This is a genomic window from Bradyrhizobium sp. Bra78 (genome assembly GCF_024519855.1).
Lineage (GTDB): Bacteria > Pseudomonadota > Alphaproteobacteria > Rhizobiales > Xanthobacteraceae > Bradyrhizobium > Bradyrhizobium japonicum_G.
Map to the genome: position 1 here is coordinate 1 of NZ_JALJRE010000012.1, position 56,311 is coordinate 56,311.

50 protein-coding genes, 1 tRNA gene, 1 pseudogene and 2 riboswitches are annotated in these 56,311 nt (G+C 64.9%); of the genes and pseudogenes, 31 read left to right on the forward strand and 21 right to left on the reverse strand.

The genetic code is table 11. The annotated features are described in order from the left end of the window. Positions 1–432: pseudogene (locus OC450_RS24650) on the forward strand (caspase family protein); the annotation flags it as partial. 162 nt (positions 433–594) lie between these two features. Here OC450_RS24650 and OC450_RS24655 read toward each other — a convergent pair. Together OC450_RS24655 and cysE are read right to left on the reverse strand one after the other, a co-directional pair. Beyond that, positions 595–813, reverse strand: a complete 219-nt coding sequence (locus tag OC450_RS24655) for a DUF3126 family protein (protein ID WP_007602550.1) — start codon at positions 811–813, stop codon at positions 595–597. A 126-nt stretch (positions 814–939) separates the two neighbouring features. Further along, positions 940–1,764, reverse strand: a complete 825-nt coding sequence (gene cysE, locus OC450_RS24660; RefSeq protein WP_211385124.1) for a serine O-acetyltransferase — start codon at positions 1,762–1,764, stop codon at positions 940–942. 276 nt (positions 1,765–2,040) lie between these two features. On the opposite strand from cysE, the gene OC450_RS24665 reads away from it, so the two are divergent. After that, positions 2,041–3,417 carry a hypothetical protein gene (locus OC450_RS24665; RefSeq protein ID WP_262048840.1) on the forward strand — a complete coding sequence of 459 codons (1,377 nt, stop codon included), beginning with the start codon at positions 2,041–2,043 and terminating at the stop codon, positions 3,415–3,417. Here the strand turns inward: OC450_RS24665 and OC450_RS24670 are convergent. After that, positions 3,403–4,158, reverse strand: coding sequence for an alpha/beta fold hydrolase (locus tag OC450_RS24670; RefSeq protein ID WP_211385126.1), 756 nt, complete (start codon positions 4,156–4,158; stop codon positions 3,403–3,405). The two genes, OC450_RS24665 and OC450_RS24670, sit on opposite strands and share 15 nt — an antisense overlap. A gap of 116 nt (positions 4,159–4,274) precedes the next feature. Next, positions 4,275–5,411: a hypothetical protein gene (locus OC450_RS24675; RefSeq protein WP_211385127.1), complete on the reverse strand. Its 1,137-nt coding sequence runs from the start codon at positions 5,409–5,411 to the stop codon at positions 4,275–4,277. A 308-nt stretch (positions 5,412–5,719) separates the two neighbouring features. On the opposite strand from OC450_RS24675, the gene OC450_RS24680 reads away from it, so the two are divergent. Beyond that, the gene (locus OC450_RS24680; RefSeq protein WP_007602543.1) at positions 5,720–5,965 is read left to right on the forward strand and encodes a zinc-finger domain-containing protein; all 246 of its coding nucleotides are present in this window, start codon (positions 5,720–5,722) and stop codon (positions 5,963–5,965) included. A gap of 19 nt (positions 5,966–5,984) precedes the next feature. After that, positions 5,985–7,187 carry an FAD-dependent monooxygenase gene (locus OC450_RS24685; RefSeq protein ID WP_256808273.1) on the forward strand — a complete coding sequence of 401 codons (1,203 nt, stop codon included), beginning with the start codon at positions 5,985–5,987 and terminating at the stop codon, positions 7,185–7,187. 28 nt (positions 7,188–7,215) lie between these two features. Here the strand turns inward: OC450_RS24685 and OC450_RS24690 are convergent, their stop codons facing one another. After that, complete coding sequence (locus OC450_RS24690) at positions 7,216–7,659, reverse strand: twin-arginine translocation pathway signal (protein WP_211385129.1); 444 nt, start codon at positions 7,657–7,659, stop codon at positions 7,216–7,218. A 191-nt stretch (positions 7,660–7,850) separates the two neighbouring features. On the opposite strand from OC450_RS24690, the gene OC450_RS24695 reads away from it, so the two are divergent. Beyond that, positions 7,851–7,939: transfer RNA gene (locus OC450_RS24695), tRNA-Leu, on the forward strand. A gap of 68 nt (positions 7,940–8,007) precedes the next feature. Here the strand turns inward: OC450_RS24695 and OC450_RS24700 are convergent. Further along, complete coding sequence (locus OC450_RS24700) at positions 8,008–10,383, reverse strand: glucose/quinate/shikimate family membrane-bound PQQ-dependent dehydrogenase (RefSeq protein ID WP_262048841.1); 2,376 nt, start codon at positions 10,381–10,383, stop codon at positions 8,008–8,010. A gap of 311 nt (positions 10,384–10,694) precedes the next feature. Between OC450_RS24700 and OC450_RS24705 the strand changes: the two genes are divergently transcribed. Beyond that, complete coding sequence (locus OC450_RS24705) at positions 10,695–11,945, forward strand: multidrug effflux MFS transporter (protein ID WP_211385131.1); 1,251 nt, start codon at positions 10,695–10,697, stop codon at positions 11,943–11,945. A gap of 363 nt (positions 11,946–12,308) precedes the next feature. Here OC450_RS24705 and OC450_RS24710 read toward each other — a convergent pair whose 3' ends face one another. Continuing rightward, the gene (locus tag OC450_RS24710) at positions 12,309–13,919 is read right to left on the reverse strand and encodes an ABC transporter substrate-binding protein (protein WP_211385132.1); all 1,611 of its coding nucleotides are present in this window, start codon (positions 13,917–13,919) and stop codon (positions 12,309–12,311) included. A 270-nt stretch (positions 13,920–14,189) separates the two neighbouring features. On the opposite strand from OC450_RS24710, the gene OC450_RS24715 reads away from it, so the two are divergent. From OC450_RS24715 to OC450_RS24755, 9 genes are all read left to right on the forward strand, one after another. Continuing rightward, entirely contained in the window at positions 14,190–15,320 is a 1,131-nt protein-coding gene (locus OC450_RS24715) for a M20/M25/M40 family metallo-hydrolase (RefSeq protein ID WP_211385133.1), read from the forward strand. Positions 15,321–15,418: 98 nt separating this feature from the next. Continuing rightward, positions 15,419–15,522, forward strand: a riboswitch (glycine riboswitch). Positions 15,523–15,525: 3 nt separating this feature from the next. Then, a riboswitch (glycine riboswitch) is annotated at positions 15,526–15,643 on the forward strand. Positions 15,644–15,711: 68 nt separating this feature from the next. Then, complete coding sequence (locus OC450_RS24720; RefSeq protein ID WP_211385134.1) at positions 15,712–17,013, forward strand: D-amino acid dehydrogenase; 1,302 nt, start codon at positions 15,712–15,714, stop codon at positions 17,011–17,013. Between the two features lie 181 nt (positions 17,014–17,194). Beyond that, positions 17,195–18,136: an ABC transporter permease gene (locus OC450_RS24725; protein ID WP_211385135.1), complete on the forward strand. Its 942-nt coding sequence runs from the start codon at positions 17,195–17,197 to the stop codon at positions 18,134–18,136. A gap of 19 nt (positions 18,137–18,155) precedes the next feature. Beyond that, the gene (locus tag OC450_RS24730; protein ID WP_211385136.1) at positions 18,156–19,043 is read left to right on the forward strand and encodes an ABC transporter permease; all 888 of its coding nucleotides are present in this window, start codon (positions 18,156–18,158) and stop codon (positions 19,041–19,043) included. A gap of 14 nt (positions 19,044–19,057) precedes the next feature. Further along, complete coding sequence (locus tag OC450_RS24735) at positions 19,058–20,707, forward strand: ABC transporter ATP-binding protein (protein WP_211385383.1); 1,650 nt, start codon at positions 19,058–19,060, stop codon at positions 20,705–20,707. 213 nt (positions 20,708–20,920) lie between these two features. Then, positions 20,921–22,426, forward strand: coding sequence for a M81 family metallopeptidase (locus OC450_RS24740; RefSeq protein WP_262048842.1), 1,506 nt, complete (start codon positions 20,921–20,923; stop codon positions 22,424–22,426). 14 nt (positions 22,427–22,440) lie between these two features. Then, positions 22,441–23,613 (forward strand): M20 aminoacylase family protein, encoded by a 1,173-nt coding sequence (locus tag OC450_RS24745; protein WP_211385138.1) that lies wholly within the window; start codon positions 22,441–22,443, stop codon positions 23,611–23,613. Next, positions 23,606–25,027: an amidase gene (locus OC450_RS24750; RefSeq protein WP_262048905.1), complete on the forward strand. Its 1,422-nt coding sequence runs from the start codon at positions 23,606–23,608 to the stop codon at positions 25,025–25,027. Before OC450_RS24745 ends, OC450_RS24750 begins: the two co-directional genes overlap by 8 nt. A 126-nt stretch (positions 25,028–25,153) precedes the next feature. Continuing rightward, the gene (locus OC450_RS24755) at positions 25,154–26,044 is read left to right on the forward strand and encodes a crotonase/enoyl-CoA hydratase family protein (RefSeq protein ID WP_262048906.1); all 891 of its coding nucleotides are present in this window, start codon (positions 25,154–25,156) and stop codon (positions 26,042–26,044) included. Positions 26,045–26,191: 147 nt separating this feature from the next. On the opposite strand, the gene OC450_RS24760 is transcribed toward OC450_RS24755, so the two are convergent. The 3 genes from OC450_RS24760 to OC450_RS24770 all read right to left on the reverse strand — a co-directional run bounded on the left by OC450_RS24760 (position 26,192) and on the right by OC450_RS24770 (position 28,604). After that, a complete protein-coding gene (locus tag OC450_RS24760) occupies positions 26,192–27,169 on the reverse strand; it encodes an NADPH:quinone oxidoreductase family protein (protein ID WP_211385139.1) in 978 nt (325 codons plus the stop codon). Beyond that, positions 27,169–27,777 (reverse strand): 2-hydroxychromene-2-carboxylate isomerase, encoded by a 609-nt coding sequence (locus OC450_RS24765; RefSeq protein ID WP_211385140.1) that lies wholly within the window; start codon positions 27,775–27,777, stop codon positions 27,169–27,171. The genes OC450_RS24760 and OC450_RS24765 overlap by 1 nt, the downstream gene beginning before the upstream one ends. Before the next feature lie 125 nt (positions 27,778–27,902). Then, on the reverse strand, positions 27,903–28,604 hold the full coding sequence (locus OC450_RS24770; protein WP_211385141.1) for a glutathione S-transferase N-terminal domain-containing protein: 702 nt from the start codon (positions 28,602–28,604) through the stop codon (positions 27,903–27,905). A gap of 134 nt (positions 28,605–28,738) precedes the next feature. Here OC450_RS24770 and OC450_RS24775 point away from each other — a divergent pair, with 134 nt between their 5' ends. Beyond that, positions 28,739–29,761, forward strand: coding sequence for a methionine synthase (locus OC450_RS24775; RefSeq protein ID WP_211385142.1), 1,023 nt, complete (start codon positions 28,739–28,741; stop codon positions 29,759–29,761). 16 nt (positions 29,762–29,777) lie between these two features. On the opposite strand, the gene OC450_RS24780 is transcribed toward OC450_RS24775, so the two are convergent. From OC450_RS24780 to OC450_RS24790, 3 genes are all read right to left on the reverse strand, one after another. After that, positions 29,778–30,395 carry a hypothetical protein gene (locus OC450_RS24780; protein WP_211385143.1) on the reverse strand — a complete coding sequence of 206 codons (618 nt, stop codon included), beginning with the start codon at positions 30,393–30,395 and terminating at the stop codon, positions 29,778–29,780. 107 nt (positions 30,396–30,502) lie between these two features. Then, positions 30,503–31,030: a xanthine phosphoribosyltransferase gene (gene gpt, locus OC450_RS24785; RefSeq protein WP_211385144.1), complete on the reverse strand. Its 528-nt coding sequence runs from the start codon at positions 31,028–31,030 to the stop codon at positions 30,503–30,505. Between the two features lie 40 nt (positions 31,031–31,070). Beyond that, positions 31,071–31,808, reverse strand: coding sequence for a competence/damage-inducible protein A (locus OC450_RS24790; RefSeq protein WP_211385145.1), 738 nt, complete (start codon positions 31,806–31,808; stop codon positions 31,071–31,073). 277 nt (positions 31,809–32,085) lie between these two features. On the opposite strand from OC450_RS24790, the gene OC450_RS24795 reads away from it, so the two are divergent. From OC450_RS24795 to OC450_RS24820, 6 genes are all read left to right on the forward strand, one after another. After that, positions 32,086–33,504, forward strand: a complete 1,419-nt coding sequence (locus OC450_RS24795) for a circularly permuted type 2 ATP-grasp protein (protein WP_211385146.1) — start codon at positions 32,086–32,088, stop codon at positions 33,502–33,504. Positions 33,505–33,508: 4 nt separating this feature from the next. Next, positions 33,509–34,453, forward strand: a complete 945-nt coding sequence (locus tag OC450_RS24800) for an alpha-E domain-containing protein (protein WP_211385147.1) — start codon at positions 33,509–33,511, stop codon at positions 34,451–34,453. Between the two features lie 66 nt (positions 34,454–34,519). Next, positions 34,520–35,368: a transglutaminase domain-containing protein gene (locus tag OC450_RS24805; RefSeq protein ID WP_211385148.1), complete on the forward strand. Its 849-nt coding sequence runs from the start codon at positions 34,520–34,522 to the stop codon at positions 35,366–35,368. A gap of 57 nt (positions 35,369–35,425) precedes the next feature. Then, the gene (locus OC450_RS24810) at positions 35,426–35,833 is read left to right on the forward strand and encodes a carboxymuconolactone decarboxylase family protein (protein WP_211385149.1); all 408 of its coding nucleotides are present in this window, start codon (positions 35,426–35,428) and stop codon (positions 35,831–35,833) included. A gap of 93 nt (positions 35,834–35,926) precedes the next feature. Further along, complete coding sequence (locus OC450_RS24815; protein WP_211385150.1) at positions 35,927–36,685, forward strand: proteasome-type protease; 759 nt, start codon at positions 35,927–35,929, stop codon at positions 36,683–36,685. A gap of 34 nt (positions 36,686–36,719) precedes the next feature. Further along, on the forward strand, positions 36,720–37,478 hold the full coding sequence (locus OC450_RS24820; RefSeq protein WP_211385151.1) for an SDR family oxidoreductase: 759 nt from the start codon (positions 36,720–36,722) through the stop codon (positions 37,476–37,478). A gap of 124 nt (positions 37,479–37,602) precedes the next feature. Here the strand turns inward: OC450_RS24820 and OC450_RS24825 are convergent, their stop codons facing one another. Continuing rightward, positions 37,603–38,841, reverse strand: a complete 1,239-nt coding sequence (locus tag OC450_RS24825) for an MFS transporter (protein WP_211385152.1) — start codon at positions 38,839–38,841, stop codon at positions 37,603–37,605. Positions 38,842–39,025: 184 nt separating this feature from the next. Between OC450_RS24825 and OC450_RS24830 the strand changes: the two genes are divergently transcribed. Continuing rightward, positions 39,026–40,276, forward strand: coding sequence for a NupC/NupG family nucleoside CNT transporter (locus OC450_RS24830; protein ID WP_211385153.1), 1,251 nt, complete (start codon positions 39,026–39,028; stop codon positions 40,274–40,276). 117 nt (positions 40,277–40,393) lie between these two features. Here the strand turns inward: OC450_RS24830 and OC450_RS24835 are convergent, their stop codons facing one another. Both OC450_RS24835 and OC450_RS24840 read right to left on the reverse strand, forming a co-directional pair. Then, positions 40,394–41,425 carry a threonine aldolase family protein gene (locus OC450_RS24835; RefSeq protein WP_306235728.1) on the reverse strand — a complete coding sequence of 344 codons (1,032 nt, stop codon included), beginning with the start codon at positions 41,423–41,425 and terminating at the stop codon, positions 40,394–40,396. A 66-nt stretch (positions 41,426–41,491) separates the two neighbouring features. Next, positions 41,492–42,412: an amino acid ABC transporter substrate-binding protein gene (locus tag OC450_RS24840; protein ID WP_211385385.1), complete on the reverse strand. Its 921-nt coding sequence runs from the start codon at positions 42,410–42,412 to the stop codon at positions 41,492–41,494. 114 nt (positions 42,413–42,526) lie between these two features. Between OC450_RS24840 and OC450_RS24845 the strand changes: the two genes are divergently transcribed. Then, complete coding sequence (locus tag OC450_RS24845) at positions 42,527–43,486, forward strand: LysR substrate-binding domain-containing protein (RefSeq protein ID WP_262048843.1); 960 nt, start codon at positions 42,527–42,529, stop codon at positions 43,484–43,486. Positions 43,487–43,682: 196 nt separating this feature from the next. Here OC450_RS24845 and OC450_RS24850 read toward each other — a convergent pair whose 3' ends face one another. Next, positions 43,683–44,210, reverse strand: a complete 528-nt coding sequence (locus OC450_RS24850) for a cupin domain-containing protein (protein ID WP_211385156.1) — start codon at positions 44,208–44,210, stop codon at positions 43,683–43,685. Positions 44,211–44,437: 227 nt separating this feature from the next. Between OC450_RS24850 and OC450_RS24855 the strand changes: the two genes are divergently transcribed. After that, positions 44,438–46,567: a tetratricopeptide repeat protein gene (locus tag OC450_RS24855; protein ID WP_211385157.1), complete on the forward strand. Its 2,130-nt coding sequence runs from the start codon at positions 44,438–44,440 to the stop codon at positions 46,565–46,567. A gap of 148 nt (positions 46,568–46,715) precedes the next feature. Here the strand turns inward: OC450_RS24855 and OC450_RS24860 are convergent, their stop codons facing one another. Further along, entirely contained in the window at positions 46,716–47,003 is a 288-nt protein-coding gene (locus OC450_RS24860; RefSeq protein ID WP_211385158.1) for an usg protein, read from the reverse strand. 378 nt (positions 47,004–47,381) lie between these two features. On the opposite strand from OC450_RS24860, the gene OC450_RS24865 reads away from it, so the two are divergent. Beyond that, positions 47,382–47,696 (forward strand): co-chaperone GroES, encoded by a 315-nt coding sequence (locus tag OC450_RS24865; RefSeq protein ID WP_211385159.1) that lies wholly within the window; start codon positions 47,382–47,384, stop codon positions 47,694–47,696. A 44-nt stretch (positions 47,697–47,740) separates the two neighbouring features. Beyond that, positions 47,741–49,381: a chaperonin GroEL gene (gene groL / locus OC450_RS24870; protein WP_211385160.1), complete on the forward strand. Its 1,641-nt coding sequence runs from the start codon at positions 47,741–47,743 to the stop codon at positions 49,379–49,381. A 120-nt stretch (positions 49,382–49,501) separates the two neighbouring features. Here the strand turns inward: groL and lepB are convergent, their stop codons facing one another. Together lepB and OC450_RS24880 are read right to left on the reverse strand one after the other, a co-directional pair. Further along, positions 49,502–50,248: a signal peptidase I gene (gene lepB / locus OC450_RS24875; RefSeq protein ID WP_262048844.1), complete on the reverse strand. Its 747-nt coding sequence runs from the start codon at positions 50,246–50,248 to the stop codon at positions 49,502–49,504. Positions 50,249–50,372: 124 nt separating this feature from the next. Continuing rightward, a complete protein-coding gene (locus OC450_RS24880) occupies positions 50,373–51,212 on the reverse strand; it encodes a LysR family transcriptional regulator (RefSeq protein WP_211385386.1) in 840 nt (279 codons plus the stop codon). Positions 51,213–51,343: 131 nt separating this feature from the next. Here OC450_RS24880 and OC450_RS24885 point away from each other — a divergent pair, with 131 nt between their 5' ends. The 4 genes from OC450_RS24885 to OC450_RS24900 all read left to right on the forward strand — a co-directional run bounded on the left by OC450_RS24885 (position 51,344) and on the right by OC450_RS24900 (position 54,963). Further along, the gene (locus tag OC450_RS24885; protein ID WP_262048845.1) at positions 51,344–51,937 is read left to right on the forward strand and encodes a cysteine hydrolase family protein; all 594 of its coding nucleotides are present in this window, start codon (positions 51,344–51,346) and stop codon (positions 51,935–51,937) included. Between the two features lie 13 nt (positions 51,938–51,950). Continuing rightward, a complete protein-coding gene (locus tag OC450_RS24890; protein ID WP_256808257.1) occupies positions 51,951–52,589 on the forward strand; it encodes a glutathione binding-like protein in 639 nt (212 codons plus the stop codon). A gap of 109 nt (positions 52,590–52,698) precedes the next feature. Next, positions 52,699–54,057, forward strand: coding sequence for a caspase domain-containing protein (locus OC450_RS24895; protein WP_256808256.1), 1,359 nt, complete (start codon positions 52,699–52,701; stop codon positions 54,055–54,057). Between the two features lie 81 nt (positions 54,058–54,138). Beyond that, positions 54,139–54,963 carry an SDR family NAD(P)-dependent oxidoreductase gene (locus tag OC450_RS24900; RefSeq protein ID WP_262048846.1) on the forward strand — a complete coding sequence of 275 codons (825 nt, stop codon included), beginning with the start codon at positions 54,139–54,141 and terminating at the stop codon, positions 54,961–54,963. 66 nt (positions 54,964–55,029) lie between these two features. Here OC450_RS24900 and OC450_RS24905 read toward each other — a convergent pair whose 3' ends face one another. Continuing rightward, positions 55,030–56,124 carry a tlde1 domain-containing protein gene (locus OC450_RS24905; protein WP_262048847.1) on the reverse strand — a complete coding sequence of 365 codons (1,095 nt, stop codon included), beginning with the start codon at positions 56,122–56,124 and terminating at the stop codon, positions 55,030–55,032. Positions 56,125–56,311 lie beyond the last annotated feature (187 nt).

Consider the following 56,311-nt stretch of genomic DNA (forward strand, 5'->3'; position numbering starts at 1 on the left):
CTGACGCTGTTCAACAAATATGCCGGGACGAAGCTCGACGCCAAGCAGGCGAGCTTCGACGCGCTCGACGCCATCAAGGCCAGGCCGGGCCGGGTCTGCCCGCTGGTGTGCGATCACGGCTTCAGGGCCGACGGCGACGCTTGCGCGAAGATCGCCTGCCGCGCCGGCTATCGCGTCAACGACGATAACGAGTGCGAGAAGGTGCAGGACAAGAAGCCTGTCGCGACCCGCGAGGACGCCAGGAAGCGAGACGACGAGAGGAAGAAGGTTGAGGCCGCGCCCTCGAAGCCGCAAGCTGCTGGACAGATGTTTTGTGGACAGGCTGGCTGCAGGCCGGTGCAAAAAGGCTGTCGCCTCGTAAGTGCTCGACCTGGTACCCCGCAAGGCGCGGCAGCGATGACATCGGCAGGGATCGTGGAAGTTTGCAATTAGCTTCGGCACCGCATGGACAGGCTTACGGCAATGGCAGTAGTAGCCGACCGGATCAGTCGGACTGCCGTGGCCGGTAAAGGCTCGGCGTAGTCCCGACGGCCTTGCGCAACATGCGGTTGACGAGCCGGAACGACGCCCTGGCGCCGCACCGGCACGCGTCGCCTATTCCTGGTCGACGAGGTCGTCCTCGAGGATCGCCATCTGGAACTGGAACGAGCGATCATCGTCCTCGTCGTCGACAAACAGCACGCCGATGAACTCCTCGCCGATATAGACTTCGGCGGAATCATCCTTCTTCGGCCGCGGCACGACGCGGATCTTGGGATTGCCGAACACGCGCTTCAGATAGGCGTCGAGCTTCCTTACTTCCTTGACGTCCACGGCAAGTCTCCAATCGAAATCCGGGTTGGCGGGGTTTTAGGACGAGACGCGACGAACCGCCAGCATGAATTGCCAAAGAATTTGGGGACGAAAAGGGCCGGAGAATCCGGCCCTCAACTCACGCGCTCAAAGTCCCATGGCGTTGATCATCTGGTCCATGGTGCGCGACGGCTCGGCGCAGCCGGCTTCGCCGACGATCTTGGCGGGCACGCCCGCGACCGTGACGTTGTGCGGCACGGGCTTGACCACGACCGAGCCGGCCGCGATGCGCGCGCAATGGCCGATCTCGATGTTGCCGAGGATCTTTGCGCCGGCGCCGATCAGGACGCCGTGACGGATTTTCGGATGGCGGTCCTCGTTCTCCTTGCCGGTGCCGCCGAGCGTGACGCCGTGCAGGATCGAGACGTCGTCCTCGATGAGCGCCGTCTCGCCGCAGACGAAGCCGGTGGCGTGGTCGAGGAAGATGCCGCGGCCGATGCGCGCGGCGGGATTGATGTCGGTCTGGAACACCGCCGACGCGCGGCTCTGGAGATAGTACGCGAAATCCTTGCGGCCCTTCAGATAGAGCCAATGCGCCAGGCGATGGGTCTGGAGGGCGTGAAAGCCCTTGAAGTAGAGCAAGGGATCGATGAAGCGCGAGGTCGCGGGATCGCGGTCGTAGACGGCGACGAGATCGGCGCGAAAGGCGTTGCCGAGGTCGGGGTCGTCGCGCAGCGCCTCGTCATAGGTCTGGCGCACGAGATCTCCGGACAGTGCGGAATGATCCAGCCGGTCGGCGACGCGATGGATCACCGAATCTTCCAGCCGGCTGTGATGCAGCACCGTCGAATAGATGAAGGTCGCAAGCTCCGGCTCGCGGTGGACGATGTCCTCGGCTTCGCCGCGAATCCGATCCCAGATGGGATCGAGCGTGGCAAGCTTTCCTCCCGGATTGACCTGATGCACTGCCATGGGGTCTGCTCTTTCGAATTGGCTCGTTTTGCCGGCTCTATAGCACAATCTAGGCGACAAAGTCCTGACGGGCTTGCCTGAGAGTGAACAGCGCCTTGCCCCGCGAAAGCGTTCCAACACGTTGAAACACAACACTTTCTTCTGGCGCCCCCGGGCGGCAAGGTCGGCTCAAGGTGGTCAGGTTTTTGCCAAATTCAAGCCGGGCGGCGTCAAACTATTGGTGAATTCTCTCCCAACCCTTATTGCAGGCATGGTCCGAGCGAGGACGGAACGGCTTTGAGCATCACAACCGATCAATTGCGCGCACGCGCCGCGGCCTCGTTCTGGCTGCGGCTGGCCGCGCTGGCCCTGCCCCTCCTGATGATCGCGCCGGCGTTCTGGAACGGCTATCCGCTGCTGCAATGGGATACCGGCGGCTATCTGGCGCGCTGGTACGAGGGTTATCTCGTTCCGAGCCGCTCCACCGTGTTCGGGCTCTATCTGCACTATGGCGAGCATTTCGGTTTCTGGATCAACCTCGCGGTCCAGTCGCTGGCGACGCTGTGGCTGTTGCAGCTCGCCTTGCGCGTGCTCGGCCTGATGCAGACGTTCCGCTTCGTCGCGATCAGCCTGGCCCTGATCCTGTCGACCGCGCTGCCCTGGCTCGCGAGCATGCTGCTCACCGATATTTTTGCAGGGCTGTCGGTGCTGTCGCTGTTCCTGCTGGTCGTCGGCGGGCAGCGCACTTCGCTGATCGAAAAAATCTCGCTGTTCGTCTTCACCGCCTTTGCCGCCGCAACCCACAGCGCCACTTTTGGCGTGCTGCTCGGGCTCTGCATCGCCGGCTGGATGGTACGGCCGTTGCTGGGCGCACGCCTGCCGGTTGCCGGGCTGACGCAGGCGAGCCTCACCATCCTCGCGGGCGCCCTGATGCTGGTGTCGGCAAATCATGCGCTGTCCGGCAAATGGGCCTGGACGCCCGGCGGCTACGGCGTCGCATTCGGCCGCATGATGCAGGACGGCATCGTCGCCCGTTATCTGAACGACCACTGCCCGCGCGAAACCTACAAGCTCTGCCCCTATCGCAATGAACTGCCGGCGACCGCGGACGAGTTCCTGTGGGGCAAGAGCATGTTCAACACGCTCGGCCGCTTCGAAGGCATGGACGACGAGATGGGCTACATCGTCGTGCACGCGCTCGCCGACTATCCGGCCTGGCAGGCCGGCGCGGCGCTGCGGGCGATGGGCCAGCAATTGCTGCATGTGGCGACCGGCGAAGGCGCCAGTGTCTGGATCCCGCACACTTACGGCATCATCGAGCGCTACATCCCGGCGCAGGTCGCGCCGATGCGCGCGGCGCGGCAGCAGAACTGGGGCGTCAATTTCGACTACGTCAATTGGCTGCACGTTCCCGTTGCGCTGGCCTCGATGCTGGCGCTGGTCGGGTTGCTCGCGCATGCGCTGGCGCGCCGCCGGCTCGACGATCTGACGCTGCTGGCGGCAACGGTCACGCTGGCACTGCTCGGCAACGCCTTCATCTGCGCCGTCATCTCCGGTCCGCATGACCGCTACGGCGCACGCATGGTGTGGGTCGCGACCTTCGTGGTGCTGACGGCGCTGGCGCGCCGTTTTGGCGACGACGAACCGGCAGACGAGCCCTCAGTTGCGGCGTGACAGGAAATCCAGCACGCCGGTCTTGTAGACCTTGTCGCCGACCGCGCGCATGTGGTCGCGGCCGGGAATGTCCAGCACTTCCGAACCCGGAATGAGCGCGCCGAGCGCGCTGGCGGAGCCCGCGACGTCGTCGGTAGAACCGACCGCGATCAGCACGGGCACCTCGATGCGCGCGGCTTGCTCTTTCGTCATCAGCTCGCGCGTGCCGCGCAGGCAGGCGGCGAGCGCCTTGCGGTCGGAACGGGTCTGATCGGCAAACGCTCGAAACGTGCGCCCGACGGGATCGGTGACGTCGTCGAGCGAGGGCGCTTCCAGCGCCGTCGCCACGTTCTCGCCGGGTCCGGTGCCCTCGATCAGGCCGCCGATGCCGATGCCGCCGAGGATCGCCGAGCGCAGGCGCTGCGGCTCGTTGAGCCCCAGCCAGGCCGTCATCCGCCCGCCCATCGAATAGCCCATGAGATCGGCCTGCGGGATGGCGAGATGGTCCATCAGCGCGAGCACGTCGCCGGCCATGGTCGGGATCGAGTACTGCGCCGGCTCGTAGAGCTTTTCGCTTTCGCCATGGCCGCGATTGTCGAGCGCAATGACGCGGCGGCCGTTCTTGCGCAGTTCCGAGACCCAGGTCGGATAGACCCAGTTCACGTTCTTGCTGGAGGCAAAGCCGTGCACGAGGATGATCGGATCGCCCTCGCCTTCGTCGAGATAGGCAATTTCAACGGCGCCGTTGTGGAAGCTCGGCATCATCAGGTCCGCAGGTCTTGAGGGGAAAGGTTGATTTTAGAGCATGATCCGGAAAAGTGTGCAGCGGTTTTCCGGCAAGATCATGCTCAAAACGACCGCCTGAAGCGCTTCGCGCTTCAGGCGGTGACGGCCGTGTTCGCCAGAGCGGCTTCCGCGGCGGTCTGCGCCCGGCGCATCCGCCGCGCGCGTCTGCGATCGCACCAGGCCTGGGTCAGCCGCTCGGTGGTCGCCTTGATCGAGGACAGCAGGCCGAACAGCGTCAATGCCGCGCCGAACAGCCACAATGCGAGATCGAATGCGCCGCCGATCAGCAGCAGCGCACCGCGGCCGAACAGCTTCATGATCGCGCGGGTCTTGCCGCCCTGCGCTTCCGCGAGCCGTGCCGCGCGCGCAACGTCCTTGGGGCCTTCGGCGATGCGCAGCGTGTCCATGGCGCCGCGCGTGCCGGTCTTTTCGGCGACCCGCGTGACATCCTTGCCGAGCCGGACCAGCGCGCCCGCCTTCTCGGCGCGGAACGCGGCCTTGATCGCGCTCACGGTCTCGCCCGGGCGGAACACCGACCCCCTGGCGACGGCGTTCTGAAGCATCGGCGCATCGACGACCTCGCGCGCCGACCGGCCGGCCCAAGCCGCGAGCCCCTCGCCGAGCCGCCCCACCTTGCGCGCGTCCTTCACTAACGTCAGCCCGGCGCGCGCCGGCGCGGCGCCGCCGACGGAGACAAAGGTCACGGCCGTGACCGCAAGACCGGCGGCCGCAAGGCCGAGCACCAGACGATCGGTGTCCTCGCCCATGGCAAGGTGCTTGCCCTCGCGAACGACGTCCCTGACGTCACCGAACACGAAGAGATCGCCGGCCACGGTTCCCGACAGGCTCGCAACATCGTCGGCGTTGCCGGTGACGAGCCCCGTGGCGAACCGCTTTGCGAAATGCGAGGTGGAGTTTTCGGCTTTGACCGCGTCGCTGACGCGGCTCAGGAGGTCGTTGGACAGCGCGATGTCGCGGTCGCGCGCCAGCGCAACGAAACTGTCGGCGAGATCGGCATCGCCCGATGCGAGCGCGGCCTCGATGTTGTCCTGAACCAGGCGATCGTCATTCCGCAGCAGCGCGTCGAGCTTGAGTTCGGAGAGCGCGGCGGGATCGTCCTGGGCGGTGAAGATCGCCCCGGCCTCGCGGGCATGCGGCGCTACCTGCGCGAGCATGAAGCTGCATGCCGCGATACCGGTCAACGCTGTGCTGATTCGCAGCCATTTCATGCGGAAAAACCCGGACGGTCCTGAGTTCGTTGACGCCTGACGTTTCGTCTTTCGTCGCAATTGCGCTCGTCCACAGACATAGTATGCCAAAATTGCGACACAACGTCCCCGACGAAAGAAGGGCTTCTCTCAGGCCGCAGGATTGTGTCGAATTTGCATGAGCAAATGAGCATGGGGCGATTGCGGACCTTTCGGTTCCGCCGGACTAGCAATCAGCTGCACCCGCCAGTATGGTCCGCGGCGCCTCAAAGATGCCGCGCCAGTCGTTGATTGTGTCTGCCGCCATTGCCACTCCAGGATGAACTACGATGTCCGACCATGTCGTCCCGCACTTCCACAACGATGCCGGTGTCCCCGTCATCGAGATCGGCTCGCAAGAGTTCATGTGCGTGGGCGCCAACCCTCCGTTCGACCATCCGCACGTCTTCCTCGACCTCGGCAACGACAACGAGATCATCTGCCCCTATTGCTCGACGCTGTACCGTTTCGCGGCCGATCTGAAGGCGGGCGAAGCCCGTCCGCCGGAATGCGTCCTTAAGGACAAGGTGGCCTGACCGCTTCCGTCGGTCGGGCGTGGCGCTCTCCCGAACGATTGTCATCGCCGGTGCAGGAATCGGCGGGCTGACGGCAGCGCTCGCGCTCGCGGCCCGCGGTTTCCGCATCGTCGTGCTGGAAAAGGCAGAGCGGCTCGAGGAAGTCGGCGCCGGCCTGCAACTCTCCCCCAATGCCAGCCGCGTGCTGGTCGAGCTTGGCCTCAGCGAGCGCCTCAAGCCGCGTGCCGTGATCCCCGAGGCGGTCTCGATCATGAGCGCGCGGGCCGGCGGCGAACTTTTGCGCATGCCGCTGGGCGAAGCCGCCGCCGCGCGCGCAGGCGCCCCCTATTGGGTGGTGCACCGCGCCGACCTGCAAGCCGCGCTCGCGGGCGCAATCTCGGACCATCCCGATATCGACCTGAAGCTGGGCGCGACCTACGAGGACGTGGCGCCTCACGCCAAGGGGCTGACGGTCGTCCATCGCAGCGGCACGATCCGCCGCAGCGATCTCGCCAGTGCGCTGATCGGCGCCGACGGCATCTGGTCGACGGTCCGCCAGCAGCTGTTTCCCGAGGTGCAGCCGCGCTTCTCCGGGCTGATCGCCTGGCGCGGCACGCTCGATGCCACGCAACTGCCGAAGGATTACACCGCGCGCCGGGTGCAGCTCTGGATGGGCCCGAACGCCCATCTCGTCGCCTATCCGATCGCCGGCGGACGACAGATCAACGTGGTCGCGGTGCTGCCGGGCACCTGGAGCCGGCCGGGCTGGAGCACGCCCGGCGATCCCCTCGAGGTGATGGACGCCTTCGCCGCGCCGCGCTGGCCGCCGGCCGCGCGCATGATGCTCGCCACCGTCGACAGCTGGCGGAAATGGGCGCTGTTCGGCGTGCCCGACGACTGCCCCTGGAGCAAGGGTCCGGTCGCGCTGCTCGGCGATGCCGTGCATGCGATGCTGCCGTTTGCGGCCCAGGGCGCCGGCATGGCGATCGAGGACGCCGCGGTGCTCGCGCAGCATTTGAGCCTCGAGGCCGCCGGGAGTGCCGCGGGCATCTCGGCTGCGCTGAGCCGATACGGCCGCGCGCGCCAGGCGCGCGTGCGGCGGATGCAGCGGACCGCACGACAGCAGGGCCGCATCTATCATCTCAGCGGGCCGCTCGCGTTCGCGCGCGATGCCGCAGTCCGTGCGCTCGGCCCGGAGCGCATGCTGGCGCGGCAGGACTGGATCTACGGCTGGCGGCCCTGATGCGAGGCGCCGCCGACGGCAGGATGTCTCAGTGCCCTGCTCTGTTGGATTTCGGGGCAGGCTTGGCTAAAGGCTTGGCTACAGGCTTGGCTTCTGGCGCCGGCGCAGCGGCCGGCGTCGCCTCGGGCGGCGACTCCCGGCACCTGTTGCGACGCCAGGCATCTTCGGCCAACTGCGCCTGCCCGCGCACGGCGATGTACTCGTTGCGATAGGCGAGCTCGGACACGACAGCGCCGCCGGCGCCGGTCTGCGCCTTGTCCATCAGCTTCTGCAAGTCCGCGGTGCGGCTGGCGAGCGACTTGCGCTCGGCCTCGAGCTGCTTGCAGTCGTACAATTCGTACTTGGCGGGATCGGCAAAGGCCGGAGCGATCGTCTCGCTCATGCCGGCGCAGCCGGACAACGCGAAGCCGGCGCCAAGCAGCGCGACGGCCCCGCAGCACATGCGCAGGCGATATCGGATCAAAGCAGCCATTTGAATCAAAGCAGGCATGCCGGATGAATAGCCCCCGTGGATTGAGAATGCCTAAAGCAACAACAGGTGTCCGGATTGAGGCTTTGCCTTGTGCCGCCGGCTCGCTTAAGGAAGAACCGCCCCTCCGGCCTGCAAAGCGCCAATTCCAGATCACCGGACAAGGGCTTAAGTGTTTGATCTCGTTGGATCAAGCGGGCATGGCGGAATTGGTAGACGCAAGGGACTTAAAATCCCTCGGTGCGCAAGCGCTGTGCCGGTTCGACCCCGGCTGCCCGCACCACGAGAGCTGACGCCGCGAACCGTGCAGCAGCACGATCCGGAACATTCCCCCATGACGACCTCCCGCATTCAATCCCTCAATGCGTAGGCGATGACGTAATCACCGCGCTTGGTACCGAACGAGCCATGGCCGCCGGCAGCGGTGACGACATATTGCTTGCCGTCGGCCTCGTAGCTCATCGGCGTCGACTGGGCGCCGGCCGGCAAACGGTCCTCCCAGAGTACGTTGCCGTTGCGCACGTCGTAAGCCCGGATCGTGTACTCGTAGGTGCCGGTGTAGAATGCGACCCCGCCTGCGGTCGTGATAGGTCCACCCAGCATCGGCACACCCATCTTGAAGGGAAGAGGCAGCGGCGTGGTGTCCCTGATGGTGCCGTTGGGATGCTGCCAGACGACCTTCATCGTCCTGAGATCGATTGCGGCCATCGAGCCCCACGGCGGCCGGTAGCACGGCACGGACAACGGCGAGAGAAAGCTCGATATATCGACCCCGAACGGGGTGCCATACATCGGCTGCGTCCCAACCTCGCTGCCGACCGGCTTCTCGGCTGTCGGCGCCGGAGGGTTGAGAGGGCCGCGCGGAATGAGTCTCGAGACGAAGGGCAACGACATCGGGTTGGCGATGGCGATCTGTCTCACGGGATCGACCGCGATGCCGCCCCATTCGAACATGCCGAGATTGCCTGGGAACACCAGCGTGCCCTGCAACGACGGCGGCGTGAACGTGCCCTCGTAGCGCAGTCGATGGAGCGCGATCCGGCACAACAGCTGATCGAAGATCGTGCCGCCCCACATATCGGCGCCGGTCAGTTTCGCCTCCGGGCGGAATGTCAGGTCGGAAAACGGCTGCGTCGGCGCAGTACGATCGCCGGGCGCGGCTCCTTGCGGGACCGGGCGTTCCGGCGCGGGCACGATCAGTTCGCCGTTCCTGCGGTCGAGCACGAACAGGTTGCCCACCTTGGTAGGCTGGATGATCGCGGGCACGATGCCCCTGGCCGTCAACACATCGACCAGGCTCGGTTGCGACGGAACGTCCATGTCCCAGAGGTCGTGATGCACGGTCTGATACGACCAGACGCGCTTGCCGGTGTTGATGTCCAGCGCAACGATGGAGCTGGAATAGCGCTCGACGAGCTCGTTGCGATTGCCGCCCCAGATATCGGGACCGTTGTTGCCGGTGGGGATAAAGACGAGGTTGAGCTTCGGGTCGAACGCGGCGGAGATCCACGAATTCGGCGATCCATTGGTATAGTGGCGTGTCGGCGACGGAAGCGCGTTCTCCTCCGCCGCGCCTGAGTCCCATGCCCAGACCAGCCTGCCCGTGTAAACATCGAAGCCGCGGACGACGCCCGACGGCACTTCGACCCCATAATTGTCGATGACCGCGGCGGCAACGAGCAGGATCTTGTCGCTGACAACCGGCGGCGAGGTCGGCTCGAAAAAGCCCGACCCCGTGATCCCCATCCCTTCCTGCAGGTTGAGGCTGCCGTGATCGCCGAAACTGTCGCAGAGCTTGCCGGAGTCGGCATCGAGCGCGATCATGCGCCCGTCATTGACCGGCAGGAATATCCGCCGGGGACATTCGGCGGGCGCAGCACGACCGCTGCTGTCGACGGCGCCGGCGGCCGCTTCGTGATAGGAGACCCCGCGACACGTCATATGCTGGAACGTCTTGTTGAACATGAGCTTGGGATCGTACCTCCAGCGCTCGGTGCCGGTCCTGGCATCGAGCGCAAACAGGACCTGGTGCTGCGAGCAGAGATAGAGCGTATCGCGAACCTTGATCGGAGTGACCTCGAAGGTCGTCTCGCCGGAATCGTTGGGTGTTGCCACGTCGCCGGTGCGGAAGGTCCAGGCGACCTTGAGCTTGCCGACATTGTCGGGCGTGATCTGCTTCAGCGGCGAGTAGCGCTGTCCGAATTGGGTGCGTCCATACGCCCGCCAATCGCCATCCGGCTGCGGGTCGGCTTCACCTTGCTGAACCGCAGAACCGGCCTCCGCGATCGTGCCGTTGATGTCGTGATAGCTCGAGAACAGCCCGATCACGAGCACGACCGAGGCCAGCACAAGGGCGGCCCAGAGCGGCGCCGTCGCACTTCCGTAGGAGACCCGCTGGCCTTGCCCCAGCCCACGGACGATCACCGGCGTGAGAAGCCAAAGCGCCATCGGGAAGACGACGTCGCCACGCGCCGCGAGCGGCCACCAATCGAATCGCACCTCGGAGACGGCCCATACCAGCGTGCCGGCCAGGACGATGGCAAACAGGCCCAGCGCAGATCGGCGCCGCGCCATGAGCAGCGCAGCCGTGAGCAGAATGCCGGCACCGAGAATGATGTAGAAGATCGAACCGCCCAACGCGGCGAGCCAGATGCCGCCGGCCGCGAGGACCAGGCCGATCAAGGCATAGATGATACCCGTGACGAAGACCGCACTGGATCGCTGCATGATCGCTCCCGGCACGAACGAGGGACCGGACCTGTCCCGCGCACCGGCAACGGACGTCCGCTCCCGAGGACTCTCGTCCAATCAACGGTGACTAACAACCATTAGATGCCGGGTGGACAAATGACATTCGAACCGTTCGGGCAAGCCCGTCGCGCCGGCTGAGCGTCCCCCCGTAAATGTCAGAGCTCCAACGGCGGCTTCTTCACCAATTGTTGTCCGTTCCGGCTTCGCCTGCCAGCCATCTCGAAACATGGCTTGTGCATCGCAGCATGGACGATACATAAAGCCTCTGAATTTCAGAGGTGAGCTTCTTGTCCGACGTCAATGCCGACGATTGGGTGTCCTCGGGACACCGGCCCATGGGTTTTCCAGAATTCGTCATCGTGATCGCGTCCATCATGGCGCTGAACCCGCTTGCGATGGACATGATGCTGCCGGCGCTGCCCAATATCGGGTCGGCATTCAAGATTCCCAACGCCAACCATCTTCAGCTGGTGCTGTCGACCTTCCTGATCGGCTTCGGCGCGGGCCAGTTCATCATGGGTCCATTGTCGGACCGTTTCGGCCGGCGGCCCGTGCTGCTCGGCGGCATGGCGGTCTATGCGGTCGCGAGCGTGCTCGCGGTCGCCGCCCCCTCGTTCGAGACGCTGCTGCTGGCGCGCGCACTGCAGGGCTTCGGCACCTCGGCGACGCGCGTGATCGCCACCTCGATCGTCCGCGACTGCTATGTCGGCCGCCGCATGGCCAGCGTGATGTCGCTGGCGATGATGATCTTCATCGCGGTACCCGTGATCGCGCCCTCGTTCGGGCAGGCGGTGCTGCTGGTCACGCAATGGCGCGGCATCTTCGTCGTGCTGATGCTCTACGGGCTGCTCGCGCTGGCGTGGAGCGTGCTGCGCCTGCCTGAAACTCTCCCCCCGTCCGAACGCAGGTCCCTCGCCCCCAGCGACGTGTTCGCAGCTTATTGGCAGACCGTGTCCAATCGCCAGACTATCGGCTACGCACTCGCGGCCGGCAGCGTCATGGGCGCGTTGTTTGCCTATGTCTTCTCGGCCCAGCAGGTCTTCACCGGCATCTATCACCTCGGCCATTACTTCCCGCTCGCCTTCGCCGCGATCGCGGCCGGCACCGCCATTGCCGGCTTCCTCAACGCCAGGTTTGTCGGGACCCTCGGCATGCGCGTGATCTCGCATGGCGCATTGACGCTCTACACCGCGGTGGCGGGCGTGATGCTGCTGACGGAAAGCCTCGGCGCGCTGCCGCTTCCGCTGTTCATGGTGCTCTCGGCGCTGATGATGTTCTCGTTCGGCATGATGGTCGCCAACTTCACCGCGCTTGCCATGGAGCCGCAGGGCCACATCGCCGGCACCGCGTCCTCGCTCTACGGCTCGATCACGACCTTGATCGGCATCGTCGTCGGCATGGCGATCGGGCAAAGCTTCGACGGCACATTGCTGCCGTTCTCGGTCGGCTTCTTCCTGTCGACGCTGGCTGCGCTCGCGATCGTGCTGGTGGTGGAGAAGGGACGGCTGTTCAAGCCGCATCATCGTCCCATCGCGTGAGGAACTTCGCCGCGGCCTCGATGTTGTCGTGCAGCAATTCGAGAGGCGAGCCCAATGGAACTGGAACAGCGCGAAGACCCGACTGCCTCGGATCGGGCAGCGACGCAGCGATCGCCGTCGAACACCGAGCGGGAGGCGTTCACAGTGCCTTTCGCAAGCGAAGGCCTCGAGGGCGTGCGCGACAGTCATTGTTGAGCGCGAACCTTATTCCGGCGCGCGCGCCTGCGCTGAAATCATTCGCGGCGCTTTCGACCGCACATTCCTGAGCTGACGCGGAACTGACAAACGAAACGAAAGCGGCGCCGCTGATGACAGCGGCGCCGCGCAACGATCGGAACGAAGGGCGCCAGGCGCGCCCTCGCGCTACTCGGTCTTGTCGACGTTCCAGAACAGCGGCGTTGCGGGGCCGTCGAGCACGCCGGTGAGCGACTTCCGCCACGCGCTCGGTGCCTGATACTGGCCGAGCGGGATGTAGATCACCTGGTCGTAGGCTTCCTTCTGGATCTCGGTCGCGATCTTCTTCTGCTCGTCGAGCGAGGCCGCGCGGACAAAGTCGTCCTTGAGCTTCTCGATCTTGGCGTCCTCCGCCCAGCCGAACCAGCCGCCCTTCTTGCCCTGGCCGCCGATCGAGAGGTTGGAGATCGGGTTGGAGACGTCGGCGCTGACCCAGTTGGTGAAGAACATGTTCCAGCCGCCCTCCTTCGGAGGCTTCTGGCTGGCGCGGCGGCTCACCACGGTCTGCCAGTCGGTGGCCTGGAGATCGACCTTGAAGCCAGCTTCACGCAGCGCCTGCGCGGCAACGATGGGCTGGGCCTTGAGCGTGGTGACGTCGCCCGGCGCCATGATCACGACGGGCGTACCGTCATAGCCGGACTCGGCGAGCAGCTTCTTGGCCTCGGCCATGCCGTTGCCCTTGACCAGCGATTCGGAACCGACGTCGGTCGCGAACGGCGTGTCGCAGATGAAGAAGGCGCCGCAGATCTTGTAGTACTTGGGATTGCCGATCAGCGCATCGAGCACGTCCTTCTGTTTCATTGCCAGGAGCGCGGCGCGGCGGATCTTCGGATTGTCGAACGGCGGATAGAGGAAGTTCATGCGTCCGAGCGTCTGGAAGCCGAACTTGTTCAGCACCTCGACCTTGAGATCCGCATTGCCCTCGAGCACCGGAACGAGATCGAACGACGGGTTCTCGAGGAAGTCGATGTCGCCCGATTGCAGCGCGTTCACCGCTGTCTGCGGGTCAGGCATGGTGAGCCATTCGACGCGGTCGACCTTCACGACCTTGCCGCCCGCGGTCCAGCTCGCCGGCTCCTTGCGCGGCACGTAGTCGGTGTTCTTGACGTAGACAGCCTTGACGCCCGGCTGGAATTCGCCCTGGACGAACTTGAACGGGCCGGAGCCGATCTGCTCGGGAATCGGCTTGTCCGGCGGCGTCTCGGCGAGCCGCTTCGGCATCATGAAGGCGACGCGCGAGGACGGCTTGCCGATCGAATCGAGGACCAGGCTGTAGGGCTCCTTGAGCTTCAGCGTGATGGTCTTGGGATCGGTCGCCTCGATGCTCGCAGTGAACTGCATCAACTGCTGGCCCATGCCATCGACGGCGGCCCAGCGCTTGAGCGAAGCGACGCAGTCTTCCGCCGTCACCGGCGCGCCGTCATGCCACTTCAGGCCGTCGCGCAGCGTGAATGTGTAGGTGAGCTTGTCGTCGGAGATTTTCCAGTCCGCCATCTGCGGCTGAATCTTGAAGTTCGAGTCGGTCGAGATCAGCGTGTCGTAGACCATGTAGCCATGGTCACGCGTGATGTAGGCGGTGGTGAAGATCGGATCGATGATGCGCAGATCCGAATGCATCACCGCGGTGATGGTCTTGCCGGCCGCGAGCACCGGCGAGGCCAGGGCGGTCGAAAGCGCGACGACCGACAGCGCAAGTTTGGAGGCGAACGCGCGAGGCCTCCGGCGCATTAACTGGAACATGGAAAGTTCTCCTGACGTGAAACTGTTCAAAGGCAGATTATTGGTTGAGCATCCGGCTCGTTCGTTGGGCGAACTAACCTCATGCAATGCCTTTATCTTTTCGAGACTTGCAGACAGCGCCGAGCGCGTCAATCCGGTTTCGCTGCAAGCCCAGGCGGCGCGCGCGCGGGCTCCACAAGGATCGGTTTGGCACTACAACACTCTCCCGCCTGTCCTGCCCGGCACCAATGCAATGCGCGTTCCATCTTCCGAAGCTCGAGAGACATTGAGATGAATCCAGCCAATCTTCCCTTCGATTCCGAAGCGATGCTCCAGGGCCTGCGCGGTTGGGTGGAATGCGAAAGCCCGACCTGGGACGCGAGTGCCGTGAACCGCATGCTCGATCTTGCCGCGCGCCAGATGGCAATCATGGGTGCGACGATCGAGCGCATCGCCGGCCGCGACGGCTTTGGCGGAGTGGTTCGCGCCCGCTTTCCGCATCCCAAGCAGGGCGAGCCGGGCATCCTGATTGCCGGACACATGGACACCGTCCATCCCACCGGCACCATCGAGAAGCTGAAATGGCGGCGCGAGGGCAACAGGTGCTACGGCCCCGGCATCTACGACATGAAAGGCGGCAATTATCTCTCGCTGGAAGCGATCCGGCAGCTGGCAAGTGCTTCGTTCACGACGCCGCTGCCGATCACCGTGCTGTTCACGCCCGACGAGGAGGTCGGCACGCCGTCGACGCGCGACATCATCGAGGCGGAGGCCGCGCGCAACAAATACGTGCTGGTGCCCGAGCCCGGCCGCGCCGACAACGGCGTCACGACTGGACGTTACGCCATCGCGCGGTTCAACCTCGAGGCGACGGGACGGCCGAGCCACGCCGGCGCAACGCTGTCGGCGGGCCGCTCGGCGATCCGCGAGATGGCGCGGCAGATCCTTGCGATCGACGCGATGACGACGGAGGACTGCACTTTCTCGGTCGGCGTTGTGCATGGCGGACAATGGGTCAATTGCGTTGCAACGACCGCTACCGGCGAAGCGCTGTCGATGGCCAAGCGGCAGGCTGATCTCGATCGCGGCGTCGAGAGGATGCTGGCTCTGTCAGGCACGACCAATGATGTCGCCTTCAAGGTGACGCGCGGCGTGACCCGGCCCGTGTGGGAGCCGGATGCGGGCACGATGGCGCTGTATGAAAAAGCACGCGGCATCGCTAAATCGCTCGGCGCCGAGCTGCCGCATGCGAGCTCGGGCGGCGGCTCGGACGGCAACTTTACCGGCGCGATGGGCATCCCGACGCTCGACGGACTCGGCGTGCGCGGCGGCAATGGCCACACGCTGGAAGAGTTCATCGAGGTCGAGAGCCTGGTCGAACGCGGCCGGCTGATGGCGGGTTTGCTGGCGACCCTGGAGTAATAGGTTGAATCAACTTCGCACTGCACAATGCGTTGGCAGTCGCGGTTGAAATTTAGCCTTGTCTATAAATAAGGCGCATCGTACTGCTCGATTGTCCACGCGACGATGCGGGAGAGATCGCAATGAAGGTTTCGGCCTTCTTTGCGGCGCCGACGGAGCAACCGCCCCGGAAACTCTCAGGCAAAAGGACTGTATCGTCAGGACGATCTGGAGAGAGACGGCACGGCCAAGATTGGTCGTTACGTCCACCGAAGGGGATAGTCCGGAGCAAGACCTCGCCTGAGGTCCGCAAAGGATCAAGCTCTCAGGTAACCGTGACAGATGGGGCGCCGCCAACGGCCTTGTGGCCGGCGGTTAGCCGACTCTAACTCACGGGAGCCCCGAACCTGCCATGACTCATATCGCCATCATCGGCGCCGGCATCACCGGCGTAACGACCGCCTATGCCCTGCTCGAACGCGGCTACAAGGTGACGGTGCTCGACAAGCACCGCTACGCCGCGATGGAGACCTCCTTCGCCAACGGCGGACAGCTCTCCGCCAGCAATGCCGAAGTGTGGAATAGCACCGCGACGATCCTCAAAGGCCTGCGCTGGATGTTTCGGCGCGACGCACCGCTGCTGATGAATCCGCGGCCGAACTGGCACAAATATTCGTGGATGAGCGAGTTCGTCGCCAACATCGGCAACTACCGCGCTAACACCATCGAGACCACGCGGCTCGCGATCGAAGCCCGCAAGCATCTGTACGAGATCGCCACGCGTGAAGGCATCGACTTCGACCTCGAACGTCGCGGCATTCTCCACATCTATCACGACAAGAAGGGTTTTGAATCCGGCCTGCGCGTCAACGCGCTGTTGCAGGAAGGCGGCCTCGATCGCCGCCCGGTCACGCCGGAAGAAATCCGCGCGATCGAGCCGACGCTGCGCAAGGAGTATTATGGCGGCTTCTACACGCCGTCGGACGCGACCGGCGATATCCACAAGTTTACCCGCGGGCTTGCCGAGGCCTGCAAGCGTCGCGGCGCGACCTTCATCCACGAAGCCAATATCGATTCCATCGCCCAGGCCGGCGGAGGCTTTGTCGTCGGCTGGGCAGATCTCTCTGCAAGCGATGCTGCCGCATCCGCACGCGGCATGCTGAACGTGGATGGGGTCGTGGTCTGCGCCGGTGTGGCGAGCCGCCACTTCGCCGCCCTCCTCGACGAGCGCGTCAACGTCTATCCGGTAAAGGGCTACTCGATCACCGTGCAGCTCGACACCGCCGAGAGCCGCAACGCGACGCCGACCGTGAGCCTGCTCGACGAGGCCGCCAAGATCGTTACCAGCCGGCTCGGCGCCGATCGCTTCCGCGTTGCCGGCACCGCCGAATTCAACGACTTCAACCGCGACATTCGCGCCGATCGCGTGCAGCCGCTGGTCGATTGGGTGCGCAGCAACTTCCCCGCCGTCGAAACGTCGCGAGTCATCCCATGGGCCGGGTTGCGCCCGATGATGCCGAACATGATGCCGGTGGTGCGCGCAGGGCGGATGCCGGGTGTGTTCTTCAACACCGGCCACGGCCATCTCGGCTGGACGCTGTCGGCAGCGACCGCGCAGATGATTGCCGGAACCATCGACGGCTGGCGCGGGCTCAACGCGCCGCCCACCATGCCCTCACTTGGGGTTGAGCGCGAGCTGCGTCATGCATCCTGAGTGGTCTCCATCAGGAGCAGGCGGCCCCTTGCGACCGCCCTGCCCTTGGCACACAATTTGCCCCGAAAGGTCGGCATCTCCGGCCGGCTTTCCCAGCCCGAATGACAGGCACGCATGATAGACACGAACGAATCCACGGGCACCTCGGCGCCCCACAAGTTCCTCAGCCGGAGATAGGTGCATGTTAGGTTACCTCATTCGCCGAATCTTCGCCGCCGTCCCCGTCATGGGCGTGGTCGCACTGTTCGTGTTTCTCCTGCTCCGCCTCACCCCCGGCGATCCCGCGGCGATTCTCGCCGGCGACAACGCGACACCGGAACGGCTGGAGCGCATCCGTACCTCGCTCGGCCTCAACGAGCCCCTGATCGTGCAGTTCATCACCTGGGTGAACAAGCTGCTGCACGGCGATCTCGGAACCTCGCTGATCTCCAACCTGCCGGTGGTGAAGATGATCGGCCAGCGTGTCGAGCCGTCGATCTCGATCGCGCTGTCGACCATCATCCTCGCCGTCATCGTCGCCGTTCCCTTAGGGGTGATCGCGGCGTGGAAGCACGGCACCTGGATCGATCGTTTCGTGATGGGTCTCTCGGTGCTCGGCTTCTCGGTCCCGGTGTTCGTGGTCGGCTACGTCCTGATCCAGGTCTTCGCCATCGACCTGCGCTGGGTGCCGGTCCAAGGTTTCAAGAGCATCAGCACGGGCTTTGGTCCGTTCTTCGAGCGCATGATCCTGCCGACCTGCGCGCTCTCCTTCATCTACATCGCGCTGATCGCGCGCATGACGCGCGCGGCGATGCTCGACGTGCTCGGCGAGGACTACGTCCGCACCGCGCGCGCCAAGGGCATCAACGAAGTCGCCGTGATGATGCGACATGCGCTGCGCAACGCCGCCGTACCCGTGATCACAGTGATCGGCACCGGCTTTGCGCTTCTGATCTCGGGCGTCGTCGTCACCGAGAGCGTGTTCAACATCCCCGGCATCGGCCGCCTCACCGTGGATGCGGTGCTGGCGCGCGACTATCCGGTGATCCAGGCGATGATCCTGCTGACGTCGCTGATCTATGTCGTCGTCAATCTTCTGATCGACGTCGCCTACACCCTGCTCGATCCGCGGATCCGGTACTGAGGCAAGGATAAGCACAAAAATGTCGGTCGATACCCTTCCCCAGCCGTCCATACCGATCACGTCGCCGCTGCGGCCGCGCTTCGGATTCCTCACCTCGACGCCCATCATCGCCACGGCGACGGTCTTGCTCGCGCTGATCGTGCTGGTCTCGATTCTGGCGCCGCTGATCGCGCCGCACGATCCGATCCAGCTCGCGCCGTCGCAACGGCTCAAGCCATCCTCGGCGCAGTTTCTGCTCGGCACCGACGCCTATGGCCGCGACCTGTTGTCCCGTGTCATCTACGGCGGCCGCATCTCGCTGCTGATTGGCGTCGGCTCGGCGATCCTGTCGATCGTCATCGGGCTCGTGATCGGCCTCGTCTCCGGCTTCTTCAAGCTGGTCGATTCCGTCCTGATGCGGATCATGGACGGCCTGATGGCGATGCCGAGCATCCTGCTCGCGATTGCCGTGGTGTCGCTGTCCGGTGCCAGCCTCTGGACGGTGCTGATCGCGATCACGATCCCCGAAGTCCCGCGCGTGGCCCGCCTGGTGCGCTCGGTCGTGCTGTCGGCGCGCGAGGAACCCTATGTCGAAGCGGCGATCTCGGTCGGCTCGTCCCTGCCGAAGATCATGTGGCGGCATTTGATGCCGAACACGATCGCGCCTCTGATCGTGCAGGGCAGTTACGTCTGCGCGTCCGCGATCCTCACGGAGGCCATCCTCTCCTTCCTCGGCGCCGGCATCTCGCCGGAGACGCCGACCTGGGGCAACATCATGGCCGAGGGTCGCCAGTACTTCCAGCTCAAGCCGACGCTGATCTTCTGGCCGGGCCTGCTGCTCTCGATCGCCATCCTCAGCATCAATCTGATCGGCGACGCAGCCCGCGACGCACTCGATCCCCGCATGAAGCAGCGGGAGGGCAAGTGATGACCAATCAAGTGATGACCAACCCCATCCTCGACATCAACAATCTCGTCGTCTCCGTCGGCAAGAAGCCGAAGGGCGCGAACATCATCGACGGCATCTCGATCCAGGTGCACGAGCGCGAGACGTTGTGTCTCGTCGGCGAAAGCGGCTCGGGCAAGTCGGTGACCTCGCTCACCACGATGGGACTGCTGCCGAAGGGCACCCTGGTTCCCACCGGCGGCAGCATCAAGCTGGTCGGCGAGGAGCTGCTCACCGCGACCGACCGCCGCCTGCGCCAGCTTCGCGCCACGCAGATGGCGATGATCTTCCAGGAGCCGATGACGGCGCTCAATCCCGTGGTGCCCGTCGGCCGCCAGATCGACGAGGTCCTGCGCGCGCATACCGACCTCGATGCGAGAGCGCGGAAGAAGCGCATCCTCGACATGATGGACCAGGTCCGCCTGCCCGAGGTCGAGCGCATCTTCGCCTCCTACCCGCACCGTCTCTCCGGCGGCCAGCGCCAGCGCATCATGATCGCGATGGCGCTCGTGCTGGAGCCGAAGCTTCTCATCGCCGACGAGCCGACCACCGCGCTCGACGTCACCACGCAGAAGCAGATCCTGACCCTGATCCGCGACCTCCAGCGCGATCACGGCACCGCCGTGCTGTTCATCACCCACGACATGGGCGTGGTCGCCGAGATCGCCGACCGCGTCGCGGTGATGCGGCAGGGCCGCCTGGTCGAGACCGGTCCGCTGGAGACCGTGCTGCGCAATCCGACCATGGAATACACCCGCAACCTGCTCTCTGCGGTGCCGAGCCTGGTGCCGCGCGTGGCGCGGCCCGAGACCAAGGAGCCGGTCGTGCTGGAGGCCAACGAGCTCAGCAAGGTCTACAAGGAGCGCGCGTTCTTCGGCAAAGGCCGCGAGGTCGTCGCCGCCGACAAGGTCACGCTGACGCTGCGCAAGGGCCGCACGCTCGGCATCGTCGGCGAAAGCGGCTCGGGCAAGTCGACCGTGGCACGCTGCATCGTCCGCCTGATCGACCCGACCTCCGGCGGCGTGCGCCTGGCCGGCCGCGAGATCGCGGACATCTCGCGCCGCCTGCTCCAGCCGCACCGGCAGAAGATCCAGATCGTGTTCCAGGACCCCTATCGCTCGCTCAACCCGCGCGTCACCGTCGGCGAAAGCATCGCGGAAGGCCCGATCAATTACGGCACCTCGCATGCCGACGCGATGAAGCGCGCCCGCGAGCTGCTCGAGCTCGTCGGCCTGCCCGCGGACGCCGTGGCGCGCTATCCGCACCAGTTCTCCGGCGGCCAGCGCCAGCGCATCGCGATTGCCCGCGCGCTCGCGCTCGATCCGGACGTGCTGGTCGCGGACGAAGCGGTCTCGGCGCTCGACGTCTCCGTGCAGGCACAGGTGCTGGAACTGCTCGACGAGATCCAGACGCGTCTCGGCATCGCCATCCTGTTCATCACCCACGATCTGCGTGTCGCAGCCCAGATCTGCGATGAAGTCGTGGTGATGCAGCACGGCCGCGTCGTCGAGCAGGGCCCGGCCGCCGAAGTGCTGACGCATCCGAAGGAGGCCTACACCAGGGCCCTGCTCGAGGCAGCGCCCGGCCGCAACTGGGACTTTGCGAATTTCCGGCCCGTCGCGGAAGGCGTGGCTGCGACAGCCTAGATCCATCCCTCGTCATTGCGAGCGTAGCGACGCAATCCAGTATCCCTCTGCGGAGACGGTCTGGATTGCCTCGCTACGCTCGCTATGACGGTGATCGCGGCAAGTATTCCCAAAACGGCTTAAGGCCATGCACGGCGCGAGTGCGTCCCACCTTGCTCTCGCCGCAGAGCCAAGGCTAACGTCGCCCGCTTTCAATCGCCTGGACTTGAATTGATGACACGTATCGCCGTCGGCGGCTTCCTGCACGAGACCAACACCTTCGCTCCGACGAAGGCGACTTTCGCGGACTTCCAGCATGGCGGCGGCTGGCCGGCGATGACTGAGGGCGCCGACGTGCTGAAGGTGATGCGGGCCATCAATGTCGGCCTCGCCGGTTTCGTCGACAGTGCCGAAGCCGATGGCTGGGAACTCGTCCCGACGATCGCCTGCGGGGCCAGCCCGTCGGCGCATGTCACCAGGGACGCCTTCGAGCGCATCGTCAAGGTCATGGTCGACGGGATCGCCGCCGCCGGCCCGATCGACGCCGTCTATCTCGACCTGCACGGCGCCATGGTCACCGAGCATCTCGACGACGGCGAAGGCGAGATCCTGGCGCGTGTGCGCCGCGTCATCGGCAAGGATGTTCCGCTGGTCGCGAGCCTCGACCTGCACGCCAACGTCACGCCCGAGATGATTGAGCATGCGGACGCGCTGATCGCCTACCGCACCTATCCCCATGTCGACATGGCCGAGACCGGCCGCGCCTCCGCGCGACATCTCGCATTGCTCCTGAAGACCAGGCAGCGTTTTGCAAAAACGTTCCGGCAATTGCCGTTCCTGATCCCGATCAGCTGGCAATGCACCAACGACCACCCCACCAAGGGCATCTACCAGAAGCTCGCCGCCCTGGAGGGCGATGCGGTTCCGACGCTCTCCTTCGCGCCCGGCTTCCCCGCGGCCGACTTCCGCGACTGCGGGCCGAGTGTGTTCGCCTATGGCAGGACCCAAGCCGACGCCGACCGCGCGGCGGATGCGATCGTCAAGCTCATCGAAAGCCACGAGGACGATTTCGACGGCAAGATCTGGTCGCCCGACGAAGGCGTGCGCCACGCCATGGAGCTTTCCAAGAGCGCGAGCAAGCCGATCATCATCGCCGACACTCAGGACAATCCCGGCGCCGGCGGCGATTCCGACACCACTGGCATGCTGCGCGCGCTGGTGCGCAACAAGGCCAGCGCCGCGACCGGCGTGATCTACGATCCCGCCTCGGCCAAGGCCGCACACGCGGCCGGCGTCGGCGCCACCGTGACGCTGTCGCTCGGCGGCAAGTCCGGCATACCCGGCGATGAGCCCTATCGCGAGACCTTCGTCGTCGAAAAGCTGTCCGACGGCCGCTTCGTCGCGCCCGGCCCTTACTACGGCGGCCGCGAGATGGAGATGGGTCCGTCCGCGGCCTTGCGCATCGGCGATGTCCGCGTTGTCGTGAGTTCGCACAAGGCGCAGCTCGCCGACCAGGCGATGTACCGCTATGTCGGCATCGAGCCGACGCAACAGAAGATTTTGGTCAACAAGAGCTCGGTGCACTTCCGCGCCGATTTCGAGCCGATCGCGGAAAAGCTGATGATCTGCGCTGCGCCCGGCGCGATGCCGGCCGACACAGCCGCGCTGCCCTGGACGCGGCTGCGTCCGGGCATCCGCATCAAGCCGAACGGCCCCGTTTTCAATCCCCCTTCACGCTAACCGGACAGGAACACATGCCCACGATCGAGCGCATCGACGGCTATGCCGACGAACTCACCGCCATTCGCCGCGACATCCACGCCCATCCCGAGATCGGCTTCGAGGAAGTGCGCACCTCCGGCATCGTCGCCGACAAGCTGAAGAGCTGGGGCATCGAGGTGCATCGCGGTCTCGGCGGCACCGGCGTGATCGGCGTCATCAAAGGCAAAGGTTCGGGCGGCAAGCGCATCGGCCTTCGCGCCGACATGGACGCGCTGCCGATGGAAGAGAACACCAATCTGAAATGGAGCTCGAAAATCCCCGGCCGCTTCCACGGCTGCGGCCATGACGGCCACACCACCATGCTGCTCGGCACCGCGCGCTACCTCGCCGAGACCAGGAACTTCGACGGCACCGTGCATCTGATCTTCCAGCCGGCCGAGGAAGGCCTCGGCGGCGCCCGCGCCATGATCAAGGACGGCCTGTTCGAGAAATTTCCCTGCGACGAGCTCTACGGCCTGCACAACGCGCCCGACCTCAACCACGGCGAGATCGCGATCCTGCCCGGCCCCGCGATGGCCAGCGCCGACTTCTTCGACCTCCGCATCACCGGCTATGGCGCGCATGGCGCGATGCCCGAGCGCTCCAAGGACGCTGTGATCATCGCGACGACGCTGGCGCAGGCGATCCAGACCATCGTCAGCCGCAACGTCGAGCCGCTGCAGGCCGCCGTCGTCTCGATCACGCAGATTCACGCCGGTTCCGCCTACAACGTCATTCCCGGCGACGCGCATCTTTGCGGCACCATCCGCACCTTCTCGAAGGAAGTCCGCACCCTGATCAGCGAGCGCATTCGCACGATCAGCGCCGGCATTGCGAGCGCCTATCAGTGCGTGATCGACGTCGACATCCGCGACACTTTCGATGTGCTGGTCAACCAGGTCGAGCAGTCCAAGGTGGTCGAGGAGGTCGCGCGCACGATCGTCAACCCCGCCAACGTGATCACCCGCGCCCAGCCGAAGATGGGCAGCGAGGATTTCGCCGACATGCTGCAGACCATTCCCGGCGCCTATTTCTGGGTCGGCCATGACGGCTCGGTGCCCGTGCACAACCCCGGTTTCGTGCTCGACGACAAGATCCTGCCGATCGGCGCCAGCATGTTCGCCCGGATCATCGAGACCCGGATGCCGGTGGGTGCCAATGCATAAAAAGGGCGTCGAAGAGGCGGTCACCTCGCTGCATGATCTGTCAGCGGTCGATCTGATCGCGGGCTATCGCGCCAAGCAGTTCTCGCCGAGCGAGATGCTGGAGGACGTGCTCGCCCACGTCGCTGCGTGGGAGCCGCACCTGAAAGCGCTCTATGCATTCGATCCCGACGGCGCGCGCGAGGCCGCAATGGCCTCGACGGCGCGCTGGTCCGGGGGCGAGCCCTCCGGCGCGCTCGACGGCGTGCCTGTCACGGTGAAGGACAACATCGCGACCAAGGGCGTGCCGGTGCCGCTCGGCGCCGCCAGCGTCAAGCTGGTCCCGGCCGAGAAGGATGCTCCGCCTGCCGCGCGGCTGCGTGAGGCCGGTGCGGTCATCTTCGCAAAAACCACCATGCCCGATTACGGCATGCTGTCCTCGGGCCTCTCTTCGTTCCATGCGCTCGCGCGTAATCCCTGGGACCTCTCCAAGAATCCCGGCGGCTCCAGCGCAGGCGCGGGCGCCGCGGCGGCGGCCGGCTACGGCCCGCTGCATCTCGGCACCGATATCGGCGGCTCGGTTCGCCTGCCCGCGGGCTGGTGCGGCCTCGTCGGATTGAAGCCGAGCTTTGGCCGCGTGCCGATCGACCCCGCTTATGTCGGCCGCGTCGCCGGCCCGATGACCCGCACGGTCGACGATTGCGCGCTGATGATGAGCGTGATCGCAAAGCCCGACCGGCGCGACGGCACCAGCCTGCCCGCAGAGCCGCTCAACTGGAAGGGGCTGGAGAAGTCCCCGCGCAAACTTCGCATCGGTCTGATGCTCGATCCCGGCGTCGGCCTGGCGCTGGAGAAGCCGGTGCGCGAGGTCGCGGTGAAGGCTGCGAAAGCGTTCGAATCCGCCGGCGCGGTCGTGACCGAAGTCGACGGCATCCTCACGCGCGAAATGCTCGACGGCCTCGACAATTTCTGGCGCGCGCGGATGTGGGATGATCTCTCCAAGCTGACGCCGGAAGATCAAGCGAAGGTGCTGCCCTACATCTTCAAATGGGGCGAGTCCGGCGCCAGGCTCTCCGGCATCGACGTCATCCGCGGCTTCAACCAGACCATGGCGATCCGCGCCGCCGCAGGAAAGCTGTTCTGCGAGCTCGACTATGTGATCTCGCCGACCGCGCCGAACGTGAACTACCCGGCCGATTGGGCTTCGCCCACCAATGACCCCATGAAGCCGTTCGAGCACATCGCCTATACCGTGCCGTGGAATATGTCCGAGAACCCTGCCCTGTCCATCAACGGCGGCTTCGACGCCAAGGGCTTTCCCATCGGCGTGCAGATCGTCGGCCGCCGCTTCGACGATATCGGCGTGCTCGGCATGGCCAAGGCCTTTGAGGGCTTGCGCGGTCCGCAGCGGCCCTGGCCGCGCCCGCCGGCGAAGTAGCGACTAAGCACAAGTCGTCATGCGCGGGCTCGACTCGCGCATCCATCCCTCGTCAAAAAAGATGGATTGCCGGGTCAAGCCCGGCAATACACAATCGATTCAAGAATGACAGGGAAGGAAATCACCATGGCGTATGAGACGATCAAATACGAGGTCGCCGAACAGATCCTCACCATCACCCTGAACCGACCCGACAAGCTCAACGCCTTCAACGCGCAGATGCAAGCAGAGCTGATCGACGCGTTCGACGCCGCCGACAAGGACGACAACGTCCGCGCCATCATCGTCACCGGCGCCGGCCGCGGTTTTTGCGCGGGCGCGGACCTCTCTTCCGGCGCCGACACGTTCGATCGCGACGCGCGGCGCGGGCCGGTCAAGCGCTTCGCCGACGGCAAGGTCGACTACAGCGATCCGCAGGTGCGCGATGGCGGCGGCCAGGTGACGCTGCGTATCTTCAAATGCCTCAAGCCGGTGATTGCCGCAGTGAATGGTCCCGCCGTCGGCATCGGCGTCACCATGCAGCTCGCGATGGACATCCGCATCGCGTCGGACGCCGCACGCTTCGGCTTCGTGTTCTCCCAGCGCGGCATCGTGCCTGAGGCGGCATCGAGCTGGTTCCTGCCGCGCATCGTCGGTATCTCGCAGGCGCTGGAATGGTGTTATTCGGGCCGCGTCTTCCCGGCGCAGGAAGCGCTCGCGGGCCGTCTCGTCAGCAAGGTCGTAGCCCCGGATGATCTGCTGCCGACCGCGCGCGCGCTTGCCAAGGAGTTTACGGCGAAGACAGCGCCGGTGTCAGTGGCGCTGATCCGACAGATGATGTGGCGCATGATGGGCGCCGACGATCCGATGGAAGCCCACAAGGTCGACAGCCGCGGCATCTACGCCCGCGGTCGCTCCGACGATGTGAAGGAAGGCGTGGTTTCGTTCCTGGAGAAGCGGCCGGCGCAGTTCAAGAACAAGGTGTCGAGCGACATGCCGGATTATTTCCCGTGGTGGACGGAGCGGGAGTACAAGTGATGCGAAGCGAAATTCCGGGTCTTGCGCAGCTCTCGTAGGGTGGGCAAAGCGCAGCGTGCCCACCATATCGACATCAGTTGCCGATAGCTGGTGGGCACGGCGCAAGGGCGCCTTTGCCCACCCTACGGCACCGTCACTACGGAACCGTCAATCCATCACCAGCGCGACACGCCCGATCGCCTTGCGGTCGAGCAACAGCCGCATCGCCTTGGCATAATCCTCCAGCGGCAGGCGGTGTGAGACGTTGGGGCGCAGCTTGCCCTCCTCCGCCCATTGCAGCAACGCCTCCAGGCGAACCTCGCCGAGTGCAGGATTTTTCCGGACAGCCTCACCAGCGCGCACGCCGAGCACGCTCGCACCCTTGATCAGCAACAGATTGGTCTTGGCCGAGCCGATGCCGCCGGTAAAACCGATCACCAGCAGCCGCGCGCCCCAGGCGATGCAACGCATCGAGTCTTCAAAAACCTGGCCGCCGACCGGATCGAACACGACGTCCGCGCCGCGGCCGTCGGTGAGGCGCTTGACGGCGTCGCGAAACGGTTCGCGATCGTAGCGCACGAGATGATCGGCGCCGCGCGATTTCGCAACGGCGAGCTTCCCGTCGCTGGAGGCGGTCGCGATCACGGTCGCGCCCAGCATCTTGCCGATCTCGACGGCAGCAAGTCCGACGCCGCCGCCGGCGCCGTGCACCAGCAGCACCTCGCCCGGCTCGACCCGGCCGCGATCGATCAGGGCGTGATAGGCGGTGCCGTGGCCGGCGAGATAGGTCGCGGCCTCCGCGTAGTCGAAAGTCGACGGCATCGGCGTGAGCTGCGACGGCGCGACGATGGCTTCGTCGGTGAAGGCACCATGGCGCATCTTGACGATGACCTTGTCGCCGACGGCAACGCCCCCCACCTCCGCGCCCACTTCGGTGACGTCGCCCGCCGCCTCCATGCCCGGCGTGAACGGCAGCTCCGGCTTGAGCTGGTACTCGCCGGCGGCCATCAGCACGTCAGGAAAATTCAGCCCGGCAGCCCGGATCGCAACGCGCACCTCGCCCGGCTTCAGCGCGCGCGACGGAAACGCTTCCAGCCGCAACGTCTCGGGCGCGCCGAGCGCGCGGCAGACGACTGCCCGCACCATCAGGCCGCGCTCGCTTTGCGGCGCAGGATCGCCTCGCGGATCAGCGGCAGACGATCATTGCCGAAATACATGTCGGTCTTGCCGACGAAGATCGTCGGCGAGCCGAAGCCGCCGCGCGCGACGACCTCCTCGGTGTTGGCCTTGAGCTGATCCTTGATCCCCTGCTCCGAGATGCCGGCAAAGAATTTTGGCTCGTCGACGCCGACCTTCCGGCAAATCCCGGCGAGCACTGCGTCCTGCGAGATGTCTTGATCGTCACCCCAATAGGCCTCGAACAATGCGGTCGCGAACGGCACCATGTCCTTGCCGAGCCAGATGCAGCCGCGCATCGCCTTCACGCTGTTCACCGGAAACACCGTCGGCGGCATCTTGATCGACAGGCCGGCCGATCGCGACCAATCGGCGAGGTCCTTCTTCATGTAGCGCGCCTTCAGCGGCACCGGCGTCTCCCGCTGCGCGTAGACGCTCGGGTTGACCGTGTTGAAGATGCCGCCGACCAGGATCGGCCGCCAAGTGATTTCGGCGCCGAGCTCCCTGGCCAGCGGCTGGATGTTGTGGAAGGCGAGATAGGTCCAGGGGCTGGAACAGTCGAAGAAGAATTCGATCATGGTGTTTCCCTTGTTTGTTTTGCTCTCTCTGTCATTGCGAGCGAAGCGAAGCAATCCGGACTGTCACCGCGGAAAGACCCTGGATTGCTTCGCTTCGCTCGCAATGACGGAGGAGCGATCAGTACCTATTTCTTTCCCAACAGCTCCTTAGCCTTCTGGCCGAACATGATCTTGCGTGATTCCTCGTCGAACGGCTCTTTCACGAACTTGCCGATTGCAAGCCCCGCCTGCACCTGCGGCCTCGCGCGCACCTCGGCATACCAGCGCTTCACGTTCGGATAGTCGTCCAGCGTAAAGCCCTGCGCCTTGTGGGTCATGGTCCAGGGGAAGCAGGCGATGTCGGCGATGGAATAGTCTCCGGCGACAAAGGCGCCGGTCCTGGCCAACTGACGGTCGAGCACGCCATAAAGCCGCGCGGCCTCGTCGCGGTAGCGATCGATCGCGTAAGGAATCTTCTCCGCCGCATAGAGCGCGAAATGGCCGTGCTGGCCGAGCATGGGCCCGAGGCCGGCCATCTGCCACATCACCCATTGAATGGTGGTGGAGCGGCCGCGCAGTTCCGTGGGCAGGAAGCGGCCGGTCTTCTCCGCGAGATAAATCAGGATCGCGCCGGTCTCGAACGCGGAGAACGGTGCGCCGCCATCGGCAGGATCGTGATCGACGAGAGCTGGAATGCGGTTGTTCGGGGAGATCGCGAGAAACTCAGGGGCGAACTGCTCGCCGGCGCGGATGTTGACGGGCTTCACCGTGTAGGGCAGCCCGAGTTCCTCCAGCATGATCGAGATTTTCCAGCCGTTCGGCGTCGGCGCGTAATAGAGGTCGATCATGACCTTTCCTTTTGGCCCTTCCTTTGGCCTTCCCTGTCATCGCCGCTGGAATAGAGAGCGACTTTTGTTGTTCTGTACCTCGACGTTAAGACATGGCAGACAGTGGCGCAACACAACCTGCCGGGAGGGCCGCCATGCTGTTTCCAACCACGATCGCCGGCTCCTTGCCGAAGCCGGAATGGCTCGCCGAGCCCAACATGCTGTGGGCGCCCTGGAAGTCGCAGGGAGCGGAGCTTCTTCGCGCCAAGCGTGACGCGACCATGCTCGCCGTCAAGGTGCAGGAGGACGCCGGCATCGACATCGTCACCGAGGGCGAGCAGGCCCGCCAGCATTTCGTGCATGGCTTCCTGGAGAAGATCGAGGGCATCGACTTCGCCCACAAGGTCGAGATGGGCATCCGCAAGGATCGCTACAAGGCGATGGTGCCGCAGGTAGTCGCCCCGCTGCGGCTGAAAGGCCGCGTTCATGCCGACGAGGCTCGCGTCGCGCGCGCGCATACCAGGAAGAAGCTCAAGTTCACCCTGCCCGGCCCGATGACAATCATCGACACCATCGCGGATCGCTACTATGGCGATCGCGTCAAGATGGCCTTTGCCTTCGCCGAGCTGTTGAACGAGGAGGCCAAGGCGCTCCAGGCCGACGGCGTCGACCTCGTGCAGTTCGACGAGCCCGCCTTCAACGTCTACATGGACGAGGTCAACGACTGGGGCATCAAGGCGCTCGAGCGTGCCGCGCAGGGCCTGACCTGCGCCACTGCCGTGCACATCTGCTACGGCTACGGCATCAAGGCCAATACCGACTGGAAGGAGACGCTCGGCGCGCAGTGGCGGCAGTACGAGCAGATCTTTCCGGCGATCGACGCCAGCCCGATCCAGCAGGTCGCGATCGAGTGCCGCAATTCGAAGGTGCCGCTCGACCTGCTCGCGCTGCTCAAGACCAAGATCGTGCAGGCCGGCGTGATCGACGTCGCCAGCGACACGGTCGAGACCGCCGATGACGTTGTCAAGGTGATCGACGCGGTGTCGAAATTCGTCCCCAAGAGCAACATCATCGCCACCACCAATTGCGGCATGGCGCCGATGCGGCGGGAGATCGCCGAAGCCAAGCTGATGGCGCTCGGTGCCGGCGCCGCGCTTGCGCGCGAGAAGCTAGGATGATCACGACGCGCTTGTTTTAGTCCAACGCCGTCGGATGCAGCACGGGACGGTAGCCGGCGTGGAGCGCGCGCAGCGTTGAGGGCGGCGTCAGCAGCTGGACGTCGCCGAGTTGACGCGCGCCCTTGATATAACCCGCCGGCGACCACGGCAGGGCGCTCCCCTGCATCACCAGAAAGCTCGCCTCGCCCTGCTGCACCATTGCGCCGTCGGGCAATTCTGCGAGGGGCGCCGGCAGTGGGTGCAGCCGCTTGCGACCGCGATCGAGACGCTCCCGGTGCAGCTGAGCATCCATCGCCTTCGCGCTGATGCCGCTTGCACCATTTCCTGCCTCCCAAGCCGCACGAAATCGTTTGGCATCGTCGCGGCGGCAGAAGAAGCAGGGACGGTGGCCTGCGGCAAAGGCGGTGGCCTCGTCGAGAAAGAACAGCTCGGTCCAGCTCCGCCGCGCCATCACCGGCCGCCGCCAGCCGCGGAATTCGCAAAGGCACGTGATCCAGGCCGGCGACGACCAGCGCTTCTTCAGCAGCGTCCTGGTCGCGGGATCATGAATGATGCCGCGATTGCCGGTGAACAGGCCGCGGTGCGGCGTTGAGATGATGTCGCCGGTCGGCGTGACGCGGTTTTGCAGGGGCATGGCTGCCTCCACCCGTCATTGCGAGGAGCGAAGCGACGAGGCAATCCAGACTATGTCCGCGGATACATTTCTGGATTGATTCGCTTCGCTCGCAATGACGGTGATCGTCACGCCGCGCCGTCGCGAAGCGGCGGGTGGTAGGACAGCGCGGTGTCCCAGGGGAAGAATATCCAGGTGTCCTGCGAGACTTCCGTGATGAAGGTGTCGACCAGCGGGCGTCCCTTCGGCTTGGCGTAGACGGTGGCGAAATGCGCATCCGGCAGCATCTGGCGCACCAGCCTGCCGGTCTTGCCGGTGTCAACGAGATCGTCGACGATCAGCAGCCCCTTGCCGGTGCCGCCGCCGAGCTTCATCGCCGATTCGGAAATACCCTTGAGGACCTGCAGCTCGCCCTGCTTGTCATGATCGTAGCTGGCGATGCAGACGGTGTCGATCACGCGGACGCCCAGCTCGCGCGCCACGATCGCGGCCGGCACCAGGCCGCCGCGCGTGATCGCGATCACCGCGTGGAACGGGCCGACCTCGTTGAGCCGCCAGGTCAGCGCGCGGCAATCCCGGTGGAACTGATCCCACGAAACCGGGAAAGCCTTGCCGGCCCGCTCCTGTGCACTCAGTTCCGGTGCTTCACCAGCCATTGTCTTCTCTCCTGCTTCGTCTGCCGGCAAGCCGGGGGCTCTAGCGGGTGATGTTCAATCCCGCCAGCATTTCCTTCACCGCGGCCATCGCTGCCGCCAGCTTGCCCGCATCGCGCGAACGCACAACAAGGTTGGTGTTCGGCTTCTGCTCCTCGTCCATGAAGGGATAGCTGCCGATGATGGTGTCGGGATGTTCGGCGGCGATCGCCCGCAGCGGGCTGCCGATGTCGCCTTCCCGCGCGTTGGCCCGGACCGATTCGGAGAGCATGCGCACGCCCGATTTCAGCTTGGGCGAGACGATGTCCATCATCGCCTGCATGATCGAGGGCACGCCGGCCATGACGATGACGTTGCCGATCTTGAAGCCGGGCGCGAGGATGGTGGCGCTCTGGATCAGCTCGGCACCGTCGGGGATGCGGGCCATGCGCAGACGGGCCTCGTTGAGGTCCTGCTCGCTCCAGCGCTCGCGGAAGCGGGCGACCACCTCCGGGTGATGGTCGATGCCGACGCCGAACGCCTTGGCGACGCTGTCGGCGGTGATGTCGTCATGGGTCGGCCCGATGCCGCCGGTGGTGAAGACATAGGTGTAGCGATGCCGCAGTGCATCCAACGCAGCGATGATGTCCGCCTCATCGTCGGAGACGACCCGGACTTCCTTCAGGTCGATGCCGATATTGGTCAGGTATTCGGCGATGAAGCCGATATTCTTGTCCTTGGTGCGGCCGGACAGGATTTCATCCCCGATGACCAGAATGCCCGCCGTGACGATCTCGCTCATGCCTTAAGTCCCTCGCCTATCGCACCGAATTTGCCGGGGTAACGCGTTGAAGTCACGCGGTTTTGCTGCCGAAATAAGCAGTCCTCAGCCATTTTTTCAGGCAAGCCGCCGGCCATCCCCGGCAAATGCTGCCCGTCTATGCTTATCGCGCTGGCCCGGCCCTTGCTACCACATGAAAGTCATGCACTCTTGCCGCATGGCCAGGACGTTGCGGTCTTCACCAAGGCCTGGCGACCTGTCGAATGGCGCAACGCCTTGCGGAGACAAGTCGGGATCTATGGCAGTCGCGTTTGACGAAATGAACATTCCCGGCGGGGACCTTCGCCCCGCCTATCAGGAGCTGGCGCGCTGGCTCAAGGAGACGCCTCCCGAGGCGCTCGAATACCGTCGCCAGGAGGCCGAGCTCCTGTTTCGCCGCATCGGCATCACCTTTGCCGTCTATGGCGATTCCGAATCCACCGAGCGCCTGATTCCGTTCGACGTGATCCCCCGGATCATGTCCGGCAAGGAATGGGCGCTGCTGGAGAAGGGCCTGAAGCAGCGCGTGCGCGCGCTCAACATGTTCCTGCGCGACATCTATCATGGCCGCGACATCCTGCGCGCCGAGATCGTCCCCGACGATCTGATCTTCCAGAACCCGGTCTTCCGCCCCGAGATGAACGGCCAGCAGGTGCCGCACGACGTCTACGTGCACATCGCCGGCATCGACATCGTCCGGGTCGATGCCGAGGACTTCATCGTGCTGGAGGACAATGCGCGCACGCCGTCGGGCGTGTCCTACATGCTGGAAAACCGCGAAATCATGATGCGGCTGTTTCCGGACCTGTTCGCCCGCCACAGGGTGGCGCCGGTCGAGCGCTATCCGGACGAGCTGCTGTCCGCCTTGCGCTCGGTCGCGCCGCAGGGTGCCTCGGGCGAGCCGACTGTCGCCCTGCTCACGCCGGGCGTCTACAACTCGGCCTATTACGAGCACTCATTCCTCGCCGACAAGCTCGGCATCGAGCTGGTCGAGGGCCGCGACCTCATCGTCAAGAACAACGAAGTGTTCATGCGGACGACCGAGGGGGTGAAACGGGTCGACGTGATCTACCGCCGCGTCGACGACGACTATCTCGATCCCCTCACCTTCCGCCCCGATTCCGCGCTCGGCGTGCCCGGACTGATGTCGGCCTATGCGGCCGGCAACATCACGCTCGCCAACGCGGTCGGCACCGGCATCGCCGACGACAAGGCGATCTACTCCTACATGCCGGACATCGTGAAATTCTACCTCGGCGAGGAGCCGATCCTGAAGAACGTGCCGACCTGGCGCTGCCGCGAGCCGAAGGACCTCGCCTACGTGCTGGATCATTTGAGCGAACTCGTCGTGAAGGAAGTGCACGGCTCCGGCGGCTACGGCATGCTGATCGGCCCTGCCGCGACCAAAGCGACGATCGAAGCCTTTCGCGAGAAGCTCAAGCGCGAGCCGGAAGGCTTTATCGCGCAGCCGACGCTGGCGCTCTCGACCTGCCCGACCTGCACCGCAAGCGGCCTCGCCCCGCGCCACGTCGATTTGCGGCCCTTCGTTCTGACCGGCAGCAAGCACACCACCATCGTGCCGGGCGGACTGACACGCGTCGCGCTGAAGGAAGGCTCCCTGGTGGTGAATTCGAGCCAGGGCGGCGGCACCAAAGACACCTGGATCCTGGACGAGTAGTCAGATGCTGTCGCGTACCGCCGAAAACCTGTACTGGCTCGCCCGCTACGTCGAACGGGCCGAGTATCTCGCGCGCACCATCGATGCGACGCTGCGCGTCACCGCGCTTCCCGCCGCCTATATCGGCAAGACCAACGAATGGGACTCGGCGCTGCTCACCGCCGGCGTCGCCGCCAGCTTCTATCAGACCTACGAGGAAGCCAACGAGCACAACGTCGTCGAATACCTGTCGTTCTCGCCGAACAACCCGTCCTCGATCCGCAATTGCATCGAGGCGGCGCGGCTGAACTCGCGCTCGGTGCGCACCGCGCTCACCAGCGAGATGTGGGACACCATCAACTCGGCCTGGATCGAGCTCCAGGAGGTCTGGAACAAGGGCACCTCGACGCGCGAGGACCTCGCCAAATTCCTGCGCTTCGTGCAGGAGACATCGCTGCGCTTCGACGGCTCGGCTTACCGGACCATGCTGCGTAACGACGCCTACTGGTTCTCGCGGATGGGCGTGCACCTGGAGCGTGCCGACAACACCGCGCGCATTCTCGATGTGAAGTATCACGTGCTGCTGCCCGAGGAGGAGCATGTCGGCGGTCCGCTCGACTTCTACCAGTGGACCTCGATCCTGCGCTCGGTCTCGGCGCTGACGGCCTATCACTGGGTCTATCGAGAGACGCTGAAACCCTGGCTGATCGCGGACCTGCTCATCCTCAACGACACGCTGCCGCGCTCGCTGGCGAGCTGCTACGGCAATCTCGTGCGCAATCTCGACCAGATCGGCGTCGCCTATGGCCGCCAGGGCCCGGCCCAGCGCCATGCCCGCGGCATCCGCAACCGGCTGGAACACAGCAATATGAACGACATTTTCCAGCATGGCGTGCATGAATTCATTCAGGAATTCATCTCGGACAATTCCAGGCTGGGCGAAATCATCACGAAGCAGTATTTGATCTGATACTGCGTCATCCGGGGCGCCCGCAGGGCCAGCCCGGAAGCGACGACGCAAGAACAACGGTCCCCCATGCGCCTGCGAATCCTGCACACCACGACCTATCGCTACGAGCCGCCGGCCACCAGCGTGATCCAGATCCTGCGCATGACGCCCGGCAGCCATGACGGGCAATATGTGGCGGAGTGGCAGATCGACGTTTCGACCGACACCAAGCTCGACACCCACGAGGACGCGTTCGGCAACGTCACCCACGTGCTGTCCTGCGGACCGGTCGGCGACATCCAGATCACCGCCGAGGGCCTGATCGAGACCCACGACACCGGCGGCGTCCTGCGCGGCGCCGATGAACGCTTTCCGCCCGGCATGTTCTTGCGCGCCACCGACCTCACCACAGTCAATCCGGCGATGCATGCGGTTGCGCGCCAGTTGCGCAGCGAGGCCGAAAGCGACACGCTCGGCTTCCTGCACACGCTGATGACGCAAATCAGCGATCACATGACCTTCGACGAGGACCCGACCAACAGCGGCACCTCGGCGGCCGAGGCGTTCACGCTCAAGCGCGGCGTCTGCCAGGACTACGCGCATATCTTCATCGCCTGCGCCCGCAGCGGCGGCGTGCCGGCGCGCTTCGTCTCCGGCCACTTCCTGCGCTCGGACGGCACTGTGCATCAGGACGCCGGCCATGCCTGGGCCGAGGCTTACGTCGACGGTCTCGGCTGGGTCGGCTTCGATCCCGCCAACAGCATCTGCGCCACCGACGCCCATGTCCGCGTCGCGATCGGGCTCGATTATCTCGGCGCAGCCCCCGTGCGCGGCACCCGCTATGGCGGCGGCTCGGAGACGCTGTCGGTCGCGGTCAAGGTCGAGCAGGCCGGCCGCGGCGGCCAGTCGCAATCGCAGTCCCAGCGGCAGAGCTGAGCCGAAGCCGCACGCGTGCTATGCTCGCAGGGTCAAACCAGACCTGCGAGGCACCCAATGGCGACCGTGAAGCTGCTTTCGGACGATGAACTATCCAGCGAGGCCCGCGCCGTCTTCGACGATATCCGAAAAGTGCGGAAGTCGGATTTCGTCAACAATTTCTGGCGCGCGCTGGCGCATGATCCGAAGACGCTGCGGCGGACCTGGGAGAGCATCAAGGAGGTGATGGGTCCGGGCGCGCTCGATCCCAAGGTCAAGGAGATGGTCTATGTCGCGGTATCGATCGCGCATGGCTGCAGCTACTGCATCCACTCCCACACCGCCGGCGCACGGGCCAAGGGCATGACCGAGGCCGAATACGGCGAGTTGCTCGCCATCGTCGGCATGGCCGCGGAGACCAACCGGCTGGTCACGGCGCTCGGCGTCCCCGTCGATGCGGCGTTTCTCGTCGATGCCGCCGACTGAGGGGAATGACGGCCTGGCCCCAGCGGGATTCGGGGTTGGAGTGGCCCCTGAAATTGGCTAGTAATTCCGCGCAAACGCGTTCGGGGACTGGAAATGACCTATTGTTGCGGAATTCTGGTTCGGGACGGTCTGGTGATGATCGCCGACACCCGCACCAATGCCGGCCTCGACAACGTCTCGACCTTCCGCAAGCTGCACATCTTCACCAAGCCCGGCGACCGCATCATGGCGATCGCCAGCGCCGGCAACCTCGCCATCAGCCAGTCGGTGCTCTCCACGCTGACCGAAGGCCTGGAGGACCCCAACACCGGCGATATCGAGACGCTGATGAACGCGCCAACCATGTTCCAGGCCGCCCAGCGCATCGGCCGGGCGATCCGGGCCGTGCACGCCACCGAAGGCCCGGCGTTGAAATCCGAGGATGTCTCCTTCGACGTCTCCTTCCTGTTCGGCGGCCAGATCAAGGGCGCGCGCATGCGCCTGTTCATGGTCTACACCGCCGGCAATTTCATCGAGTGCACCACCGACACGCCCTATTTGCAGATCGGCGAGCACAAATACGGCAAGCCGGTGCTCGACCGCGCCATGCATTACGACGTCGAGCTCTACGAGGCGCTGAAGACCGGCCTGATCTCGATGGATTCGACGATGCGCTCCAATCTCGGCGTCGGCCTGCCGATCGACGTGCTGGTGGTGCGCGCCGATGCGTGCGATGCCGATCTCAACCATCGCATCGAGGCGGGCGAGCCCTACTTCCACGATTTGCGCTCGCGCTGGTCGGCGGCGCTGCGCGCCGCGCACCAGAACATTCCGCGGCCGCCCTACAAGAACGAAAAAGAACCCAAAACCTGACAAAAGAACTTGAAGAGAGAAAAGGCAGGAAACGATGAGTGAGGCAAAGAAGATCGCAGTGGTGACAGGCGCCGGCACAGGTGTCGGGCGCGCGGCGTCGCTGGCGCTGATGAACACCGGCTTCACCGTGGTGCTGGTCGGGCGCCGCCTCGACATGCTCGAGGAGACCGCCAAGCTCGGGCCCGCCGGCAAGAGCCTGTGTGTCACCGCCGACATGACCAAGCCGGATTCGATCGCCGCGCTGTTTGACAAGGTCAAGGCGACCTATGGCCGGCTCGACGTGCTGTTCAACAATGCCGGCATGGGCGCGCCGGCCGTCAACTTCGAGGACCTCAGCCTCGAGCAGTGGCAGGCGGTGGTGAACACCAACCTCACCGGCCCGTTCCTGTGCACGCAGCACGCCTTCCGCATCATGAAGGACCAGAGCCCGCGCGGCGGCCGCATCATCAACAACGGTTCGATCTCGGCGCATGCGCCGCGACCGTTCTCGGCGGCCTACACCTCGACCAAGCACGCCATTACCGGCCTGACCAAGGCCAGCAACCTCGACGGCCGCATGTACGACATCGCGGTCGGCCAGGTCGACATCGGCAATGCCGCCACCCCGATGACCGACCGCATGGTCAACGGCCCCGGCGTGCTGCAGCCCGACGGCACCACCAAGCACGAGCCGCGCATGGACGCCAAGGCGGTCGGCGATGCCGTCGCCTACATGGCCGGCCTGCCGCTCGACGCCAACGTGCTGACCATGACTGTCATGGCGACCAAGATGCCGTTCGTTGGACGTGGCTAAAGCTAAAATTGCGAAAACAACCCCATGCACAGTAGGCGTCAAGAGGCGCCTGCTGTTGCCTGGCTGCGGGGGTGATGTCGGCTAAGTCCCAGCACAGCCTCCGCAATCGTGAGAGACCGGCGCCCTACTCCAGACTCTCCACCCGCCGCAGGCTGGGAAACAGCCTCATCCAGAGCAGCGCCACGGCGACGGTGCAGACGCCGCCGAGCACGGCGGCCGGCATGGCGCCGAGCAGTGCGGCCGCAACCCCGCTCTCGAACTGGCCGAGCTGGTTGGAGGCGTTGATGAAGAGGAAGTTGACCGCGCCGACGCGGCCGCGCATCTCGTCGGGGGTGGACAATTGCACCAGCGAGAAGCGGATCACGACGCTGATCGTGTCGGCCGCGCCGAGAACGGCGAGCGCGAGCACCGACAGCCACATCCACGACGACAGCGCGAACACGATCGTTGCGAGCCCGAACACGATCACGGCCTGGAACATGCGCAGACCCACGTGCCGCGAGATGGTGTGACGCGCCAGCACCATGGTCATCAGCAGCGCACCGACGGCCGGCGCGGCGCGCAATATCCCAAGGCCCATCGGGCCGGTCTGGAGGATGTCGCGGGCATAGATCGGCAACAGCGCGGTGACGCCGCCGAACAGCACCGCGAACAGATCGAGCGAGATAGTGCCGAGGATCGCCGGATTGCTGCGGATGAAGCGGACGCCGGCGAAGATATTGTCCGCGCCCGCCATATCCTTGGCGACCGCCTGCGGGCGTGGCCGGATGAAGCCGGTCAAAATCATTCCAAAAATCCAGAACAGCACCATCACGGCATAGGCGAGATGCGGCGCGACCGCGTAGGCGAAGCCGCCGAGCGCCGGCCCGGTGATGGTCGCGACCTGGGCCGCGCCGCTGGACACGGCGGTGGCGCGCTGCAGCGATCCCTGCGGCGCGATCAGCGGCAACAGCGCCGCCGTGGTCGGGCTCTCGAACGCGCCGGCAATGCCGAGCACGAAGGTCGCGACGAAAATCTGCACCTCGCCGACCGCGCCGAGATAGGTGATCACGGCCAGATAGAGCGCGGTCGCGGCCTCCACGAACTGGCAGAGCTGGACCACGCGCTTGCGCTCGTAACGGTCCGCGGCGTGGCCGGCGACGAACACCAGCAGTGCAGTCGGTAGGAACTGCACGAGGCCGACCATGCCGAGGTCGAAGGCCGAACCGGTGAGATCGTAGATCTGCCAGCCGATCGCAACCGCCGCGATCTGGCTGGAGAAGCGCGACAGGCTGCGCGAGAGCAGGAAGAACAGGAAGGCGCGATGGGAGAGGAGCGCGCGGGCACTGACCGGCGGATCGGCTGATATTGGCTGCTCTGGCATCGCCGCTTGGATTACCTCTCGGATGACCTCTTGGGTCAACCCTGGACCGTCCGCCCCTGCTGTCGACGTGCTCCCCGCGTGACTGAGGCGGACCTGCTTGTCAACAGCAGGACGCCTCCCGCATGTCCCGGCATTGCCTTTGCAACGCAGGCGCGGCCATAATCACCGGGGCTTTGGGGACATCATGCTGCGCTTGCAATCGGCACTCGGCATTTTCGCATTGCTGCTGATCGCGTTCGCGTTGGCAGAAAATCGCCGCGCCGTCTCGCTGCGACAGGCGGCGATCGGTCTCGTCGCGACATTCGTCACGGCGATCGTCCTGCTGAAGGTGCCCGTCGTCGCGCGCGCCTTCGGCGCCATCAACGACGCCGTCGGCGCGATCTCGGCGGCCTCGCGCGCCGGCTCCTCCTTCGTGTTCGGCTATATCGGCGGTGGTCCCCTGCCGTTCGATTTGAAGGTGCCCGGCGCCGATTTCATCCTGGCGTTCCAGGCGCTCCCGATCGTGCTGATCATGAGCGTGCTGACGACGCTGCTGTTCTATTGGCGCGTGCTGCCGCCGGTCGTGCGCGGAATGGCCTGGCTGCTCGAGCGGACGCTCGGCGTCGGCGGCGCGGTCGGGCTGTCGACGGCCGCCAACATCTTCCTCGGCATGGTCGAGGCGCCGCTGTTCGTGCGGCCGTATCTGGCCCAGATGACCCGCAGCGAATTGTTCCTGGTGATGACCGGCGGCATGGCCGGCATCGCAGGCACGGTGCTGGTGCTCTATGCGACCCTGCTTGGCCCGCTCATTCCGGATGCGGCGGCGCACTTCGTCATCGCCTCCGTGCTGGGCGCACCGGCCGCGATCCTCGTCAGCCTGATCATGATCCCAGAGACCTCCGACCGGCGCACCGGCGGCACGCTCGAGGATCCGGAGATGGAAGTTTCGAGCACGATGGACGCGATCGTGAAGGGGACGAGTGCGGGGATCGAGCTGCTGATCAACATCGTCGCGATGCTGCTGGTGCTGGTGGCGCTGGTCTATCTCGTCAACGCCATCCTCGGCCTCTTGCCGAATCTCGGCGGTGCCGCGATCTCGCTGCAACGCCTGCTCGGCCTCGTGATGGCGCCGGTGTGCTGGCTGATGGGGCTGCCCTGGGACCAGGCCGTCAGCGCCGGCAGCCTGATGGGCACCAAGACCGTGCTCAACGAATTGATCGCCTATGTCGACTTCTCGAAGCTGCCGCCGGGCACGCTCGATGCACGCTCGCGCCTGATCATGCTCTACGCGATGTGCGGCTTCGCCAATTTCGCCAGCCTCGGCATCATGATCGGCGGGCTCGGCGTGATGGCGCCGGACCGGCGAGAGGAGATCAACGCGCTGGGATTGAAGTCGATCGTGTCGGGGACGCTGACGACGTGTTTGATGGGGGCGGTGGTGGGGGTGTTGACGTAGCGAAGGGCCCGCAGCCCGCGTGGAGCGCAGCGCAATCCGGGTCCACCTTAGAGACTTTCCCGGATTTCGCCTTGCTCCATCCGGCTGCAAGGGACCCGATTCACATCGGCGGATGCGCTAAACCAAAACTCCGGCCACGGTGCGAAATGCCGTGACCGCGCGATCGATATCGGCATCATCGATATGGCGATGGGTCACACAACGCAAGCGATGCAGACCCCAGGGCCGCGCCTTCAGGCCCGCCTTCTCGAGAGCCGCCGACCACGCGGCGCTGTCGCGTCCGGAGCGAGAGACATCGACCTGCACGATATTCGTTTGCGGGATTGTCGCGCTGAGCTTGGGATGCATCCCGTTCAGCGCATCACTCAGGATTCGCGCACGTCGGTGGTCCTCGCCCAGACGCGCACCCATGACCTGAACCGCCTCCAGACCGGCGGCAGCCAGGATGCCGATCTGGCGCTGCGTGCCTCCCAGCATGCGGCGAAACCTGCGGCTCCGGTCGATCACGGTGCGCGGCCCGGCTAGCACGGCACCTGCAGGTGCGCTCAGGCCCTTCGACAGGCAGAGAGAGACCGTATCGCAATGCCTCGCAACCTCGGCCGGCGCCGTTTCAAGCGCGACCGCGGCGTTGAAGAGCCGCGCGCCGTCGAGATGCACCGGGACGCCGCGAGCCGCTGCCATGGCGTGCACAGCCTGCATATGCTCCAGCGGCAGCACGGCGCCGCTCGCATTGTTGTGCGAGGTTTCCATCGCGATAAGGGCGGTCCTGAGCTTGAGCCCTTCACCCTGTATGGCGTCTTCCAGCAAATTCAGGTCCATCGCGCCGTCGGTGCCTGCAATGGCGAGGTAGAACTGCCCTGTAAATGTCGCAGCCCCTCGTTCGGAGGTGTACATATGGGCATTCGCTTCCAACGCGATCTGTTCGCTGCGCTGCGACTGCGCCAGTGTCGCCAACAGATTGGCCATGGTGCAGCTCGGCACAAACAGGCCGGCGTCCTTGCCCAACGCCGCAGCCGCGACGGCCTCCAGCTCCTGCACCGTGGGGTCACCGTCCAGCCCGTCATCGCCGAGCGGCGTCGAGGCCATGCGGGCATACATCGCTGCGGTCGGCTTGGTGACCGTATCGCTGCGCAGGTCGATCGGCGGCAACTCAGAGCCCGCCGAGTTTGTCTCGTGTTGATGTGCCATCGGAGGACCTCTCAAGCACTTGGCGCGTCATTCGTAGACTGCCGGGTCGCCGGAATCGGTCGGGTTGGCCAGCGCCCGCTTGAGCGCGGTGCTCATCGGAAATTTCAGGTTGAGGCCATGTGGTGGGATTGGGGAATTGAAATATTTGTCGTAGAGCGCCGCGATCTGCCCGCTCTTCATCAGGTCGATCACGGCATCGTCGACCACCTTCTTGAAAGCAGGATCATCCTTGGGTTCGACGATACCGTAGGGCGCGAGTTCAAGACTCTTGCTGCCGATCACGAAATCATCCGGCGTCCTGGACGAGGCGACCGTGGCATAGGCGAGACCGTCATCGTTGGCTGTGCCGGCCACCCTGCCCGTCGAGACCAGCAAGAAGGTCTCCGCGGTATCCTTGGCCGGCACGAGCGTGATGCCAAGATTGTTCTTGGCATTGATCAGCGTAATCACCTTGAAGGTCTGGCCGCCTGCCTGGGCCGAGATGGCCTTGCCGCGGAACGAAGCCGGGTCGTTGACATCGACCCCGCCATTCTTGCGTGCGACGAGGACGACCTGCGCAACGAAGATGGTGGGAGAAAAGGCGGCGAGTTTATGTCGCTCGACATTATTGGTCGTGTTGCCGCATTCGAGATCGATCGTCCCGTTGGCGAGCAGCTGAATGCGTGTCGCCGAGGTTGTGGGGTTATAGCGGGTCTCGAGCTTGGGGAGCTTGAGGGCTGTCTTGATCGCCTGCACCACCCGTTCACAGATTTCCACGGTGTAGCCGATCGGCTTCTGATTATCGTCGAGATAGGCGAAGGGCACCGAGGTCTCGGGATACCCCAATGTGATCGAGCCGTTCTCACGGATCTTGTCCAGCCTGCTCGCACCCTGGGCCATGGCCTCGCCGGAAATAAGAACTACAGCGATGGTCGCCGCGGCGAGTGCCTTGATCCTTGTCGCTTTCATGTCGTCCCTCTCTTGGCGAATGTCCGTGACGCCGTCCGCGGTGGGTGAGCAATGACAGGACAGCTCCGTGCGAGCGGCTGCATGCTCTGGACTATCGTCCAAAAGCCCGATCTGATGAAATTCCAGTTTCACACTCCCCTATACGGATTTGATATGGCCACCAGACGCATGGGCTTGAAGCACGTGGAGGCTTTTCGGGCGGTCTTCGTGACGGGATCGATGACGCAGGCGGCGCAGCGCATGCATACCTCGCAACCCCAGATCAGCCGCCTGATCGGACAGTTGGAGGCGATCACGCAATTCCCGCTGTTCGACCGCAGTGGCGGCCGCCTGCGTCCCACCGTGGACGGGTCGCGCTTTTTCCAGGAGGTCGAGAAGACTTTCATCGGCCTGGCGGGACTGGAGGCCAGCGCAGCCAGCATCCGCTCGTTCGGCATGGGTCGGCTAAGCGTTGCGGCGATGCCGCGCCTGGCCGGCGGCCTGCTGACGCGCATAGCGGCGCGCTTCAAGGTGGACTATCCGCATGTGATGATCTCGATCCGATCCGGCACGGCGAGCGCCGTGCACGACTGGGTCAGCTCCGGGCTTTGCGACACCGGGTTGGCAATGCTCTACGGCGAGGTTGCGGGGGTGCATGTCGAGCCGGTGCTCAAGACCCGTTGCGTCGCGATCATGCCGAAGGCGCATCGTCTTGCACAGAAGAAGACGCTGCGCCCTGCCGATTTCGCCGATGACGCCTTCATCTCCTTCGCCACGGGGAGTCCGCTCCACGATCGCATCGATACGATCTTCGCGCAGGCTGGCGTCACCCGCCGCGTCGTTGCCGAAACCGATCTGGGCGCATCGGTTTGTGCCCTGGTCGCGGCGGGTCTCGGCATCAGCATTATCAACCCGATTGCCGCACATGACGAAAGCTCTGGCGCGGCGCTGATCACGCGCCCCTTCAACCCTGCAGTCCCCGTCACGATCGCGCTGCTCTATCCGCCCTATGCCGCGCGCGGCCGGTTGATCGATGTTTTTGGCGAATATGCTCGCAGGATCATGAGCGAAGAACTGGACTATCTTGAGCGGTAGTCGGCCGATAGCTGCCGTAGCCCGGATGGAGCGAAGCGCAATCCGGGCTACAAGGCACCCGTCATTGCGAGCGGAGCAAAGCAATCCAGAAATTTATCCGCGGAGACAGTCTGGATTGCCGCGTCGCATCGGCGCAAAATTGCTTCGCAATTTTGTCGCGAGCTCCTCGCAATGACGACCGAGAGGGTCGAGCGACCTACGCCTTCAGCTCCACCGTCTTGAACTCCGCCGGCAGGATCACCTCCAGCAGTTCGACGTCGTCGGAATAGTCCAGGATCATGTGCTTGATCTTCGGCGGCTGGGTCCAGGCGCTGCCTGCCTTCATCAGTGTCTCGCCCTCGCCGTCCATATAGGTCTTCACCCAGCCCTTGAGAACGTAGACCATCTGGAAGTCGACAGCGTGGAAGTGCAGCTTTGACACCTCTTCCGGATTGCAGGGGCCTTGCAGGCGGATCACATGCGCTTGCGCCAGGCCGTGGGTCGCATCGGCGATGCCGAGGTCGCGGTATTTTGCATAGGCGCGCAGGCCATCGGCCTTGAAGTCTTCCTCGCGGTGATGGCTGATCACGATGCGCTGCCTGGGACGTGCGGGCTTCTTCGGCGACGTCGCGCGCGCCTTCGTTTTCACCGCCTTGCGCGCGGACGAGCGCGCCGCGACCTTGGCTCCGCTCCGCTTCTTCACCACGGTCTTCGTTGCGGGTCTCGATGACTTTTGCCTGGCCATTGTCTGCCTCCCTGATCTGAGCCGCGCCCGCCGGACGGGTACAACATACGGGCAGACTATCCGCTCTTGAACGAGGCAGCAATTGCGGGGGCAATTGCGGCTTGGGCCGGTCACGCGATGACCCGACGGTCGTAGCTTGTCCCAGGCTGTCGTGGCGAGCCGCCGTCGTCTCGTAATAGCTCCCTCGCTGAATTAATCTCGCCGGGAGATTCTGGGGGATGTGATTCATGAGCAGCAGCGCAGGCCAGCGGGCATTTCAAAATGCCCGGTTGCAGAAACGGCAAAAAGCCGACGTGGCGCCGTTGCTCGAGCGCGCCCTCCAGATGCATAAGATGGGGCTTCTGCCCGAAGCCAAGGCCGCCTATCGCCAACTGCTGGAGCTCGCGCCCAATCAATTCATCGCGCTGCATTTGCTCGGCACTTTGGAGTCTGATGCCAAAGACTATCAGCAAGCCCAGGTACTGCTGAGCCGAGCGGTGACCGTGGATCCGCGATCTGCCGAAGCTCATATGAGCCTGGGCGTCGCGCTCAATGGCCTGGGACGTCACAATGAGGCCCGCGAGAGCTATCGAAAGGCTCTCGCCTTGCGATCCAACTACGCCTTGGCCCTGTCCAATCTCGGTAACGCGAACGCGGCCCTTGAGCTCTACCAGGATGCGCTCGAGAGCTTCGACAAGGCGCTCGCAATCAACGGAAACCTTTCCGAAGCCCATAACGGCCGGGGTTGGGCGCTCTGCCGCCTGCGCGCCTACGACGAGGCCATTGCAAGCCTGAGCCGCGCGCTGTCGATCAAGCCTGACTATGCCTCGGCGCTGGCGAACCGCGCCGTTGCATGGCGGGAGCTTCAGCGATTTGACGAAGCCATGGCGGATTGCAATCGCGCCATTGCCGTGGCACCCGGCGACGCGAATGGTTGGCTCTCGCGGGCCAATGTCTTGCTCCAAACCCGGCAAACCGCCGAGGCATCGCGCGATTGCGAGAAGGCTCTCGCCATCGATCCCGGCTTCGCTCAGGCCCACAGCCTGCTCGGCCAATGCTTCTTCGCACTCGGCCGGGTCGACGAAGCCCTCGCCAGTTTCGACAGAGCCCTTGAGCTCCAGCCTGACCTCGAGAGCACGATCTCCAGCAAGATATTTGCCCTCGATTTCGTGGGGGACGCCAGCGTCGAGCAGCATCAGCAGGCGCGGCAGGTATGGTGGGAGCGGATCGGCGCGAAAATCGCTCCAGGAGCAGCGGGACCGCACGACAACGGCCGCGATCCGGATCGCCGTCTGGTGCTCGGCTACGTCTCGTCCGATTTTCGGGTGCATTCGGCGGCTTTCGTTTTCAGGCCGGTCCTAGAGCATCACGATCCGGCACAGTTCGAGGTCGTGTGCTATTCGTGCTCACCGGGATCGGATGCAATGACCAGCGAATTTCAGGGGATCGCCGATCGCTGGCACGACGCCTCGCAATGGACCGACGATCATCTCGCCGCTCAGATCCGCGCCGATGGCGTCGATATCCTGATCGATCTGTCCGGCCATACCAGCGGAAACCGCCTCGGCGTTTTTGCGCGCAAGCCGGCGCCGATCCAGGTGCATGGCTGGGGCCACGGCACCGGCACAGGCCTGCCAACGATCGATTATCTGTTCTCGGACCAGGTCGCGATTCCTGTCGCGGTTCGGCATCTGTTTGCGGAGACCGTTGTCGACCTGCCGTGCTTTGTGACGCTGGCGCCGCTGCCGGCCGGGATTGCGCGGATGGAGGCGCCGGCGATCTCGAACGGTTTCGTCACATTCGGTGTCTTCAACCGCATCAGCAAGATTTCGGACGAGGCAGCGGACGTCTGGTCCAGAATTCTCGAGCGGGTGCCTGGGTCGCGACTGCTGATCAAGGATAGTGCGCTGGACGACCGGCTGGTCCGCGACAATCTGCTGGCGCGGTTTGCGGCTTGCGGGTTGCCCACCGAACGCGTCGATCTGCTGGGACGGACCTCGCGAGGCGAACATCTGGCAGCGTTCAATCGCGTCGATATTGCCCTCGACCCGTTCCCGCAGAACGGCGGCGTCAGCACATGGGAAGCCCTGCAGATGGGCGTGCCGGTGGTGGCCAAGCTCGGCAACAGCCTGCCCGGCCGTGCTGCCGGCGCCATCCTCACCGCGCTCGGCCTGCCGGACTGGGTCGCGGAGAGCGATGAGGCGTATGTCGACATCGCCGCCAGCCGTGGCTCGCAGATCGGCGAGCTGGAAAAGTTGCGCCGTGAACTGCCCGGACAGATCGGAGCTGCGGCCGCCGGCAACGCCGTATCATATGCGCAAGCGGTGGACGATGCCTATCGCACGATGTGGAAGCGCTATTGCGACGGCTGCGCCTGAGCCCTGCCCGATGCGCCGGCCATCTGGAGCCGCGCGGCCACCCTGAAACGAGATCGGCCAAACCGGCGATCGCAAGGCCCGCATCACGCGCTCTCTGCTTGCGCACGACGCAGCCATTCAAGCGACGAAAGCCAATTCGTCGGAGCCTTCAATGCAGCCGGAACACGCCGTCCACGGCGCGAAGCTCGGCCGGCTTGATCAGCTTGGAATGCGCAACCGTCACCGAATGAAGCGGGCCATCGAGCTTCTGCTGCCAGAAGGCGAGGAAGTCGGTCAGCGCCGGGAATTTCGGGAAGAGATCGTAATTCTGCCAGACATAGGTCTGAAGCAGTGAGGGATGATCCGGCATCCGGTAGAGAATTTCGGCCGTCGTCAGCCCGTAACCCAGCACCTGTTTCCGGAAGTCGTCGGAAACAACCCCAACCCGCGAGACCATGCCAACCTCCTTTTCAGGAGCGCATATCAAGGGGTGGCTTTCCGGTACGCTGCTTACGAGCCACCCGGTGGAGATGCGCTCACATGAGAGAAATGTGACGCAAACTGACAACCCATCTCAAGCCCAAAAGTTTAACAAGCTGTTGAAATTCAATGCGTTAGCAGCAGACCAAGCTCCGTGCTAATACGGTCCCGCAAAGCGGTTAACGATGGTAAAGGAAATTGGCAGACAGCGCTTTTGAGTGCTTATTTTTCTGCTAGAAGCCCTTGCCCCCGCAAAAATCCTGTCCTATTTGAGCTTAACCCGCATTGGCACTCGCGGGCATCGATTGCTAACACCCCTAAAACATCAATCTGAGCAAATGCTTAGGAGGACTGCATGAAATTCCGTCCGCTTCACGACCGCGTCGTGGTCAAGCGCATTGACGCAGAAGAGAAGACCGCTGGCGGCATCATCATTCCCGACACTGCCAAGGAAAAGCCCTCGCAGGGCGAAATCGTCGCCGTCGGCCCGGGTGGCCGCGACGAAGCCGGCAAGCTGATCCCGATCGACCTGAAGGTCGGCGACCGCGTGCTGTTCGGCAAGTGGTCAGGCACCGAGGTCAAGATCGACAGCGTCGATCTGCTGATCATGAAGGAAAGCGACATCATGGGCGTCCTCGACGTCCCCGCTTCCAAGAAGAAGGCGGCCTAAGAGCCCCCTCTCGCACCCAGCTAAACACCTAAGGAAAAATCCAGATGGCAGCTAAAGAAGTCAAATTCTCCGTCGATGCGCGCGACAAGATGCTTCGCGGCGTCGACATTCTCGCCAACGCGGTGAAGGTCACGCTCGGTCCGAAGGGCCGCAACGTCGTGCTCGACAAGTCGTTCGGCGCTCCCCGCATCACCAAGGACGGCGTCACCGTCGCCAAGGAGATCGAGCTCGAGGACAAGTTCGAGAACATGGGCGCCCAGATGGTGCGCGAAGTCGCCTCCAAGTCCGCTGACGCGGCCGGCGACGGCACCACCACCGCCACCGTGCTCGCCCAGGCGATCGTGCGCGAAGGCGCCAAGTCGGTTGCCGCCGGCATGAACCCGATGGACCTCAAGCGCGGTATCGACCTCGCGGTCGAAGCCGTGGTCGCGGACCTCGTCAAGAACTCCAAGAAGGTCACCTCGAACGAAGAGATCGCCCAGGTCGGCACCATCTCCGCCAACGGCGATGCCGAAATCGGCAAGTTCCTCTCCGACGCCATGAAGAAGGTCGGCAACGAGGGTGTCATCACCGTCGAGGAAGCCAAGTCGCTCGAGACCGAACTCGACGTCGTCGAGGGCATGCAGTTCGACCGCGGCTACATCTCGCCCTACTTCGTCACCAACGCCGACAAGATGCGCGTTGAGATGGACGACGCCTACATCCTCATCAACGAGAAGAAGCTCTCCTCGCTGAACGAGCTGCTGCCGCTGCTGGAAGCCGTGGTGCAGACCGGCAAGCCGCTGGTGATCGTGGCCGAGGACGTCGAAGGCGAAGCTCTCGCCACCCTCGTCGTGAACCGCCTGCGCGGCGGCCTGAAGGTCGCGGCCGTCAAGGCTCCGGGCTTCGGCGATCGCCGCAAGGCCATGCTGCAGGACATCGCGATCCTGACCGGTGGCCAGGCGATCTCGGAAGATCTCGGCATCAAGCTCGAGAACGTCACGCTCGCCATGCTCGGTCGCGCCAAGAAGGTGATGATCGACAAGGAGAACACCACGATCGTCAACGGCGCCGGCAAGAAGGCCGACATCGAGGCGCGCGTGTCCCAGATCAAGGCGCAGATCGAGGAGACCACCTCGGACTACGACCGTGAGAAGCTCCAGGAGCGTCTCGCCAAGCTCGCCGGCGGCGTCGCGGTGATCCGCGTCGGCGGCGCGACCGAGGTCGAGGTGAAGGAGCGCAAGGATCGCGTTGATGACGCGATGCATGCGACCCGCGCAGCTGTCGAGGAAGGCATCGTCCCGGGCGGCGGCGTCGCCCTGCTCCGTGCCTCCGAGCAGCTCAAGGGCCTGCGCACCAAGAACGACGACCAGAAGACCGGCGTCGAGATCGTGCGCAAGGCGCTGTCGGCTCCCGCTCGCCAGATCGCGATCAACGCCGGTGAAGACGGCTCTGTGATCGTCGGCAAGGTGCTGGAGAACAAGTCGTACGCTTTCGGCTTCGATTCCCAGACCGGCGAATACGGCGACCTCGTCAAGAAGGGCATCATCGACCCGACCAAGGTGGTCCGTACCGCGATCCAGAACGCTGCCTCGGTTGCCGCGCTCCTGATCACCACGGAAGCCATGGTCGCCGAGCTGCCCAAGAAGGGTGGCTCCGGCCCCGCAATGCCCCCGGGCGGCGGCATGGGCGGCATGGACTTCTAAGTCCAGCCACCTCGAGACCTACGAAACCCCGGCAGCGATGCCGGGGTTTTTGTTTTTGCTCGGCTCTTTCCACTCGTCATTCCGGGGCGCGCGAAGCGCAAGCCCTGACTGACGGAGATCTCACCACACCTTCCCGAGCCGCTCCATGTGCGGCTCGCCCTCTTCGTCGAGCGACCAGAATATCCGAGTCACGCGGCCGACCAGATTGTCCATCGGCACGAATCCGAACGTCGACATCAAGCGGCTGTCGGTGGAGTTGTCGCGGTTGTCGCCGAGCACGAAGAAATGGCCCGGCGGCACGGTGTAGGCGTCGGTGTTGTCGTAGTAGCCGTTGTCGACGCAGTCCAGCGTCACGTAGGACGCGCCGTTCGGCAGCGTCTCGCGCCAGCGCCTGGCTTTTGCGCCGTCATCCACGCCGCAGGTGGAGCCGGCAGCCACCGCCTTCAGAGCCACGCGTGTCGCCGGACGGTCGTTGAGGATGAGCTGGCCCTGCCGCATCTGGATTCGATCCCCGGGCAGCCCGACCACGCGCTTGACGTAGTCGACCGAAGTGTTCTTCGGCGTGCGAAACACCACGACGTCGCCGTACTCGGGTTCGGCAGCCCGGAAACGGCCGGAAATCCATGACGGTGCGAACGGAAAGGAATAGCGGCCATAGCCATAGGCATATTTTGCGGCGAAGACGTAGTCGCCGACGACCAGGGTCGGCGTCATCGAGCCGGAAGGGATGTTGAACGGCTGAAACAGGAAGATGCGGAACAGGAACGGCGGCGACCACAGCACCGGGATCAAGAGGATCAGGACGACGATCGCCTTCCATTCCCCGGATTTGGCCTGCGGCCGGATCGTTTCCTGCAGAGTGGTCATGCGCCTGCCCTGATCAAACCGTAGCCATCACGGGATTACGCAACCTTCGCGCGCACGCAATCCCTGCTTCAATGGTTTTGTCGTGCAACGCTTCGACCGCGTTCAACAAGGCTGATCCGAAGGATCAGCCGCGCGCGACATCGCCGAAGCAGCGGCGGATCCATTCGATGGTGAGCCGCGTCGCCGGATCGCGCTTGAGGTGGTTCTGCACCAGCAGCCAGACGTCGCGGCGCCTCGGCAGCAGCGTCGCGCGCAGGCTGCGGTCGGCGAGCAGCGGCCCGCAGCTATGCTCCGGCAGCACGCCGATGGCCTGGTGCGACTGGATCATGGTCCTGATGATGCGGATATTGTCGGTGACGCAGCGCACGTTGTTCAGACGCTTCGCCCGCAGGAACTGCTGTTCGGGGATGTTGTCGAGCTCGTCCGGATAGACGCAGGCGACAGGCTCGCCGCCCGCGCGATCGGCGGGCTCGAAGAAATACAGCCTGACATCGCCGAGCTTGGAGATGGTGAAGTCGCCCTTCTCCGGCTTGCGCAGGCGGATGGCAAGGTCGGCCTGCCAGCGCGAGAATTTGACGTTGCCGCTGGAGGTGAGGAATTGCAGCGTCAGGCCGGGGTGACCGCGCAGGAAGGCGCTGGCGTGGGGCGCCAGCAGCTCCTCGGCGACCGCGTTGGTCGAGGCGATGCGCAGGCGACCGACCGCGCCCGGCTGGCTCTCACCGATACGATCGATCGCCGCGACATGCGCGGCCATCGCGCCGACATGTTCGAGCACCGCTTCGCAATGGCGCGTCGGCCGGCGCTGGCCGTCCACCGCATCGAACAGCGGGACGCCGAGATCGCGCTGGATGCGTGCGAGCCTGCGGCCGACGGTGGTCTCGTCGATGCGCAGCCGCGCGCTGGCGCCGGCATAGGTGCCCTCGTCCCTCACCGCGGCGATGATGCGCAGATCGTCCCAGTTCATGGCGATGAGCCTAGCAGGCACGACCGGATCCTGCAAATTTGCAGCCATATGCTGCAATAGTCCTGCACAATGGCAGGCCGACGCCGCGCTAGGGTGGCGCCATCCGACACCGCCCTGAAGGCCTGACCCGCATGACCGCTCCCAAGACCCTGCTCGAATTGTCCGGCGCCGACCTCACTCCGCCCAAGCTCGCCGATTCCTGCCTCGTGCTGATCGACATTCAGAACGAATATTGCGCCGGCCCCCTCGCCTTGCCGGATGCGGAGCCCGCGATCGCCGTCGCCGCGCGCCTGCTCGCCCGCGCGCGGGCAAGCGGCGGTGCGATCTTCCATATCGCGCACAAGGGACGTGCCGGCAGCCTGTTCGACCGCGAGGCCGAGCGCGGCGCGATCGTCAGGAGCCTGACGCCGCTCGCGAGCGAAGCCGTGATCGAGAAGGCGCTGCCGAACGCTTTTGCCGGCACCGACCTGCAGGCCCGGCTGGCCGCAACCGGACGCATCAACATCGTGCTGGCAGGCTTCATGACCCATATGTGCATCTCTTCGACCGCCCGCGCCGCGCTCGACCTCGGCCTGCGCACGACGATCGCAGCCGATGCCTGCGCCACACGCGATCTGCCCGACGGCCGCGGCGGAGCGCTTGCCGCAAGGACCATTCACGAGGTCGCGCTGGCCGAATTGTCGGACCGCTTCGCGATCATCGCACGAGCCGAAGCGCTGACCTGACGGAGCGTGAGCGATGCTGCAACTCTATTTCTTTCCGATGGCCTGCTCGCTCGCCAGCCGTATCGCGCTGATGGAGGCCGGCCTGGACGCGCACTATCATCTCGCCCACATCTGGACGAAGAAGGTGGTGGACGACGGCAGCGACTTCCGCGGCGTGTCGCCGAAGGGTGCGGTGCCGGTCCTGGTGCTGGAGAACGGCGAGCGGCTGACCGAAAGCGCGGCGGTGCTGCAATACATCGCCGACGCGAAGCCGGAGGCGGGCCTTGCACCCGGGTTCGGCGATCCCGACCGTTATCGCCTGCAGGAATGGCTGAGCTTCATCGGCGCCGAGATCCACAAGGCGTTCCTGTTTCCGACCTTCTGGTACAAGGACGACGGCTCGCTCGCCAAGCCGCGAGCGAGGATCACGCAGACCTTGTCGGTGCCCTCGGCGCATCTGGCGGACCGCGAATTCCTCGTCGGCAACCGCTTCACCGTCGCGGACGCCCATCTCACCTGGGCCCTGCTGCTGCTCCGTCCTGCCGGCGTCGACATCGCGCAATGGCCGGCCTTGTCGGCCTATCTCGAACGCATGCAGGCGCGCCCCGCGGTGCGAGAGGCGGTCGCGACCGAGTTGGCACTACGCAAAACCGTGGCGGCGAGCCCGGCGTGACAGGATGCCGCGGCCGCCACGTTTGACGGTTCCACAGCGAGGGCGTTGATGCCGGCGCGGCATGCGCTAGTCTGGGGGATATTTTTCGACTTTTCCTCGGGCGGCATTCATGCGCGCAATTTCAAGATTTCACTTGCCCGGATTCTCTCTGGCCCTCCTTGCCTGCTGGCTCTGTGTTGCGACCGCTTCGGCGGAGACGCGGGTCGCGCTGGTGATCGGCAACGGCGCCTATGTCTCGACGGCGCAACTCCCGAACCCGTCGCACGATGCTGAAGACGTCGCGGCCTCGCTCAAGCGCAGCGGCTTCGAGGTCTTTCAGGGGATCGACCTGCGCCAGGCCGACATGCAGGACCTGACCATCCGCTTCGCGCGCGCCGCAAGCAGAGCCGACGTCGCCATGTTCTACTACAGCGGCCACGCGATGCAGTACAACGGCGTGAACTACCTGATGCCTGTTGACGCCGTGCTGACGGATGAAGCTGACCTCAAGCGCTTCGTGCGGGTCGACGACATCGTGAACGATCTGCAGCAGGCCAAGAACCTGCGCATCCTCGTGCTGGATTCCTGCCGCGACAATCCGCTGGCCGAAACCCTCAAGCGCTCCGCCGGCTCCACGCGCGCCGCCTCGATCGGACGGGGCCTGTCGAAGGTCGAGGCGCCGCGCGGCACGATCGTGTCGTTCTCGACGCAATCCGGGCAGGTCGCCGCCGATGGCGCCGGCCGCAACAGCCCCTACACGACCGCGTTCCTGAAGCACATCGAGGAACCGCAGGAAATCGGCGACGTCTTCCGCGACATCAGCAGCGATGTCTATGACTCAAGCGGCAAGACCCAGCTCCCCGAGCTGTCGCTGTCGATCATCGGCAAGTTCTACCTGAACGGGCCGGTGTCGGTCACCTTGGCGCCAGCCGCGCCCCAAGCCGCGCCGCGGGCGGATCCCTGCGCAGCCGCAGAGGCACACTGGAAGGCCGCGGACAGCATCGGCACGCTGGGGGCCTACGAGGACCATCTCGCCAGATTCCCGAACTGCATTTTCGCGACGCTCGCCAGGGCGCGCGTCGAGGGGTTGAAACAGAAGACGGCGCTTGCGCCGGCGGCCGGCAACGCCCGAACCGGCGGCAGCAAGGAGTTTGACGGCAACTGGGACGTGACGTTGAATTGCCAGACCAGCGGCAAGGCGCAGGGCTTCACCAGAGCCCTCGCGGCAACCGTGACGAACGGCGTTTTTCACGCCGAGGCGCAGGGCTCGAGTGGTGTCAACCGGCTGGAGATCGACGGCCAGATCCCGGCGGACGGCAAGACTACCTTGAGCGCGCGGGGGACGACGGGGGCGAGCACGTATACGCTCAACAACATCGCGCCCGGCTCGCCCTACGCCTTTACGGTCGATGCGCAGTTCGATCGCACCCGCGGCAGCGGCAAGCGCAACGAGGCACGTTCCTGCAATCTGGTTTTCGTCAAACGCTGATCGTGCAATATCACGCAGTGCAGGCGACGGCGATCGGCTCGATCCCGCGGCGGACTGACATCTCACGACAGGAACAAGATCATGGCATCGCATGACGGGAAGAAGATATTGGCCGGCAAGGTTGCGCTCGTGACCGGCGCCGGGCGCGGGCTCGGCCGCGCCTTCGCGGAGAAGCTTGCCGCGCTCGGCGCCGATGTCGCCATCCACGGCATGCGCGAGAACGGACCGGCTGAATATAGCGAGGGCACCACCCTCACCGCGGTGGCCGCGGAGATCGGCCGGCAATTCGGCGTTCGCAGTCGGCGCATGCTCGGCGACCTCACCAAGGGCGAGGACATCGCGCGCGTGGTTGCGGAGACGGAAGGCGCACTCGGCCCGATCGACATTCTCGTGCACAATGCCGGCGGCGATATCGCGGCCGCCGGCGGCAAGCCCGACCCGAACGACGCGGTGAACATCAAGGAGGCCGACGTCCGCGCGGTGCTGGAGCGCAATCTGCTCTCCACCATCCTGACCTGCCAGGCGGTCGCGCGCGGCATGATGGAGCGCCGTAGCGGTCGCATCGTCACCCTGGGCTCGGTCGCCGCTTTCAAGGGACGCACCAACGGCTCGATCTATGCGGTGTCGAAGGCCGGCGTGACCCATTACACGCGATGTCTGGCCGACCAGCTCCGCCCCTACGACATCGCCGTCAATTGCATCGCGCCCGGAGATACCCGAACCGGCCGCTTCCTCGGCACGCGCGCGGTGGACCCCGGCAGAATGGTCGAGACCGGCACGCTCGACCGGATCGCAACCGTCGACGAGGTCGCGCGCGTCGTCGAATTCTTCGCAGGCCCCATGGGCGCGTTCGTTTCCGGCCAGGTGCTGCGGATCGACGGCGGCGGACAGTGCTGGCCGGGCTGAAACGTCGCGCAAAAGGAAAAGGCCGCTGCGAGCGGCCCTTTCTGCATCACCAGGAATGAGCCGGGATCATTCGACCCGCGCCAGCACCGCGAGCTTGCGGATGCCCTTGTTGCGGTAGGCGTCGAGGAACGCGTAATAGTCCTTGAACGACACGCAGCCGTTGGAATCGCCATTCGGCCCGAGCATGAAGGTGTGCGCCAGCAGGCCGTCGCGGCCGTAGATCGCGCTCTCGCCGCCGATCGGGGTCAGGCGCAGCGCGGGCACGCCGTGGAACAGCGCCTCGCGCGGCTTCAGCATGTAGATGTGGGGCGGGGTCACGCCGCGCATGCGGACGCGTGAGGAGCGCGGGTCGTCGAGATTGGAGCCGAGGCCGGAATGCGCCTCGAGCTTGGTGCCGTCCGGCAGATAGACCGTCCTGGCGGTGATGTCGTAGACCGCGGTGTCGCGCTCATAGGGCGCCGAACCGCCGAGCATGGGGTTCTGCTCCCGCGGCGCGATGGAGGCGGTCACGCTGGCGTCGGCCGAGGCATAGGCGAGCAGCCCGCCGGACGGCTCGCGCCTGCCCCAGAGCTTGTCCACCATCGACTGGCGCGGCCCGGTGATCGACATCACCGCAGCCTTGGCGCGATCGGCGAACGATTTTGGTTTTGCCTCAGGCGCCGGCACGATCTCGGCCGGATCAGCCGAGGCCAGTTGCACCGGTGCGTCGGCGCGCTTGGTCCTGGCAGAATCCTTGGCAGAATCCTTGCCAGCATCGGCGATCCTGGCGGGAGCAGGCTTCAGCGCTTCCGCGACCTTCGCGATCACGCCCGGCTTCGCCGTGTCCTTGGCCTCGGCAACCTTGGTCGCAGGCGCGACGCTCGCGGCGTTCGACTGCACGCCTTGGGTCGCAGCCGCGGCAAAGCGCTCGTTGAACATCTCGCGCGAGATCGGAGCTGCGACCTGCAACCGGTCGGGCAACAGCGCAAAGGCTTCCTTGACGGCCTCGCCCGCCTCGCGCAGCGCGACCCTGGGCGCCCGCTTGATCACGGGTGCGTCGTAGCCGATGCTGCCGACGGTCGGATAGACGCTGGCAGCGAAGATGTTGCTGTACACGGTCCAGCCGGCGCCAAGCACGACGCAGCCGATCACGGCGGCGCCAAGCGCGTTTTGGGTGGTCATTTTCCGGGAAGGTTTCCGATAAGAATTGCTCGAGAATTCTTTGGACTTCCGTGCCGCGTTACTCTGCGCAGCGATACTCGTACTCATTCGCCTTGCGTCCAGGACGGTGTCACCAAGTCCCCCTTCGAAGTGCCGCTGGTCACGATCCGGGAACAGCATCTCGCAGAGGGTCGGAGCGTCATTAAGG

What these genes read in the sequence shown, in the direction of transcription:
- OC450_RS24700 (WP_262048841.1), bottom strand. Translation starts at nt 10,383, where the DNA reads ATGCAGCGATCCAGTGCGGTCTTCGTCACGGGTATCATCTATGCCTTG.
- OC450_RS24720 (WP_211385134.1), top strand. Translation starts at nt 15,712, where the DNA reads ATGACTCATATCGCCATCATCGGCGCCGGCATCACCGGCGTAACGACC.
- OC450_RS24690 (WP_211385129.1), bottom strand. Translation starts at nt 7,659, where the DNA reads ATGGCTGCTTTGATCCGATATCGCCTGCGCATGTGCTGCGGGGCCGTC.
- OC450_RS24890 (WP_256808257.1), top strand. Translation starts at nt 51,951, where the DNA reads ATGCTGCAACTCTATTTCTTTCCGATGGCCTGCTCGCTCGCCAGCCGT.
- OC450_RS24810 (WP_211385149.1), top strand. Translation starts at nt 35,426, where the DNA reads ATGGCGACCGTGAAGCTGCTTTCGGACGATGAACTATCCAGCGAGGCC.
- OC450_RS24790 (WP_211385145.1), bottom strand. Translation starts at nt 31,808, where the DNA reads ATGAGCGAGATCGTCACGGCGGGCATTCTGGTCATCGGGGATGAAATC.
- OC450_RS24710 (WP_211385132.1), bottom strand. Translation starts at nt 13,919, where the DNA reads ATGTTCCAGTTAATGCGCCGGAGGCCTCGCGCGTTCGCCTCCAAACTT.
- OC450_RS24840 (WP_211385385.1), bottom strand. Translation starts at nt 42,412, where the DNA reads ATGAAAGCGACAAGGATCAAGGCACTCGCCGCGGCGACCATCGCTGTA.
- OC450_RS24815 (WP_211385150.1), top strand. Translation starts at nt 35,927, where the DNA reads ATGACCTATTGTTGCGGAATTCTGGTTCGGGACGGTCTGGTGATGATC.
- OC450_RS24855 (WP_211385157.1), top strand. Translation starts at nt 44,438, where the DNA reads ATGAGCAGCAGCGCAGGCCAGCGGGCATTTCAAAATGCCCGGTTGCAG.
- OC450_RS24895 (WP_256808256.1), top strand. Translation starts at nt 52,699, where the DNA reads ATGCGCGCAATTTCAAGATTTCACTTGCCCGGATTCTCTCTGGCCCTC.
- OC450_RS24845 (WP_262048843.1), top strand. Translation starts at nt 42,527, where the DNA reads ATGAAATTCCAGTTTCACACTCCCCTATACGGATTTGATATGGCCACC.
- OC450_RS24765 (WP_211385140.1), bottom strand. Translation starts at nt 27,777, where the DNA reads ATGATCGAATTCTTCTTCGACTGTTCCAGCCCCTGGACCTATCTCGCC.
- OC450_RS24715 (WP_211385133.1), top strand. Translation starts at nt 14,190, where the DNA reads ATGAATCCAGCCAATCTTCCCTTCGATTCCGAAGCGATGCTCCAGGGC.
- OC450_RS24760 (WP_211385139.1), bottom strand. Translation starts at nt 27,169, where the DNA reads ATGGTGCGGGCAGTCGTCTGCCGCGCGCTCGGCGCGCCCGAGACGTTG.
- OC450_RS24745 (WP_211385138.1), top strand. Translation starts at nt 22,441, where the DNA reads ATGCCCACGATCGAGCGCATCGACGGCTATGCCGACGAACTCACCGCC.
- lepB (WP_262048844.1), bottom strand. Translation starts at nt 50,248, where the DNA reads ATGACCACTCTGCAGGAAACGATCCGGCCGCAGGCCAAATCCGGGGAA.
- OC450_RS24830 (WP_211385153.1), top strand. Translation starts at nt 39,026, where the DNA reads ATGCTGCGCTTGCAATCGGCACTCGGCATTTTCGCATTGCTGCTGATC.
- OC450_RS24750 (WP_262048905.1), top strand. Translation starts at nt 23,606, where the DNA reads ATGCATAAAAAGGGCGTCGAAGAGGCGGTCACCTCGCTGCATGATCTG.
- OC450_RS24725 (WP_211385135.1), top strand. Translation starts at nt 17,195, where the DNA reads ATGTTAGGTTACCTCATTCGCCGAATCTTCGCCGCCGTCCCCGTCATG.
- OC450_RS24805 (WP_211385148.1), top strand. Translation starts at nt 34,520, where the DNA reads ATGCGCCTGCGAATCCTGCACACCACGACCTATCGCTACGAGCCGCCG.
- OC450_RS24900 (WP_262048846.1), top strand. Translation starts at nt 54,139, where the DNA reads ATGGCATCGCATGACGGGAAGAAGATATTGGCCGGCAAGGTTGCGCTC.
- OC450_RS24680 (WP_007602543.1), top strand. Translation starts at nt 5,720, where the DNA reads ATGTCCGACCATGTCGTCCCGCACTTCCACAACGATGCCGGTGTCCCC.
- OC450_RS24880 (WP_211385386.1), bottom strand. Translation starts at nt 51,212, where the DNA reads ATGAACTGGGACGATCTGCGCATCATCGCCGCGGTGAGGGACGAGGGC.
- OC450_RS24735 (WP_211385383.1), top strand. Translation starts at nt 19,058, where the DNA reads ATGACCAACCCCATCCTCGACATCAACAATCTCGTCGTCTCCGTCGGC.
- OC450_RS24800 (WP_211385147.1), top strand. Translation starts at nt 33,509, where the DNA reads ATGCTGTCGCGTACCGCCGAAAACCTGTACTGGCTCGCCCGCTACGTC.
- OC450_RS24885 (WP_262048845.1), top strand. Translation starts at nt 51,344, where the DNA reads ATGACCGCTCCCAAGACCCTGCTCGAATTGTCCGGCGCCGACCTCACT.
- OC450_RS24780 (WP_211385143.1), bottom strand. Translation starts at nt 30,395, where the DNA reads ATGCCCCTGCAAAACCGCGTCACGCCGACCGGCGACATCATCTCAACG.
- OC450_RS24850 (WP_211385156.1), bottom strand. Translation starts at nt 44,210, where the DNA reads ATGGCCAGGCAAAAGTCATCGAGACCCGCAACGAAGACCGTGGTGAAG.
- OC450_RS24825 (WP_211385152.1), bottom strand. Translation starts at nt 38,841, where the DNA reads ATGCCAGAGCAGCCAATATCAGCCGATCCGCCGGTCAGTGCCCGCGCG.
- gpt (WP_211385144.1), bottom strand. Translation starts at nt 31,030, where the DNA reads ATGGCTGGTGAAGCACCGGAACTGAGTGCACAGGAGCGGGCCGGCAAG.
- OC450_RS24670 (WP_211385126.1), bottom strand. Translation starts at nt 4,158, where the DNA reads ATGCCGAGCTTCCACAACGGCGCCGTTGAAATTGCCTATCTCGACGAA.
- OC450_RS24770 (WP_211385141.1), bottom strand. Translation starts at nt 28,604, where the DNA reads ATGATCGACCTCTATTACGCGCCGACGCCGAACGGCTGGAAAATCTCG.
- OC450_RS24775 (WP_211385142.1), top strand. Translation starts at nt 28,739, where the DNA reads ATGCTGTTTCCAACCACGATCGCCGGCTCCTTGCCGAAGCCGGAATGG.
- cysE (WP_211385124.1), bottom strand. Translation starts at nt 1,764, where the DNA reads ATGGCAGTGCATCAGGTCAATCCGGGAGGAAAGCTTGCCACGCTCGAT.
- OC450_RS24675 (WP_211385127.1), bottom strand. Translation starts at nt 5,411, where the DNA reads ATGAAATGGCTGCGAATCAGCACAGCGTTGACCGGTATCGCGGCATGC.
- OC450_RS24905 (WP_262048847.1), bottom strand. Translation starts at nt 56,124, where the DNA reads ATGACCACCCAAAACGCGCTTGGCGCCGCCGTGATCGGCTGCGTCGTG.
- groL (WP_211385160.1), top strand. Translation starts at nt 47,741, where the DNA reads ATGGCAGCTAAAGAAGTCAAATTCTCCGTCGATGCGCGCGACAAGATG.
- OC450_RS24795 (WP_211385146.1), top strand. Translation starts at nt 32,086, where the DNA reads ATGGCAGTCGCGTTTGACGAAATGAACATTCCCGGCGGGGACCTTCGC.
- OC450_RS24740 (WP_262048842.1), top strand. Translation starts at nt 20,921, where the DNA reads ATGACACGTATCGCCGTCGGCGGCTTCCTGCACGAGACCAACACCTTC.
- OC450_RS24860 (WP_211385158.1), bottom strand. Translation starts at nt 47,003, where the DNA reads ATGGTCTCGCGGGTTGGGGTTGTTTCCGACGACTTCCGGAAACAGGTG.
- OC450_RS24820 (WP_211385151.1), top strand. Translation starts at nt 36,720, where the DNA reads ATGAGTGAGGCAAAGAAGATCGCAGTGGTGACAGGCGCCGGCACAGGT.
- OC450_RS24755 (WP_262048906.1), top strand. Translation starts at nt 25,154, where the DNA reads ATGGCGTATGAGACGATCAAATACGAGGTCGCCGAACAGATCCTCACC.
- OC450_RS24865 (WP_211385159.1), top strand. Translation starts at nt 47,382, where the DNA reads ATGAAATTCCGTCCGCTTCACGACCGCGTCGTGGTCAAGCGCATTGAC.
- OC450_RS24730 (WP_211385136.1), top strand. Translation starts at nt 18,156, where the DNA reads ATGTCGGTCGATACCCTTCCCCAGCCGTCCATACCGATCACGTCGCCG.